This is a genomic window from Natrinema sp. CBA1119, from assembly GCF_002572525.1.
Lineage (GTDB): Archaea > Halobacteriota > Halobacteria > Halobacteriales > Natrialbaceae > Natrinema.
Genome location: NZ_PDBS01000001.1, coordinates 4008461 through 4066131, shown reverse-complemented (window position 1 = coordinate 4066131; position 57671 = coordinate 4008461). Strand labels below are relative to the sequence as shown.

At 64.8% G+C, this 57671-nt stretch carries 51 protein-coding genes and 2 pseudogenes (2 of these 53 running past the window's edge); 28 read left to right on the top strand and 25 right to left on the bottom strand.

Going from position 1 to position 57671, the window contains the following annotated elements; genetic code table 11:
* Both CP556_RS19945 and CP556_RS19940 read right to left on the bottom strand, forming a co-directional pair.
* A protein-coding gene (locus CP556_RS19945; protein ID WP_098727203.1) for a PAS domain S-box protein crosses the window boundary here: on the bottom strand, positions 1-1365 show its beginning. Its footprint begins 2304 nt before the window's first position; 1365 of the gene's 3669 nt are visible here — the first part of the coding sequence; it begins with the start codon at positions 1363-1365; the stop codon falls past the left edge of the window.
* A 124-nt stretch (positions 1366-1489) separates the two neighbouring features.
* Positions 1490-1941: pseudogene (locus CP556_RS19940) on the bottom strand (hypothetical protein).
* Positions 1942-2080: 139 nt separating this feature from the next.
* Here CP556_RS19940 and CP556_RS19935 point away from each other — a divergent pair.
* Positions 2081-2611, top strand: a complete 531-nt coding sequence (locus tag CP556_RS19935) for a hypothetical protein (protein WP_098727202.1) — start codon at positions 2081-2083, stop codon at positions 2609-2611.
* A 123-nt stretch (positions 2612-2734) separates the two neighbouring features.
* Here the strand turns inward: CP556_RS19935 and CP556_RS19930 are convergent, their stop codons facing one another.
* On the bottom strand, positions 2735-3550 hold the full coding sequence (locus tag CP556_RS19930) for a mechanosensitive ion channel family protein (RefSeq protein ID WP_098727201.1): 816 nt from the start codon (positions 3548-3550) through the stop codon (positions 2735-2737).
* A 745-nt stretch (positions 3551-4295) separates the two neighbouring features.
* On the opposite strand from CP556_RS19930, the gene CP556_RS19925 reads away from it, so the two are divergent.
* The 6 genes from CP556_RS19925 (at position 4296) to CP556_RS19900 (ending at position 10134) form a co-directional block, all read left to right on the top strand.
* A complete protein-coding gene (locus CP556_RS19925; RefSeq protein ID WP_098727200.1) occupies positions 4296-5066 on the top strand; it encodes a creatininase family protein in 771 nt (256 codons plus the stop codon).
* Positions 5067-5184: 118 nt separating this feature from the next.
* Positions 5185-5610: a CopG family ribbon-helix-helix protein gene (locus CP556_RS19920; protein WP_098727199.1), complete on the top strand. Its 426-nt coding sequence runs from the start codon at positions 5185-5187 to the stop codon at positions 5608-5610.
* 173 nt (positions 5611-5783) lie between these two features.
* The gene (locus tag CP556_RS19915; RefSeq protein ID WP_098727198.1) at positions 5784-6161 is read left to right on the top strand and encodes a cupin domain-containing protein; all 378 of its coding nucleotides are present in this window, start codon (positions 5784-5786) and stop codon (positions 6159-6161) included.
* Positions 6162-6282: 121 nt separating this feature from the next.
* Entirely contained in the window at positions 6283-6729 is a 447-nt protein-coding gene (locus tag CP556_RS19910) for a hypothetical protein (RefSeq protein ID WP_098727197.1), read from the top strand.
* Between the two features lie 103 nt (positions 6730-6832).
* Entirely contained in the window at positions 6833-7984 is a 1152-nt protein-coding gene (locus tag CP556_RS19905) for an acyl-CoA dehydrogenase family protein (protein ID WP_098727196.1), read from the top strand.
* 167 nt (positions 7985-8151) lie between these two features.
* Positions 8152-10134: a PAS domain S-box protein gene (locus CP556_RS19900; protein ID WP_098727195.1), complete on the top strand. Its 1983-nt coding sequence runs from the start codon at positions 8152-8154 to the stop codon at positions 10132-10134.
* On the opposite strand, the gene CP556_RS19895 is transcribed toward CP556_RS19900, so the two are convergent.
* Complete coding sequence (locus CP556_RS19895; RefSeq protein WP_098727194.1) at positions 10131-10703, bottom strand: HalX domain-containing protein; 573 nt, start codon at positions 10701-10703, stop codon at positions 10131-10133. The two genes, CP556_RS19900 and CP556_RS19895, sit on opposite strands and share 4 nt — an antisense overlap.
* 261 nt (positions 10704-10964) lie before the next feature.
* Positions 10965-12938: a 3-hydroxyacyl-CoA dehydrogenase/enoyl-CoA hydratase family protein gene (locus CP556_RS19890; RefSeq protein ID WP_098727193.1), complete on the bottom strand. Its 1974-nt coding sequence runs from the start codon at positions 12936-12938 to the stop codon at positions 10965-10967.
* 114 nt (positions 12939-13052) lie between these two features.
* On the opposite strand from CP556_RS19890, the gene CP556_RS19885 reads away from it, so the two are divergent.
* A complete protein-coding gene (locus CP556_RS19885) occupies positions 13053-14198 on the top strand; it encodes an acyl-CoA dehydrogenase family protein (RefSeq protein WP_098727192.1) in 1146 nt (381 codons plus the stop codon).
* A gap of 366 nt (positions 14199-14564) precedes the next feature.
* Here CP556_RS19885 and CP556_RS19880 read toward each other — a convergent pair whose 3' ends face one another.
* A complete protein-coding gene (locus tag CP556_RS19880; RefSeq protein ID WP_098727191.1) occupies positions 14565-15128 on the bottom strand; it encodes a hypothetical protein in 564 nt (187 codons plus the stop codon).
* Positions 15129-15416: 288 nt separating this feature from the next.
* Here CP556_RS19880 and CP556_RS19875 point away from each other — a divergent pair, with 288 nt between their 5' ends.
* From CP556_RS19875 to CP556_RS19860, 4 genes are all read left to right on the top strand, one after another.
* On the top strand, positions 15417-16172 hold the full coding sequence (locus tag CP556_RS19875) for a helix-turn-helix domain-containing protein (protein ID WP_098727190.1): 756 nt from the start codon (positions 15417-15419) through the stop codon (positions 16170-16172).
* A 66-nt stretch (positions 16173-16238) separates the two neighbouring features.
* A complete protein-coding gene (locus CP556_RS19870; RefSeq protein ID WP_098727189.1) occupies positions 16239-18635 on the top strand; it encodes a heavy metal translocating P-type ATPase in 2397 nt (798 codons plus the stop codon).
* 73 nt (positions 18636-18708) lie between these two features.
* Positions 18709-19299, top strand: a complete 591-nt coding sequence (locus tag CP556_RS19865) for a DNA-3-methyladenine glycosylase family protein (RefSeq protein ID WP_098727495.1) — start codon at positions 18709-18711, stop codon at positions 19297-19299.
* Between the two features lie 273 nt (positions 19300-19572).
* Positions 19573-20898, top strand: a complete 1326-nt coding sequence (locus CP556_RS19860) for a hypothetical protein (protein WP_098727188.1) — start codon at positions 19573-19575, stop codon at positions 20896-20898.
* 99 nt (positions 20899-20997) lie between these two features.
* Here CP556_RS19860 and katG read toward each other — a convergent pair whose 3' ends face one another.
* From katG to CP556_RS19845, 3 genes are all read right to left on the bottom strand, one after another.
* Positions 20998-23166 (bottom strand): catalase/peroxidase HPI, encoded by a 2169-nt coding sequence (katG, locus tag CP556_RS19855; RefSeq protein ID WP_098727187.1) that lies wholly within the window; start codon positions 23164-23166, stop codon positions 20998-21000.
* A 430-nt stretch (positions 23167-23596) separates the two neighbouring features.
* Complete coding sequence (locus CP556_RS19850; protein ID WP_098727186.1) at positions 23597-24940, bottom strand: RimK family alpha-L-glutamate ligase; 1344 nt, start codon at positions 24938-24940, stop codon at positions 23597-23599.
* A 93-nt stretch (positions 24941-25033) separates the two neighbouring features.
* Entirely contained in the window at positions 25034-26503 is a 1470-nt protein-coding gene (locus CP556_RS19845; protein ID WP_098727185.1) for a flippase, read from the bottom strand.
* Positions 26504-27449: 946 nt separating this feature from the next.
* Here CP556_RS19845 and CP556_RS19840 point away from each other — a divergent pair.
* On the top strand, positions 27450-29306 hold the full coding sequence (locus CP556_RS19840) for a PAS domain-containing protein (RefSeq protein ID WP_098727184.1): 1857 nt from the start codon (positions 27450-27452) through the stop codon (positions 29304-29306).
* A 155-nt stretch (positions 29307-29461) separates the two neighbouring features.
* Here the strand turns inward: CP556_RS19840 and CP556_RS19835 are convergent, their stop codons facing one another.
* Both CP556_RS19835 and purL read right to left on the bottom strand, forming a co-directional pair.
* Positions 29462-30049, bottom strand: coding sequence for a response regulator transcription factor (locus CP556_RS19835; protein WP_098727183.1), 588 nt, complete (start codon positions 30047-30049; stop codon positions 29462-29464).
* A gap of 116 nt (positions 30050-30165) precedes the next feature.
* Positions 30166-32322, bottom strand: coding sequence for a phosphoribosylformylglycinamidine synthase subunit PurL (purL, locus tag CP556_RS19830; protein ID WP_098727182.1), 2157 nt, complete (start codon positions 32320-32322; stop codon positions 30166-30168).
* A 130-nt stretch (positions 32323-32452) separates the two neighbouring features.
* Between purL and CP556_RS19825 the strand changes: the two genes are divergently transcribed.
* Both CP556_RS19825 and CP556_RS19820 read left to right on the top strand, forming a co-directional pair.
* Positions 32453-33136, top strand: coding sequence for a PHP domain-containing protein (locus CP556_RS19825; protein WP_098727494.1), 684 nt, complete (start codon positions 32453-32455; stop codon positions 33134-33136).
* Positions 33133-34275, top strand: a complete 1143-nt coding sequence (locus tag CP556_RS19820) for an asparagine synthase C-terminal domain-containing protein (RefSeq protein ID WP_098727181.1) — start codon at positions 33133-33135, stop codon at positions 34273-34275. The genes CP556_RS19825 and CP556_RS19820 overlap by 4 nt, the downstream gene beginning before the upstream one ends.
* 16 nt (positions 34276-34291) lie before the next feature.
* On the opposite strand, the pseudogene CP556_RS19815 reads toward CP556_RS19820, so the two are convergent.
* The 6 genes and pseudogenes from CP556_RS19815 to CP556_RS19790 form a co-directional block, all read right to left on the bottom strand.
* Positions 34292-34617 (bottom strand): annotated as a pseudogene (locus CP556_RS19815) (cupin domain-containing protein).
* Positions 34618-34718: 101 nt separating this feature from the next.
* Positions 34719-35810 (bottom strand): Mrp/NBP35 family ATP-binding protein, encoded by a 1092-nt coding sequence (locus tag CP556_RS19810; RefSeq protein WP_098727180.1) that lies wholly within the window; start codon positions 35808-35810, stop codon positions 34719-34721.
* A 137-nt stretch (positions 35811-35947) separates the two neighbouring features.
* Entirely contained in the window at positions 35948-36259 is a 312-nt protein-coding gene (locus CP556_RS19805) for a hypothetical protein (RefSeq protein WP_098727179.1), read from the bottom strand.
* Complete coding sequence (gene nrfD, locus CP556_RS19800; RefSeq protein WP_098727178.1) at positions 36256-37608, bottom strand: NrfD/PsrC family molybdoenzyme membrane anchor subunit; 1353 nt, start codon at positions 37606-37608, stop codon at positions 36256-36258. The genes CP556_RS19805 and nrfD overlap by 4 nt, the downstream gene beginning before the upstream one ends.
* Complete coding sequence (locus CP556_RS19795; RefSeq protein ID WP_098727177.1) at positions 37605-39251, bottom strand: 4Fe-4S ferredoxin N-terminal domain-containing protein; 1647 nt, start codon at positions 39249-39251, stop codon at positions 37605-37607. The genes nrfD and CP556_RS19795 overlap by 4 nt, the downstream gene beginning before the upstream one ends.
* A gap of 435 nt (positions 39252-39686) precedes the next feature.
* On the bottom strand, positions 39687-40364 hold the full coding sequence (locus tag CP556_RS19790) for a helix-turn-helix domain-containing protein (RefSeq protein WP_098727176.1): 678 nt from the start codon (positions 40362-40364) through the stop codon (positions 39687-39689).
* Between the two features lie 135 nt (positions 40365-40499).
* On the opposite strand from CP556_RS19790, the gene CP556_RS19785 reads away from it, so the two are divergent.
* From CP556_RS19785 to CP556_RS19750, 9 genes are all read left to right on the top strand, one after another.
* Positions 40500-40727 (top strand): DUF2249 domain-containing protein, encoded by a 228-nt coding sequence (locus tag CP556_RS19785; protein WP_098727493.1) that lies wholly within the window; start codon positions 40500-40502, stop codon positions 40725-40727.
* A 117-nt stretch (positions 40728-40844) separates the two neighbouring features.
* A complete protein-coding gene (locus CP556_RS19780) occupies positions 40845-41078 on the top strand; it encodes a DUF2249 domain-containing protein (protein ID WP_098727492.1) in 234 nt (77 codons plus the stop codon).
* Between the two features lie 39 nt (positions 41079-41117).
* Positions 41118-41411 (top strand): DUF2249 domain-containing protein, encoded by a 294-nt coding sequence (locus tag CP556_RS19775; RefSeq protein WP_098727175.1) that lies wholly within the window; start codon positions 41118-41120, stop codon positions 41409-41411.
* Positions 41412-41474: 63 nt separating this feature from the next.
* Entirely contained in the window at positions 41475-42923 is a 1449-nt protein-coding gene (gene cyoE, locus CP556_RS19770; RefSeq protein WP_098727174.1) for a heme o synthase, read from the top strand.
* Positions 42924-43082: 159 nt separating this feature from the next.
* Positions 43083-44180 carry a copper-containing nitrite reductase gene (nirK, locus tag CP556_RS19765; RefSeq protein ID WP_098727173.1) on the top strand — a complete coding sequence of 366 codons (1098 nt, stop codon included), beginning with the start codon at positions 43083-43085 and terminating at the stop codon, positions 44178-44180.
* Between the two features lie 249 nt (positions 44181-44429).
* Complete coding sequence (locus CP556_RS26130) at positions 44430-44579, top strand: hypothetical protein (protein ID WP_176548072.1); 150 nt, start codon at positions 44430-44432, stop codon at positions 44577-44579.
* A gap of 4 nt (positions 44580-44583) precedes the next feature.
* A complete protein-coding gene (locus CP556_RS19760; protein ID WP_098727172.1) occupies positions 44584-45123 on the top strand; it encodes a cupredoxin domain-containing protein in 540 nt (179 codons plus the stop codon).
* Between the two features lie 5 nt (positions 45124-45128).
* Positions 45129-46874, top strand: a complete 1746-nt coding sequence (locus CP556_RS19755) for a cytochrome c oxidase subunit I (RefSeq protein WP_098727171.1) — start codon at positions 45129-45131, stop codon at positions 46872-46874.
* A gap of 37 nt (positions 46875-46911) precedes the next feature.
* A complete protein-coding gene (locus tag CP556_RS19750) occupies positions 46912-47637 on the top strand; it encodes a hypothetical protein (RefSeq protein WP_098727170.1) in 726 nt (241 codons plus the stop codon).
* Positions 47638-47928: 291 nt separating this feature from the next.
* Here CP556_RS19750 and CP556_RS26845 read toward each other — a convergent pair whose 3' ends face one another.
* From CP556_RS26845 to CP556_RS26840, 5 genes are all read right to left on the bottom strand, one after another.
* Positions 47929-48057: a hypothetical protein gene (locus tag CP556_RS26845; protein WP_255291509.1), complete on the bottom strand. Its 129-nt coding sequence runs from the start codon at positions 48055-48057 to the stop codon at positions 47929-47931.
* Between the two features lie 145 nt (positions 48058-48202).
* Positions 48203-50653 carry a heavy metal translocating P-type ATPase gene (locus CP556_RS19745; RefSeq protein WP_098727491.1) on the bottom strand — a complete coding sequence of 817 codons (2451 nt, stop codon included), beginning with the start codon at positions 50651-50653 and terminating at the stop codon, positions 48203-48205.
* Positions 50654-50924: 271 nt separating this feature from the next.
* The gene (locus CP556_RS19740) at positions 50925-51359 is read right to left on the bottom strand and encodes a DUF3054 domain-containing protein (protein ID WP_098727169.1); all 435 of its coding nucleotides are present in this window, start codon (positions 51357-51359) and stop codon (positions 50925-50927) included.
* A 217-nt stretch (positions 51360-51576) separates the two neighbouring features.
* Positions 51577-52494 (bottom strand): alpha/beta fold hydrolase, encoded by a 918-nt coding sequence (locus CP556_RS19735; RefSeq protein ID WP_098727168.1) that lies wholly within the window; start codon positions 52492-52494, stop codon positions 51577-51579.
* An 86-nt stretch (positions 52495-52580) separates the two neighbouring features.
* The gene (locus CP556_RS26840) at positions 52581-52706 is read right to left on the bottom strand and encodes a hypothetical protein (protein WP_255291508.1); all 126 of its coding nucleotides are present in this window, start codon (positions 52704-52706) and stop codon (positions 52581-52583) included.
* 272 nt (positions 52707-52978) lie between these two features.
* Here CP556_RS26840 and gatC point away from each other — a divergent pair, with 272 nt between their 5' ends.
* From gatC to CP556_RS19715, 4 genes are all read left to right on the top strand, one after another.
* A complete protein-coding gene (gene gatC / locus CP556_RS19730) occupies positions 52979-53257 on the top strand; it encodes an Asp-tRNA(Asn)/Glu-tRNA(Gln) amidotransferase subunit GatC (protein ID WP_098727167.1) in 279 nt (92 codons plus the stop codon).
* 2 nt (positions 53258-53259) lie between these two features.
* The gene (gene gatA, locus CP556_RS19725; RefSeq protein ID WP_098727166.1) at positions 53260-54537 is read left to right on the top strand and encodes an Asp-tRNA(Asn)/Glu-tRNA(Gln) amidotransferase subunit GatA; all 1278 of its coding nucleotides are present in this window, start codon (positions 53260-53262) and stop codon (positions 54535-54537) included.
* Positions 54538-54665: 128 nt separating this feature from the next.
* A complete protein-coding gene (locus CP556_RS19720; protein ID WP_098727165.1) occupies positions 54666-55079 on the top strand; it encodes a DUF8048 family protein in 414 nt (137 codons plus the stop codon).
* A 119-nt stretch (positions 55080-55198) separates the two neighbouring features.
* A complete protein-coding gene (locus CP556_RS19715) occupies positions 55199-55999 on the top strand; it encodes a formate/nitrite transporter family protein (protein ID WP_098727164.1) in 801 nt (266 codons plus the stop codon).
* 21 nt (positions 56000-56020) lie between these two features.
* Here the strand turns inward: CP556_RS19715 and CP556_RS19710 are convergent, their stop codons facing one another.
* From CP556_RS19710 to CP556_RS19700, 3 genes are all read right to left on the bottom strand, one after another.
* Positions 56021-56371 carry a helix-turn-helix transcriptional regulator gene (locus CP556_RS19710; RefSeq protein WP_098727490.1) on the bottom strand — a complete coding sequence of 117 codons (351 nt, stop codon included), beginning with the start codon at positions 56369-56371 and terminating at the stop codon, positions 56021-56023.
* Between the two features lie 72 nt (positions 56372-56443).
* Entirely contained in the window at positions 56444-57262 is an 819-nt protein-coding gene (locus tag CP556_RS19705; RefSeq protein WP_098727163.1) for an NRDE family protein, read from the bottom strand.
* Positions 57263-57315: 53 nt separating this feature from the next.
* Positions 57316-57671, bottom strand: the 3' end of a protein-coding gene (locus CP556_RS19700; protein ID WP_098727162.1) for a BCCT family transporter. Its footprint extends 1234 nt past the window's final position; 356 of the gene's 1590 nt are visible here — the last part of the coding sequence; its start codon lies beyond the right edge, outside the window; its stop codon occupies positions 57316-57318.

Sequence of the window (57671 nt, the reverse complement as noted above, 5' to 3'; positions counted from 1 at the left end):
GCCGATGATGACGACGCCGTGGGTCCCGAGGGGAAGGCAAATCTCGCTTCGGATCGGCGTCTTCGGATTGTAGACGTTCGACTCCGTCGTCACGTCATCGTAGATCGCCGGCTCGCCGGTATCGTAGACGTGCCAGGCGATCCCCTCACCGGCCGCGAACGTGGGAATTTCCTCAAACAGGGACGCTGCCGGCTGGGACCAGGCGACGGGCTCGAGCGTCGCTCGCTCCGGTTCATAGAGGAAGACGCCGTTGATCTCGAGGTCGAGGATATCGAACAGGTGCTGACAGGCCTGCTCGGCGACTGCTTCGCGCGTCCCGGTCTCGAGCCACTCGCGAACGGCCTCGTTCAGCCGGCGGAGCTGGTAGGTGCGTCGGTGCTGTTCGGTGACGTCGTAGTAGAGTTCGACGCGTCCGCCCGCGTACGGGCCGGAGTCGATCGGTTTACTTCGGTGTTCGAGCCAGCGTTCCTCCCGGTCCTCGCTCGGCGTCACGTGACAGTCGAATCGTTCGGTGTCGCTGTTGTCATCGTAGGTCGCACTGAGCGTCTCGACGAATCGATCCGGATCGCTGACCCGCTCGGCGATGATCTTGTCCAGTAGCTCGCGTTTGTCCCGGCCGACCACCGCCGTCGAGTCGAGGCCGAAGTATCGCTCGATCGCGTCGTTGACCCACGCGACGTCGAACCCCTCGTCGAGGACGAAAACGCCCACATCAGCCCCCTCGAGCACTGCAGTAATCGATTCGAACGAGCGAAACGAGCCGGACTCGGACGCCGCGACCGGCTCGACCGGCCGGTCTGCGCTCTCGCCCGTCTCCAATTCCGCCGGCGACGCGCCCTCGGACGGTCGCGACTCGAGGTCGCGAACGACGCCGACCGTCCCCCGCCGGCCGTCGTCGGCAGGCACCGTCCCGAGGCGTAGTTCGCAGGGAATTTCGGTGCTAGCGGCCGTCCGGATTACTCCCTCGGTCGAGGTGACGCCACCCTCGTCATCGCTCGCTGTCCCGTCCCTCCCTTCGTCCCCGTCAGTACCTGCGTTCCCGTCTGTATCTGCGTCCCCGTCGCCATCCGAACCCGGATCGCTATCCGCGTCCCCATCGCTACCCGAACCGTTCTCATCGCCCCCGAGTGCGTCGGTTCCGAATCCGCCAACGAGTTGCGAGATGTGCTCGCCGCGGATCGCCTCGCGGTCGTAACCGGTCAGCTCGAGCAGGGTATCGTCGATCGCGACGATCCGATCGTCGGCGTCAAGCTGGAAGATTCCCTCCGCGACCGTGTCGACGAGCGTTCGGTACCACTGGAACCCTGACTGATCTCCACCATCGCTCCAGGGCGCGGAATCCGCCGGTTCCACCCGTTCAGTCATTGGACGAATGATGCCGTTCGAACGGATAAGTCCAGCGCCGCCGGTCTCGACTGTACGCCGGTTTCAGCGCCCCGTCATCGCGGTCGGCGGACGGACGCAAGTACAGGCCGCTCGTCGAGAGCCGTTACTCCTCGCCGCCGTCGGCGAGGACGCGCTCCTCCGGCGTGGGCCGTCCCGGATGGATACCGTACCGGGCGAAGCCGTACAGCACCGTCATCGACACCGCACAAAGAACCGTCGCGCCGGCGACCGACTCGAGGACGAGGCTGGCAACCGGACCGGCGAACGCGTCGCCGACGGCGGCCGCCGACTCGCTGGCGGGAGCGGTCGCCAGCGCGTAGGGAAGAAACGTCGCGAACGCAAGCAGCCACCATCGCTTCGCCGTGTGGCGGAGCTGTGTCGTGCTGTACTCCTGGGTCGTCCTGGTGACGCCGGCAACGCCGAGCGCGATCAAGAGGAGCGCGGGAATCGTTCGGAGGGGGAGTCAAAGCCGGTATTACCCGCGACGCCGAGGGCGACGATCGCGACGGAGCCGGCGAGGAAGAGAATCGAGCGGCTGCGGCCTGTTCGAGGCATTCTGTCCTGCGGTAGTCACGGATTGTACAAAACTCTCGCGAAGCGACGATCGCCTCGATAGAGTGACAGTCTCGCCGTCCGACCATCTCCCACAACAAAGGACGTATTACCGATGCCCGCAACTCGAACGTGAGAACGAATGAGGGAACGCGATGGCGCCGACGCCGGGACACTCCTCCGCCGGTATTCGTCGGCCGCGGCCAAGAGACTCACCAACGTCGTCTCGGGGTTGCCCGGCACCGGAACTGCAGGGCGTTTCGGGCGACTCTGGCAGCGCCACGTCCGGGAGCGTCCCGACCAGTATCGGGCGTCGATCACCTTTCCGACCGCCCCGGACCGCCCGTCGGTCGGCGAGGTCCACGGCTGGATCGAGGATCTCGAGTACGCGTTCGAGGGCCGTCTCGATGTCTACGCCCGGCGCGGGAGCGTCGCGGTTGAGACGGACAGGGTCTCGGCAGAACTGTTCGACGAGGCCGAGTTCGACGCGATCTGTGAGCGCATCGAGGACGGGTACAGCGGTTCGCACTCGATCGCCCATCTGAAAAAGTGGCGACGACACGACGACAGACTCGTCAGAGCCCACGTGATCGTCCCGGTCAAGCCGCTGTTTCCGCCCGACGAGGCCGACGATCCGACGGCTCGAGCCGCGACCGAAATCGAAGCCGACTGATCGGTGAGTCGCGACCGATCGGAATCGGCCGCGCGCGGGTACTGCGCCAACAGCGTCGACTGTGATTGATACCGTACCGACAGCGTCGATCGCGAGCGTGACTGCGCGATTCGACGCGTGCGATCAGTCGTCGTCGTCGCTCGGCCCGGGACCGGGCTCGGATCCAGGTTCGCGGTCGGTGCTCGGACTGCTTCCGGCCCGCTCGCTGCTTCGGGATCGGCTCCCGCTGGACTCGTCCTCGCTCGGGGTGACGCTGCTCGTTCGGCTCATCCAGCCACTGATGTTCTCGGCGACGTAGTCCTTGCCGCCCCAGCCGAACGCGATGCCGGCACCGATGGCGATCGCCGCGCCGAGACCCCACGCGAGTGCTCGGGCGAACACGTAGAGGATGCCGACGTCGATCCCCATCGTGTCGAGACCGATGACGATCGCCGTGAAGTAGAGGAACATCCGCGCGCCGGTCGCGAACCACGTGGTGTAGGCTGTCTGGGTCGCCGCGCGAGTTCGTTCGATCGCGTCACCGATGAAGTCCGCGACGACGAACCCGATGGTGATGACGAGCAGCCCCGCGATGAACGCCGGCAGGTACGAGACCGCCGTCGCGATCCACTCCGACAGCAACGGGATCGCCAGCGCGTTCGCGGCCGCGAGGAACGCGAGCGCGTAGACGAACCACTTCGCCAGCGAGCCGAACGCGCTCGAGACGGCCTGTTCGGTGCCGCCGAGGATGCGCCCGAGCGGCGTCTCGAGGACCATCCGGTCGAGTTCGACGCCGTCGGCGATCCGTCGGACGACGCCCGCGGCCAGTCGGCCGACGATCCAGCCGATGAAGAGGATCACCAGCGCGCCGACGATCCGCGGGAGGAACGTGATCAACTCCGCGATCGGGTCCTGTAGCCAGTCCGGAACCTGTGCTTGAGCGGGATACAGTGGTGCCATGTGCAGTCGTGGTTGGTGCCGCCCGCCTTTCGTAATTGAGTGCGTATTAATCAGTCACGAAACCAACCTGTTCCGATCACTGTCGCCGCGACGATTGAAGTGTCTGTTACGGCGAATTGCGCGACGACCGTACCGTGACAGTTCGTGACGGGTTCGGCTCCAGACGACAGCGTTTCCGGCCAGTGATCGCGAAATGACCCTCGAGCGGGCGGGCGATAAACGCGCTTTGTAACCGAGTTCGGAATCGGCGGCGAACAGTTATCAATCGAGTGGAAACGACTGGAGGAACCGACCGGCCAAACCTGTCCAGTTTCACTCATAGGGGCCGGTCGGCGGGCCGTCGGACGGGACGGAGATATTGCGGCCGAACGCGGCCGATTTCGATACGATGAGTGGCTGTCGTTGCCAGCACTCTACGGATCTCGATGCTCCAACTGTGGGGCGAAGGAATTGGACGAACGAGCGTCTCCTAGCCGATCGTTCGAAATACTTCTTGGAATTCGACGTCGGTCCGTACACCTTGACGGAACGAATCGCGCAGAGAGACCGGGAGCAGCCACGAACACCGCCGAACTCGGTAACCAACAATTACCGATGTCGCCGCGTCGACACCGCTGGCGTCCCGAATTCGCGTCCCGGCCCCACCGGGTTCGGCGCTGGTACTGCGACCGGTTTCCGGACCGGGTTCGCTCGCGGATCTGCCGTCGACAACACGTTATTGGTGGCTCGCACACGAAATCCTTCCATGTACCTCGGCGACGAAGCGTGGCCCGACCTCGAGTCGTACTTCGAATCAGAATCGCTCGCACTGGTCCCGCTGGGATCGACGGAACAGCACGGGCCGCACCTGCCGGAGGCGACCGATCACCTGATCGGCGAAGCGTTCGCGCGGGCGGTCGCGGATCGGACGGGCTATCTCTGTACGCCGACGATCAATATCGGCGTCAGCGGCCACCATCGGCAGTACCACGGGACGATGTGGGTCGAGCCGCCGGCGTTCCGACAGTACATGGAGTCGCTGACGCGAAACCTCACGTCCCACGGGATCGATCGGGTGATCTACGTCAACGCCCACGGCGGGAACGTCCCCCACCTGCGCGAGGTCGGAGCACGCCTTCGGCAGGACGAAGTCGCGTACGCCATCGAGTGGATGTGGAACGACTCGATCCCGGAACTCGTCGACGACCTGTTCGAACAGAACGGCCCCCACGGCGGTCCGAAGGAGACCGCGCTGATCCAGTACCTCGAGCCGGAGCTGGTTCACGACGACCGACTCGAGGAGGCCAGAGACACCGGAATCCCGGACGTCGAAGCGGCCGAGACGGTCAAACACGGCTCGCGAACGTTCTACGACGCGGCCGACAATACGACCAACGGCGTGCTGGGCGATCAGACGGATGCGACGGCGGCGAAGGGCGAGCAACTGTTCGAGGCGGCGAGTGATCAGCTCGTCCAGCTCTGTGAATGGCTGGCGGCCCAGGAATTCGAGGACTTGCTTCCACGGAAGCACGTTTGAACTGGAGGGGCAGACGGCGAAACTGGGAGCGAGCACCGCTGTCCCGGTCGGTTCTCGACGCACATCGACGGCCGTTCGTGATGATAATCCTTAATAGCTGTAGCGGTCAGTTTATTATATGGCAGTTGTCAGCGTCTCGATGCCGGACGAACTCTTAGAACGGCTCGATCAGTTCGCCGAAGAGCACGGGTACACCGGTCGGAGCGAAGTCGTGAGAGAGGCCTCGCGAAACCTGTTGGGCGAGTTTGAGGACACTCGGCTGGAAGAGCGGGACCTGATGGGAATCGTCACGGTGTTGTTCGATTACGAGACGACGAGCGTCGAGGAGCGGATGATGCACCTGCGCCACGAACACGAGAGTCTCGTCGCGTCGAACTTCCACAGCCACGTTGGGAACCACTACTGCATGGAACTGTTCGTCCTCGAGGGAGAACTCGAGGATATCTCGGCGTTCGTCGGGAAGATTCGAGCGACCAAGGACGCGCTGACGGTCGACTACTCGGTCATGCCGGTCGATAGTTTCGATCCGCTCGCTCAGGGGTAGGACCGCAGGGCGAATTGAATGCCGATTCAGCGTAGACGAATCGAGACGGTGCAGACCGCACATACCAGTACCCGGCGATCATGATAGTAGAGTGACAGGACGATCTCGGCGAATTCCGCGACCAAAGCCAGTCAACAGTATAGTTTTACTGTCGTCCTCACGTAAGGGTCCGTATGACATACCGGAAGGTCAACTACGAGGAGGTCGAGCAGGTCTCGAGTGCGATGCACGTTCTGAGCGATCCGCTCGAGACGGAGCAGGTGGGAGTCACGGTGGCTCGCTGCGATCCGGGCTGGAAGAGCAAGCCCCACGATCACACGGACAACGACCACGAGGAAATCTACGTCCTCATCGAGGGGGAGGCGACGGTCGTCGTCGACGACGAACCCGTCTCAATGGAAACCGGCGACGCGCTGTGGATCCCGCCCGCGTCGACCCGACAGATCCGCAACGGTGACAGCGAAAGCGCGTTCGTCCTCGTGAGCGCGCCCAGCATCGGTGACGACGAGGGCGACGGCGACGAGTGGCTCCTGTCGGGATTCGCCGGGTGAGTCTCGAGCGGCGACGGGACGGCCGCGGCGTCCAGAACCGGAAAGAGGCAGGACGGTTTTGTGGTCCCGCGTCGTCACCGCCCGTAGGTGACCCTCGATCTACTCGAAACACCACGCAGCCGTGTCGCTTGTCGTCGCCGGGGTTCTGACCGCATTGCTCCCGTCGATAACGCTCTTCGGTCATTCGGTCCCCGCCGCGGCCGTCGTCGCCTACGGCACCGCAGTCGGCGTCTTCATCGACCTCGATCACTTTCTCATCGCTCGTCTCAAAACCGGCGACTGGGACGCCGTTCGGTTCTGTCTCACCGATCCGGGTGCGGCCGTCGCTGACCAGTCGGAGATTTTCGATCCCGGTGACGTCGGCGTCCTCTCGCGTCTGTTGAGCCACGTCGTCCTGGCCGGAATCGCGGTCCCGGTGATCGCCATCGCCAGTGTTCCCCTCGCTATCGTCACCGGCGCCGTTCTCTACGCCCACCTGCTTGCCGATCTCGTCTGGGATCTCACCCAGCTCGAGGACCACGCGGACGCGGCGGCATCCGTCGACGATCTCGCACGGATGCTCGGCTAAGGACGACCCGGCAATGGGCCGTCGAACCGCGTCGGGCACAGCGGTTTCTCAGGTTGCATTGTTCGACCGCGGCTATTTGCACCGCGCGACCGTTTCGCGGGATATGGAGCTACTCGACGACAGCATCGTGCCTGAGCACGCTCGAGACGTCAAGGCCGAGGCCCGCGAGTTCGCTCGCGAACACATCGAACCCAATGCGCAGGAATACTTTCAGGCCGGCGAGTACCCCGAGGAGATCCTCGAGGCCGGTCAGGAAGCCGACCTCGTGGCACAGGACATTCCGGCGGAGTGGGGCGGCCGCGGGCTCGATCTGGCGCAGTTGCTCGCGATCACGGAGGAGTTCTACCGGGCCGACGCGGGAATCGCGCTGACGCTGCAGCTGGCGAGTTTCGGCTGCGAGATCACGTACGAACACGGTACCGACGAGCAGTGCGAGGAGTACATCCGACCCGTGGCGGCGGGAGAACAGCGCTCGGGACTGGCGGTTTCGGAACCCGACACAGGCAGCGATCTCTCGGGGATGCAGACTCGAGCGGAGAAAGATGGCGACGAGTACGTCATCAACGGCGAGAAGTACTGGATCGGCAACGGCGTCGAGGCGGACTGGGTGACGCTCTACGCCCGCACCGGGGACGACGAGGACAACCCCTACGGGAATCACTCGATGTTCATCGTCCCGACCGATACCGACGGCTACGAGGCCGAACACATCCCGGAAAAGATGGCGATGCGCGCCTCGAAGCAGGCGCACATCGAGTTCGACGACTGCCGCGTTCCGGCGGAAAACCTGATCGGCGAGGAGGGTGACGGCTTCATGCTGCTCGCGGACTTCTTCAATCACGGCCGCGTCGCCGTCGCCGGCCACGGACTCGGCATCGCCGCGGCCGCCATCGAGGAGGCCTGGGAGTTCACGCACGACCGCGAGGAGTTCGGCCGGACGATCAGCGACTTTCAGGCCGTCCAGCACGGCCTCGCCGACATGCTACTCGAGTTCGAGAGCGCCCGGACGCTCACCTGGCGCGCCCGCGAGAAGGTCACGAACGAAGACAACGCGGGGTACTGGGCTGCGATGGCGAAAACGAAGGCAACCGAGACGGCCGTCGACGTGTCCGAGCAGGGCATGCAGTTCCACGGCGGCCGCTCGATCCTCGACGAGCGACGGATCGCCCGCGTCTTCCGCGACGCCCGCATCCCAGTTATTTACGAGGGGGCGAACGAAATTCAGCGCAACCTCATTTACGGGCAGGCTCCCTGATCGACGGCTGCGGTCTCCTCAACCGCAGCGAGGAGCCGGTTCGACACTCACCCATGGCGACGCCGCTGTCACACGTCGGTCGAAAGAACAATCTCCATCGGTAACATGTGATCGGGCAGACTAACTACTGTGGTGATCGAGATGACATCTGTCCGAACTGCTCCGTTATGAGTCGACCACGCGTGCTCTGTGTGAGCGGCAATCGTTCGACACGAGCGGCCGTCACGCTGTCGTTGACTGACGCCCCGGTCGACGTCGTCATCGCCCAGCGACCCGCGGCGGCGATCGACCGACTCGAGCGGGAAGGGATCGACGCGGTCGTCATCGACGCGAGCACGGTGACGGACGTGCCGGCGCTCGTCGATACCGTCGAGTCCGAGGCCCCGAGGACGCCGACGTTCGTCTCCTGGGGAGCGAGCGACGACGGCGGTGGGGTGTTGAGCGAAGTGATCGTTCGGGCTGGGGAGATCGAACCGGGAGCGCAGCTGGCGGCCGCCATCACTGATCGACTCGACGACAGCTCGAGCGCGGAACTCCCGAGAGCGGGCGACCCGAACACGGGTGACCTCACGACCGAGCCGGCGGCGTCACTCCGAGAGTTGCCCGCTGACCTCGCTGAAATCGTCGGTGCCGTTCGCCGCCGACTGGTCGATGTGACCTCGCCGCTGGCGGTCGAACGGGTGCTCCGCGAGGAGCTGACCGGCAGCGATCGATTCGCGTTTGCCTGGGTCGGCGAGTACGACCGCGGCGAACGCGAGATCGTGCCGTGGCTGTCGGATCCCGAGGCGATGGCGTGGTCGCTCCACCGAACCGTCAGTCTCGGCGACGGCGAGCAGCCGCTGCTCGAGCGAGCGATTCACACCGGGGAGATCCGGTTTCGGCGGTTCGGCGAAGCCGATCGCGATGCCGTCCCGTTCGGCGACCGCGCGTTCGAGCGCGGCGCTCGATCGATCGCCGTCGCACCGCTTGCAGCCGGCGGCGAGCTGTACGGAGTGGCGGTCGTCTACGCGACGACGCCGATTTCCGCACGCGAACGGGACGCGATCCGGGCGATCGCTGCGACCGCGTCCCACGTCCTCGAGACGATCGCCATCCGCGGCCGCCTCGACCAGCGAGAACGCGCCCTCCACCGGTACGAGCGACTCGTCGAAACGGCCGGCGACGGGATGTACGTCCTCGACGACGCGGGTCACTTCACGACCGTCAACGACGCGCTCGTCGAGATGACCGGCTACAGCCGCGAAGGGCTGCTCGGCGAACACGCGTCGATCCTGTTCGACCGCGAGGACGTCACCGCCGCGACGGCCCTCATTCGATCGCTGCTCGAGGCCGAGAGTCACACCGAAACCATCGAACTGCCACTCGAGACGAAAACCGGCGAGCGGATCCCCTGCGAGGCTCAGATCGCGGTCCTCGTTCCCGGCGGCGAGTTTCTCGGCTCGGTAGGCGTCCTCCGCGACATCACGGAGCGAAAGCGAAGCGAACGGAAGCTTCGCGAACGCAACGAGCGACTCGACACGTTCGCTCGGATCGTCAGCCACGACCTCCGCAATCCGCTCGGCGTCGCCCAGGGCTACCTCGAACTCTTCGAGGAGACCGGGGACGTCGAGCACGCCGAAAAGACCCGCGAGGGACTCGAGCGGATGGAGTCGATCATCGAGGACGTGCTGGCCATCGCCCGCGAGGGCGACTGGGCCGCAGACACCGACCCCACCGATCTCGAGTCGATCGCTCGCGACGCGTGGGACCACGTCTCGACCGCGGAGGCGACGCTGTCAGTCACGGGCACGATGACGATCGAGGCCGACCGCTCGCGACTCCTGCGGCTCCTCGAGAACTGTTTCAGGAACAGTATCGAACACAGCGACACGACCAGAACCGTTCGCGTCGGACCGCTCGAGCGTGACGGGCGAGACGGCCGTGGCGAACGGGACGGACGTGCGCAGGGATTCTTCATCGAAGACGACGGAGAGGGGCTCCCCGAGAAACTCCGGGACGAAATCTTCGACCCGTCGGTTTCGTCGTCGACGGAGGGACTCGGAATCGGCCTCTGGATCGTCAGAGAAGTCGCTACCGGGCACGGATGGTCGGTCGTCGCGACCGAAAGCGAGGGTGGAGGGGCTCGGTTCGAGTTCGAAATCGGCGTCTAGTTCTCTGACTGGAGGTCTTGAAATGCGCCGACGAAATCGTCGTGGGAGGACATTCCGGAGACCGTCTCGTCGACGCGCTGCTCGAGCTCCGCGACGCGGTCGGTGAGGTCCTGATACTCCTCGTTGTTCGCGAGTTCTCGGTCGGCCTTTTCTGACTCCAGTAACGCCTTCTTCGAGACGAGCGCGTAATACTCCTGTATATCGGACTCGTAGTCGGACCGGTCGGCGACGTCGTCGACCATATCGACGAGTTCGTCCTTCGAGACCGGTTTGACGAGGTAGTCGTCGAACCCCATCTCGATGATGTCGAAGTCCGGATCCACCGCCGTCACCATGACTACCCGCGAATCGTATCCCTGCTCGCGAATCTGCTCGAGGACTTCGTCGCCGGAGAGACCGGGCATCCGCCGGTCGAGAAGCACGACTTCGACGGAGTCGGCCATCTTTTCGAGCGCCTCTTCACCGTCATAGGCCGTCTCGACGACCCAGTCGGCCTGTAGCCAGGCGGCAAATAGGTCCGCGAGTCGAGCCTCGTCGTCGACGACGAGCACCTCGGCCCCGTCACTCATTTGGGAACCCCTCCATTCTCTTCATCGATTACAGCCACGCGTCACCAATGGTACCTCTCTGTGATAAATCTCGCGACCAGATGTCAACTGTACAGAATTACTGCAAGTCAGTGAGAGGGACCGTTTCGGTCACCCACCTGCCATGACGAAGCCGACGCTCCGTTCGTCGGCGGTCGCCTCATACGGTCTGCTACACCGATGTGTCGGAGCAACCGCAGAACGGTTCGCGGTTGCTCCGGAACTGACGTATCCCAGTCCGTCTCACTCCCCCTGAAAGTTCGGCTCTTCGTCTCCCATGAAGGCCATAATACCCTCCATCAGGTCGTCGGTCGCCATCAGATGACCGAACGCGGACGCCTCATACTCCAGTCCGGCTTCGGTATCGTCGCGACCGGCGAGCATCGCACGCTTGGTGAACTTCTGGGCGATCGGCGGCCCGCCGGCGAGGTCGGTCGCCAGCTCGAGCGCGCGCGCTTCGAGCCCGTCGCTATCGACGACTTCGTTGACGAAGCCGTAGTCGGCCATCGTCTCGGCGTCGTAGCGCTCGGCGGTGAGGATGATCTCCTTCGCGCGGCCCTCGCCGATGATGTGTTTCAGTCGCTGCGTCCCGCCCCAGCCGGGGAGCAGTCCGAGGTCGAGTTCGGGCTGGCCGAACTGGGAGCGTTCGCTCGCGACGCGCAGGTCCGCACAGGTCGCCAGCTCCATTCCGCCGCCGAGACAGAAGCCGTCGATCCCCGCAATAACTGGCAGATCGCAGGCCTCGAGTTCGCCGAACGTCGACTGTCCCAGTCGCGACAGCTCCTGACCCTCGATCGGGTCGGCACCGTCGCCGGCCATGCTCTGGACGTCCGCCCCCGCGGAGAACGCCTTCTCACCCTCGCCGGTGACGAGGATCGCACGCACCTCGTCGTCGTCCTCGAGCAGGGTGATCGCCGCCGAGAGCTCCTCGAGGAGTTCGTCGCTGATGGTGTTCATCCGGTGTGGCCGGTCGAGGACGACGTGGCCGACCATGTCGCCGGGGTACTCGACGCGGATCGCATCGAAATCGACCGCGTCCGAATGCTCATCACTCTCGTAGAAACCGCCCTCGTCGGCGCGTTCCGCGAGGTACTCCGCGGCCGCGTACCGCTCGTGGCCGGTCCGCTCGTAGGCCTCCTCGAGCGTCTCGTGCAGCGTGTCGAGGCCGTAGTCGTCGACCAGCGTGACCGGGCCGTCGGGGAAGCCGGCCCCGAGCTGGACTGCCTCGTCGATGGATTCCGGCGGAGCGACGTCGCCGCCGATCAGCTTGGCCGCCTCGTTAGCCATCGTCGCGAGGAGCCGCTTCTTGACGAACTCCGACTGCTCGTCCGTCGGGATCTGGACGCCCTCGCCGTCCTCGTAGTCGTAGAACCCCTTCCCGGACTTCTTGCCGAACTCCTCGTTCTCGACCTTCTCCGCCAGGAGCGGAGCCGGCTCGTAGGCCTCGCCCAGTACCTCGTGCATGTACTCGAGGACGTGGTAACTGACGTCGTTGCCGACCTGATCGCCGAGTTCGAAGCTGCCCATCGGCAGGCCCATGTCGAACTTCGTCGTCGAATCGACTTCGGCGATGGTCGCCTCATCGTTGCTGACGAGCCACGCGGCCTCGTTCATCAGCGGGACCAGAATGCGGTTGACGATGAAGCCGGGCGAGTCCTTGTGGACGCGAACCGGCGTCTTCCCCAGATCTTCGGCGAGGTCTTCGACGACCGCGAGCGTCTCCTCGGCGCTCTCGGCACCCGAGATCACTTCGACCAGCTGCATCCGAACCGGCGGGTTGAAAAAGTGCATTCCGCAGAACCGCTCCGGTCGCTCGGTGAACTCCGCGAGGTCGGTGATCGAGAGACTCGAGGTGTTCGTCGCGAAGATCGCGTGATCGGGGGCGACCTCCTCGAGTTCTGTATACACGTCCTTCTTGATCTCCATCTGCTCGGGGACGGCCTCGATGACGACGTCGGCGTCGGCGACGGCGTCCGCCATGTCGACCAGCGGCGTCACTCGCTCGAGGGCGGCGTCAGATTCTTCTTCGGAGAGTTGATCGTTCTCGGCGAGTTTGCCCAGCGACCACTCGATCTGGTCGTAGCCGTTCTGGACGAACTCGTCTTTGATATCGCGCATGTTCACGTCGTAGCCCGCGATCGCGGCGACCTCCGCGATACCGTGGCCCATGTTACCCGCACCTAGAACTGCGACAGTGTTGATATCCTCCAGGTCCATGCTCACGATTCCTATTCGGACCCGTTTCAACGTTTCCCCTCGTATGATGGAAACTACACTTCCGTTTACAGACGGTTACAAAGGTCTTTATCGCTGCAATAGTAACGATTGTCCATGGAATTCGGACTCAGCGAAGAACAGGAGCAGATCCGCGACGAGGTTCGCCGATTCGCCGAAAACGAGATCGTCCCCAACGCGGAGGAGTACGACAGCGAAGAGAAGTTCCCCCACGAGATCGTCGACGAGGCCGCCGAGATGGGCCTGGTCGGCACCTCGATCCCGATGGAGTACGGCGGTGCCGGCTACTCGACCCTCGAGTCGGCGCTCATCGCCGAGGAGCTGTTCTCCCACGACGCCGGGATCGCGCTCTCGATCATGGCCTGCTCGTTCGGCACTGAGGCCATCAGCGAGTTCGGAACCGAAGACCAGAAGGAGCGCTTCCTCGAGCCCGTCGCGCTGGGCGAGAAGATCTCCGGCGCGGCGATTTCCGAGCCCGACACCGGGTCGGATGTCTCCTCCGTCTCGACGCGCGCCGAGAAGGACGGCGACGAGTGGGTGATCAACGGCAACAAGATGTGGATCACCAACGGCACCGTCGGCGACTTCTTCGTCGTACTGTGTAAGACCGATCCCGACGCCGACAGCCGCTACGGCGGCTTCAGTCAGATCATCGTCGAGTCCGACCGCGACGGCTTCAGTTCGGACAAGATTACGGGCAAGCTCGGCATCCGGGCCTCCGACACCGCCGAACTCATCTTCGACGACGTCCGCGTGCCCCAGGAGAACCTCGTCGGCGACGAGGACGCCGCCTTCCTCCAGCAGATGCAGTTCTTCGACGCCACCCGGACCGGCGTCGCCGCGCAGGGACTCGGCATCGCGAAGGGCGCGCTCGAGGCCGCCCGCGAGTACGCCCAGGACCGAGAACAGTTCGACCAGCCCATCTCGGAGTTCCAGGCCATCCAGCACAAGCTCGCGGAGATGGCCACCGAGACCGAGGCCGCGCGCAACCTGACTTACAAGGCCGCCTGGAACGTCGATCAGGGCAACGATATCACGAAGCTCGCCTCGATGGCCAAGGAGTACGCCTCCCGCGTCGCCGTCGACGTCTCCAACGAGGCCGTCCAGATCCACGGCGGTGCCGGCTACGTCAACGACTTCCCCGTCGAGCGCTTCTACCGGGACTCGAAGATCACCCAGATCTACGAGGGCACCACCGAGATCCAGAAGAACGTGATCGCGCGGGAGCTGCTAGACGAATAACAACGAAATTTTGCGCTGCGGTCGCGGCTTCGCCGCTCCCTCGGCAAAATTTCGATCAAAAGCACTCCTCCTTCCCCTCCACTTGGCTCGCGGCTTTGCCGCTCGCCTTTCCGCGGCGCGAAGCGCCGCGCTTTCGTTCCGGGTCAGTCGTCGGCCCGCTCGCTCACCCTTCGGGTTCGCTCGCGGTCGTAATCGAGTAGCAGCCTGCCCTTCCCCGGATCGCGCGACTCTCGCGTTCGCTCGAGTCGCGCTCACGGCCACTGCTTTTCGTTTCGTTGAGCGTGACAGAACTATTCACAAGGCCTTGGTTTCGCCCTGAATCCGGTGAAGTAGGCGGCGAACCGTGCAGCGTACTCATCTCGGGTTTCACGTCAGACGCTGAATAAAGGAACTGGCTTGTCCACTACTGTTACCTGGATCTCTCCCGTTACCGAACCCTCTGTCCGTTCCGAAGGGGTAATTCCGGAGTTCGGTCTGTTGTGTCGTATTCTCCGTTATATGGTAGGTGACTGCGTACGTGAACTCCTCCGATTCTGAATAAGTGTATTCCCCCGGTTCAGACCATGGCGATTCGACGATGGGAATCCCACCCCGACACTCTAAACCGACGCGAAACTCGTCTGTACTACCGTTCGAGACCGAGATAGCGGTACAGTTGGCTATCACTCTTTCCTCGAAATCGAAACTGTGGTTACGGCTCGCAAGGAGATCGTTATAGAACAGGCGCTCCTCGTAAGTAACCGTGTAGTCCACGACGTTCGAGGAATTCAAAGGGATCGGTTTCTCGGGACCAAATGGATAGGCGTCAATATGCACATCACCTTCTGTCTGCTCATCTGGCACGACATGAAACAGGATGAATACGCCAAGTCCAACAAGAAGCACCATAACAAGAAATCCGAGTGGGATGGCCATCCAGTCTGAATCCATTGGATCAAAATAACACTTCCAACTGTATAATTGTTAGGAGTATTGCGTATAATTCTATCACGTGTTACGTCTACCGCCTGTATTGAACGATTCGCTAGTGACTTCGATACGGTATGCGAGCGGTTCTATGACGCCGTCGTCTACTTCAGTCCCACAGACGACCACCATCACCAGGACAGCACGATGAAGACCACGTGTGCAAAGACGTGACCGATCACGGCCGCTTCGAGGCTTCGACGACGGAAGCTGGCGGGAAACCCTTTGTCGCGTCGGCCCCTTCCTCGGGATATGAGAGAGTTCGTCTTCGCCCTCGAGTACGAGCCCGGTTGCAACGGGGTGGCGGACGCGCTCGCGGACCACCCCGACGCCCGGGTCCGCTCGCTGTCGCTGCACGCGACCGACGACCGCCTCTGGCGAGTCGACCACGCCACCGGCACGCCGGACGCGCTCGCGGACATCGAGGACGCCTTCCTTACCAGTGACTACTACGCGGACTGTCTCGCGACCGACGACTGCGGCGCGACCCAGACCACGCAGGTGCTCGACCGCACTGACGACACGCTCGTCCTCTACTCCGACTGGGAGCGCACCCCAACCTGTGCGTCCGTCCCGCACATCGCCCGCGACCACCTCGGCGACGGCGTCCTGTTCGAGACCCGCCACGAGGGCCGTCACTACACTTGGCGGATCGTCCACTCCGGCGAGGGCGACGCGGCCGCGTTCTTCGACGCCCTCGAGGCCGCGCTCGGCGACCGCGCCCGGATGGAAATGCTTCGAGCGGCGACGACGGATACCGATGCGCCGACGGGCGACGCGAACGGTGGGTCGAACGAACTCACTCCCGAACAGGAGGCCGCGCTCCGGGCCGCCGTCGAACACGGCTACTACGAGTCCCCTCGCGAGATCGACGCCGGCGACCTCGCGGACCACCTCGACATCCCGCGGTCGACGCTCACCTACCGGCTTCGCCGGGCCGAAGAACACCTGGCCAAGCAACACGTCGCGAGCGAGCAACTGGTCGACGGGCCGTCGACACCGCTCTAGCGGCCCCGAAGATTATTGGAATATTCCAACGAAGGCTTATCGAACTGACGCGCTTACCTTTGGGTAATGACTGACGAATCGGATGCGACGAGAGGAATGGACGAGGCCGGCCAGCGACGGGAACTAACCGTCCGGCTCGCCGTCCCCGAGATGGACTGCCCATCTTGTGCGGGAAAGGTCGACAAGAGCCTCGGCCGCGTCGACGGGGTCGTCGACGCCGACCTCAATCCGACCACCGGAACGGCCACGGTTACGTACGACCCCGATCGAGCCAGCGAGGCCGACATGGCCGACGCGATCGAAGGTGCCGGCTACGAGGTCATCGGAGGGACGGACGGCGACGAAGAGCCGACCGAATCGGCCTCGAGCGCCGGCGGTGTCGACGTCGCACCGCCGTCAGAGGTCTGGACGACCCCCCGCGCGAAGAAGACGTGGCTCGGCGCGGTGTTCGTCGCCCTCGGGCTGGGCTTCGAGTTCCTCCTGACGGGCGGGAACGTCGCGGTGGCGAGCGTCCTCGAGTATCCGCTCCATGTCGCGGATCTACTATTCCTCGGCGCGGTCGCCGTCAGCGGCGTCCCCGTCGTCCGGAGCGGCTACTACTCCGCGACAAACCGGAGTCTCGACATCGACCTGCTGATGGGGACGGCGATCATCGCTGCGACGGGTATCGGCTACTTCGTCGAGGCCGCCACGCTGGCCGTCCTCTTCAGTATCGCCGAACTGCTCGAGGACTACGCGATGGACCGGGCCCGAGACTCCCTGCGCGAGCTGATGGAGCTCTCGCCGGACGAGGCCACAGTTCTGCGCGACGGCGAGGAAGTGACCGTCGACGCGGAGGACGTAGCGGTCGGCGAGCTCGTCGTCGTCCGGCCAGGCGACAAGATCCCGCTCGACGGGACGGTCCGCGAAGGCGAGAGCGCGGTCGACGAATCGCCGATCACCGGTGAGAGTGTCCCCGTCGACAAGTCTGCTGGAGACAAGGTGTACGCCGGCGCCATCACCGAGGAGGGCTACCTCGAGGTCGAAGTCACCTCGACAGCGGGCGACTCGACGCTCTCGCGGATCATCGAGATGGTGCAAGGCGCACAGGCCGAACAGACCGAAACGGAGCAGTTCGTCGATCGGTTCGCGGGCTACTACACGCCCGTCGTGGTCGTGCTGGCGATCCTGACCGCTGCCATCCCGCCGCTCGTCATCGGCGACCCCGTCACCGCGGGCGTCGCCGGCTACGAGCTCGTATTTACCGGCGACTGGGGGACGTGGTTCGTTCGCGGCCTCACGTTGTTGGTGATCGCCTGCCCCTGCGCGTTCGTCATCTCGACGCCCGTCTCGGTGGTCTCGGGAGTCACCAGCGCAGCGAAGAACGGCGTCCTGATCAAGGGCGGCAACCACCTCGAGGCGATGGGCGAGGTCAACGCCGTCGCCGTCGATAAGACGGGTACACTCACGAAAGGCGAACTCGCCGTCACCGACGTCATCCCGGTCGGCGACGCCGACGAGGCGACGCTCCTCCGTCACGCCGCCGGACTGGAGCGACGCAGCGAGCATCCCATCGCCGCGGCGATCCTCGCCCGCGCCGACGAGGCGGGCGCGACCGAGTTGCCCGAACCGACGGGGTTCGAGAGTCTGACCGGCAGGGGTATCCGCGGGGAGATCAGCGGCGAGACGTACTACGCGGGCAAGCCGGCGCTGTTCGAAGAGCTGGGGTTCGATCTCTCGCGGGCCCGTGCCGACGGCACGTCGGACCCGCGGACTGACGGTGGCGTCGCCCCCGAGGGAACGCTCGAGGCCGACGATGGGGCCTTCGCCACGGACACGCTCGCCGCGCTCGAGCGGGAAGGCAAGACGGTCGTCCTCGTCGGAACGGAGACCGAACTGCTCGGTGCGGTCGCGATCGCCGACGAGGTCCGACCGGCCTCCAAGCGGGCGGTCGAGCGGCTCCACGACCTCGGCGTAGAGCACGTCGTGATGCTGACCGGCGATAACGAGGGGACGGCGCGGGCGATCGCCGAGCGGGTCGGCGTCGACGAGTACCGCGCCGAACTCCTGCCCGACGAGAAGGTCGCGGCCGTGGCGGACCTTCAGGAACGGTACGGCGACGTGGCGATGGTCGGCGACGGCATCAACGACGCGCCCGCGCTGGCGACCGCCGAGGTCGGCATCGCGATGGGCGCGGCCGGCACCGACACCGCCCTCGAGACGGCCGATATCGCGTTGATGGGTGACGATATCGGGAAGCTCCCGTATCTCTACGAGCTGTCCCACACGGCCAACGGCGTCATCCGACAGAACGTCTGGGCCAGCCTCGGCGTGAAGGCGCTGCTCGCGCTCGGCGTGCCGCTGGGGCTGGTGAGCGTCGCGCTGGCGGTCGTCGTCGGCGACATGGGCATGAGCCTCGGCGTGACCGGCAACGCGATGCGACTCGCGAATGTGGAACCCGAACGCTCCCCGGACCTCGAGTGACTCCCTCGAGCGGGGCCCCGACCGAGAGGTCTATGCCTTCCCGGCCCCGTGCTCCCGTATCGACAACGTGCGCATGAACGAAGAGGCACACGCCGTTCTCCGCGAGGACCCCGTTATGGCGGGGCTCCTCGACAGGCACGACCCATACGCCGAATCGGACCGGGACGAGTACGAGCGGCTCTGCATTTCGATCATCAACCAGCAGCTCTCGACCGCGAGCGCGGCGGCCGTCCGCGAGCGCGTGTTCGATCTCCTCGAGGGAGACGTGACGCCGGCGTCCGTCCTGGCCGCGGACGAGGCGGCCCTCCGGGATGCGGGGCTCTCCCGGAGCAAGGTCGAGTACGTGCAAAACGCCGCCCGCGCCTTTCGGGAGAACGATTACACGCAAACCGGGTTGGCCTCGTACAGCGACGACGAGGTCGTCGATCGACTCACCGATATCAAGGGGATCGGCGCGTGGACCGCGCGGATGTACCTCCTGTTCGTCCTCGAGCGCCCGGACGTGCTCCCGCTCGGGGATCTCGCCGTTCGCCGCGGTATCGAGCAGCTGTACGGCGATGGCGGGGAGCTGACCCGCGCTGAAATGCGCGAAATCGCCGAGCCGTGGCGGCCGTATCGAAGCGTCGCCACGCGGTACATCTGGGCCGAGTACGAATCTGACTGAACCCGATCGGTCTCTGACCCGACGGAACCCGTCCCGACTCGATCGGCTCCCGCATCCCGGTTCAAGAGAGTTCGGATCACGCCCCGATTCTCGCGAGCGGTAAGCACGTTCTACACGCATCTCGGGGTCGTGAAACAGTCACCGCCAAGACGGACAACACCGGATTACGACCCGGCCACTGCCGGCCGAAGGAAGGGGCTCGAGAAACGAGACACTGTCCCGACGGGATGGCCCTGTTGACTGAAGTACGGATCGATCGCAGTGCCACGGGAGATGGCGAACGATACGTCCCCGACGGAGACCGGCGAAGCAGAGCAGCGGCGAATGACCACCGATATCGAGCGGATCCGGGAGTGGGCCGAGGCCCGCGACGCTGTCCCGGTCAGGGTCCGAGATAACGAGGATCACGGCCACTCCTTCGCCCGGCGCGACGAGATGGGCGAACACCACGAGGAGTACACCTGGGACGAGTTCGAGCAGCGATTCGACGACGACGACCTCGTATTCGTCTACCATGAGGAGGAGCCGACCGGCGAGGAAATGGGCTTCTTCGAGATCGTCGAGCGCGAGCACGCGTTCGAACGCGCCGATCTCGGCCGGGACGAACTCGAGGACTCGCTGCGAAGCGGCGAGACGGTGACGACGGAGATCGTCGAGACGCAGGTCGTCGAGCGGGAGATCGTCGAACGAGATACGATTGAGAGCGAAGTAATCGACACTGATCTGGTTGAACGCGATGTCGTCGACTCCGAACTGGTGAGCCGCGACATCGTCGAGACGGAGTTCGTCTCCGACGACATGATCGAGGTGACGGTCGACGAAACGAAGATGGACACCATCGAGGAGATCGAGCGCTACATCGTCGAGAGCGAGGTCGTCGACGTCGATATCGAGCAGGACGAGGAACTCGAGCGAGACGACATTCAGACGGACATCGAACTCGAGAGCGTCCAGCGATCCATCCTCGAGAGCGACGTCGTCCGCTCGAACGTGACGCCCGACGACGTGGTCCAGCAGGAGGTCATTCAGAGTCAGCGGACCGAGGGAGACGCCGTCCAGAGCGAACTCCTCGAGCGCCGGACGGTCGAAGAGGAGGTCACCGAGCGACTGCGGATGCAGTACATGCTCGAGGACACCGAACTGATCGAGTCCGAAGTGCTCACCAGCGAGGTGCTCGAGGGAGAGATCATCGACGTCGACGAGTACGAGTCCATAGGGACCGGCGGAATGGAACCCGGAACCGCCGGGGCCACGGGCGACGAGACGATGGCTGGCACCGGAGCTGACGCCGACATGGGACCGGCGGATGAAGTGGGAACGGCGGACGAGATGGGAACGGCGGACGAGATGGCGGAGCCGTCGGCGATCGAACTCTCCCACCACGATCAGGGGAAAGACGTCGTTGACGAGTCGGGCCAGCAGATCGGCATGGTCGCCGAAGTCGAGGGCCAGACGGCGTACGTCGATCCGGAGCCCGGCCTGACGGATCGGCTCAAAGCGCGCATGGACTGGGGCGGCCACGGAGACGACGACTATCCGGTCGATTCCTCGCAGATACTGGAGATCACGGACGACGAAGTCGTCATCCACAGCGAATAGAGAAGTCGGTCGCGGCGGGAGACCGCGACCGGTCGATGATCGATCCCAGCGAACGCGACGGTCCGTCGGCGATGCGTCAGCGGCGGTGCGCCCGCTCGCTTACTCGAGGTCGAAGCGATCGAGCGTCATCACTTTGTGCCACGCGTCGACGAAGTCCTCGACGAGCGTCTCCTCACCGTCAGCGGCAGCATAGACGTCCGCGGTGGCGCGCAGTCGGGCGTTCGACCCGAAGATGAGGTCGAAGCGAGTGACTTCCCACTCGATCTCGCCGGTGTCGCGGTCGCGCACTTCGAAGACTTCCTCGTCCTCGTCGAGCGGCTCCCACTCGTAGCCCATGTCCAGCAGGTTCACGAAGAAGTCGTTGGTCAGGGTTCCCGGTTCGTCGGTGAAGGCCCCGCGGTCGGCGTCCCCGTAGGTCGCGCCGAGCGCGCGCATACCGCCGATCAGCACGGTCATCTCGGGCACCGTCAGGTTCAGCAGTTCCGCCTTGTCGACCATCCGCTCCTCGGGCGTGTCGTACAGGTCGTCGACGTCGCCGTCGCCGAGGTAGTTGCGGAAGGCGTCGACCTCCGGTTCGAGCACCTCGAAGGAGTCGACGTCGGTCTGGTCCTGCGTGGCGTCCGTGCGACCGGGCTCGAAGGGGACCTCGACGTCGTAGCCGGCCTCGGCCGCCGCCCGCTCGACGGCCGCGTTGCCGCCCAGGACGATCAGGTCGGCCAGCGAGACCCGTACGTCGTCATCGCGCGAGGCGTTGAACTCCGCCTGAATGCCCTCGAGGGTATCGAGCACCGTCTCGAGTTCCTCGGGTTCGTTGACCTCCCAGTTGCGCTGGGGGTCGAGCCGGACGCGAGCGCCGTTCGCGCCGCCGCGCTTGTCGCTGTCGCGGTAGGTCGAGGCCGAGGCCCACGCGGTCTTCGCCAGTTGCGAGACCGGGAGGTCCGAGGCGAGGATTTCGTCTTTGAGCTGTGCGGCCTCCTCGTCGCCGACGAACTCGTAGTCGGCCTCGGGAATCGGGTCCTGCCAGACGAACGTCTCGTCGGGGACCTCCGGGCCGTGGTACCGCTCGGGTGGCCCCATGTCGCGGTGGAGAAGCTTGTACCACGCCTTCGCGAACGCCTGCTGGAAGGCCTCCGGATCCTCCCGGAACTCCTCTAAGATCTCCCGGTAGTCGTCGTCGTGCTTGAGAGCCACGTCCGTCGTCAGCATCATCGGCTCTTCGGTCTCCTCGGGGTCGTGCGGGGTCGGCGCCTCCTCGATCTCGTCGCCGACCGGTTTCCACTGCCATGCCCCGCCGGGGCCCTTGACCGAGGTCCAGTCGTGATCCAGCAGGTTGTCGATGTAGCCCATGTCCCACTGGATCGGCGTGGCGTTCCACGGCCCCTCGATACCGCTGGTGATGACGTCGAGGCCGCCGGCCTTGTCTTCGAGGTGCTCTTGGGCCCAGCCGAGACCCTGCTGTTCGATGGATGCCGACTCGGGATCGGGACCGACGTGCTCCTCGGGGTCGTCCGCGCCGTGGACCTTCCCGAAGGTGTGACCGCCGGCGATGAGCGCGACCGTCTCCCGGTCCTCCATCGCCATGCGCGAGAACTCCTCGCGGATGTTCTTCGCGGACCCTTCGACGTCCGGTTCGCCGTACGGGCCCTCGGGGTTCACGTAGATGAGCCCCATCACGGTGTTCGCGAGCGGGTTCTTGAGATTGCCTACCTCCCCGTCCTCGAAGCGCTCGGGTGAGGTCGTCTCCCACTCGGTCTCGGGCCCCCACTCGACGGCCTCGTTGGACTTGAACTCGTCCTCGCGGCCGCCGGCGAAGCCGTACGTCTCGAAGCCCATCGACTCCAGCGCGACGTTCCCGGCCAGCACGATCAGGTCGCCCCACGAGAGCTTGCGGCCGTACTTCTGTTTGACCGGCTGGAGCAGCCGACGTGCCTTGTCGAGGTTCACGTTGTCCGGCCAGCTACTCTCCGGCGGGAGGCGCTGTAGACCGCCCGACGCGCCCGCGCGGCCGTCGGCTGTCCGGTAGGTCCCGGCGCTGTGCCAGGCCATCCGGATGAAAAACGGCCCGTAGTGGCCGTAGTCGGCCGGCCACCAGTCCTGGGAGGACGTCATCACGTCCTCGATGTCCGCTTTCACCTCCTCGTAGTCGACCTTTTGGAACTCCTCGGCGTAGTCGAAGTCCTCGCCGTACGGCCCGGCGTCGAAGGCGTTATCGTCGAGAACGTCTAATCGCAATAGGTTCGGCCACCAGTCTTGGTTGGACCATGTCATCGTCCGTTAAAAGCCACGTTCGCCTATTAATATTTTCGGTGCTATAACGTTGTCTTCCCACTGCCAAAATAATTTTTTCGTATATATTAACACTGGTTGGCTCCCGCTCGGCTTCCGGTTCGGTCCGGATCGAGGAACGTTTAGAATTCGAGCGTCTTCCTCGAAGCGCTCCCGAGATCCGTCCGCGATCCACTCGAAACGCCGCGACGTAGCTAGACCGCTAGCGACGCGGAGTCTGTCCCGTCGACGACGGTCTTCGCAAGGGGCGGCGATCAGTCGCCCCTCGGATCGTCACCGTCGGTCTTCGACTCGTCCGGCGGACGCGATACTCGCCATTGTCGGACGCCACGAATCGGAAGCCATCGTCGGTCGTCAGTTCGATAGGAGATATACAACAGTTCGGCCGTTCCGAGATCGATCGTTACGTTTCTTATTCCTCTTCCTCGGGCGTGTCGGCCGCGTCGCTGTCGATCCGACGACTAACGTCGACCTGATAGTTTCCGAGAATGTCTCGCCCGAGCAAGACGGGGTAATCCATGTGGCTGCGGTCCTCGACGCTAGCCGTAACGGTGTGTTGGTTGCCGCCGACCCCGACGACGACGTCGACGACGGGGCGGCTCTTGGACTGTTTGCTGCTGCCGGATCGAATGCGGGTGATGGACTTGATCGGGCCGGCCCCGATATCGGCGGCGAGACTGGTGTCGATGCTCGTCCGTGTGGCACCGGTGTCGGACTTCGCGAGAACCGTTTTCGACCCGCTGGTCCCCGAGAGAATGACTTCCTCCGTGTAGCCGATCACCGCTGGTTCCGTATCCTGTCCCCTCACATCCGGGGGCTGTGCTGCCGGCCGGGAGTCGTCAAGGACGTTCGCGAGATCTCGCACGCGCTCGTCGTCGACCTCGCCGCCCGCCCGTTCGATCGCGAGTTTGGCGATATACGGTGCCGGGCTCATCTGGGTCGCCTCGTAGAGCCCCTTGAACCCCGCCGTCGGGTTGACCTCGAGGACGAACCAGCCCTCGTCACCCTCGACGAGGTCGACGCCGGCATAGTCGAGGCCGACGATATCCGATGCGCGCTGGGCCATTTCGCGAGCCTCGTCGGGGAGGTCGTCGGTCGCGTCCTCGACCGAGCCGCCGAGCGCGACGTTGGTTCGCCAGTCGTTGTCCGGCGCGTAGCGATACATCGCGGCCACGACCTCGCCGCCGACGACGTAGACGCGCAGGTCGCGATGGCGAACGTCCTCTTGGTCGACGAGTTCCTGCAAGAACGCATACCGGTTACCGACCTTGGCGTTGATCGGGTCGTCGGGGCCGACCTTCCACGTCCCACCACCGTGAGTGCCGATGGCGGTCTTGTAGACGGCCTCCTCGCCGTAGCGGTCCCGCGCAGCGTTCAACTGCTCGCCGCTCAACGCGAGCGTCACGTCGGGCGTCCGCACGTCGTTCGACGCGAGCGCGGTCGCCGTCGAGAGCTTGTGGATCGCCGTCATCACCGCCATCGGTTCGTTGAGTGTCGGAACCAGCTGAGAGAAGGCGTTTACCAGCCCGAGTTCCTCGGCGGGCTGTTCGGTATTCGATAGCAGTACCCTGTTCGCGATGACATCCACCGCGGGCTCGAGCGTCGGACTTCCGTCGGCGACACTGACGGACGTGTTCTCGGAGCGAAGCCACTCGGTGTCGTGTCCCAGATCCTCGACGGCGTTGAGAATTGCTTTGGTTTCCTTGCTCGTATGAAGACTCAGTACCCCCACGGTCACGGGATCGGCAACGGCCATACTGCCTAGACACCGAACCCTCGGATAAGCGTTGATAGTTCACTCAGTGATAGCGGAATCGGATGGGGGACATCCGGACGGTTCGAGCCGCTGTCACCCGATGACTGACCGAACCTGTCCCGGATCGACTAGGCCACTCAGCACCGCCAGCACGGCCCAGGTGACGGCACCGAGAGCGATCGCCCCGAACAGCATAAGCAGGTTCGAAACCAGCGGCGTTACGAGCAAGACGGCGGCCGCCATGACGCCCGTAATTCCACAGACCATCCCAGTCGTCCGCGCGAGTCGCCCCACGTGCAAGCCGAGTTCGGTATGGACGATATAGAGGTTGACCGCGACGTACACCGAGTGGGTCGCCACCGTCGCGATCGCCGCCCCGACGACGCCGATCAGCGGGATCAACACGATGTTCAGTCCGAGATTGGCCAACGCCGTCGCGCCCTTCGCGACCGCTCGAGCACGAGCGCGACCCAGATAGTCCAGGCTATCGCTGGTCAGGTTCGTGATCGCCTGTAGCACGACGAATCCGGCGAGCACCTGTAAGACGGGAATCGCACCGGCGTAATCGGCCCCGAACACCATCGTCAAGAGCGGTCCCGCGACGATCGTGAGGCCGGCCGCTGCCGGAATGTAGAGCAACAGGATGTTCGTCAACGAGGTCTCGTAAATCCGTCTGGCTTCCTCGAGTTCGCCGGCCGCCTTCTGTTCGCCGAAGTTCGGCGAGATGGTAAAGCCGAGCGACGCCGCGGGCGCGAGCACGAACTCGGTGATCTGCTTTGCGAGGGTATAAAAGGCGACCGCAGCCGGATTGATGAAGGCGCCGACCAGCACGATGTCGATCTGCTTGTCGATGACGTTCGCACTCTGGGTCGCCGTCAGGGGAACGCTGTACTCGAGGAGGCGGCGCGAGAGGCCGTCCTCGTATTCGTCCGCGGCGTCGTATCGGACGTAGAACCCGTAGTAGATGATTCCCATTCCGATGACGGCGGCGATGGCGTAGCCGACGATGTACCCGAAGAACGCGCCGAGCGCACCGAACCCGGCGAGGACGAACGCGACGACGAAGACGAGTCGGGCAGCGCCGCTGATCGCCTGAACGAGCGCGCTGTAGCCGAGGTGGTTGAAGCCCTGTAACGCCACCCGCGCGAACGCGCTAAAGGAAAAGACGCCGAGATAGATCACGCCCGCGGCGAGAAACGGGGCCGCACCCGGTTCGCCGAGCGCGACCGCGATCTGCTCGTGAAAGAGCAACAGGGCGTAGGAGACGAACGCGATCAGGATGAGTTTGACCGTGACCGTGGACCTGAGCAGGTGCGGGATCTGGCCCGGGTCCGCCTCGCGGTATTCGGAGATGTACCGCGCGACGGACCGGCTGAGACCGAGGTCCACGAACAGTTGGATGATCGCCAACACGCCGATCGCCCAGTAGAGCACGCCGTAGCCGTCCGGCTCGAGCAGATACCGCGCCAGGACGAACATCAGCAACGCGCTCGAGAGCATGTAGACGCCACGCGCGGCGAGCGTTGCCTTGAAACCGCTGACGATGTGGTCTTCCCTATTCATAGTAGACTGGGACGGTGAGAGACGCGCGACCGTCCGATGCGACGGTGAACTCGACCAACGTGGTCGTCCACTCGAGGGATCGGACATTTGTAATGCGGCGACAACACGCGGAAATGGGCCGCAACAGCGGCGGTGACGGGGTCGGTCCGACGAACGGTCCCAAAACGACCTGCGCGCCGGATCGACGGGGTACAACTCGAGTGTACCGTCACGCAAACGATCGCAAGCGAACCATACACGGGGCCAAAGTGCTGTTGGACAGAATCAGAACTGTACTGTACAGGGTGTTCAGTAGTGAGTTCGATGAAAGAAGTTCCCTGCTACCGTGGCAACAGGAAATCGCCACGCCCTCCCCAACCGATTGCTACTCACGGACCGGAGGCCCCAGGTCACTTCGTTCCCCGTTCACCTCGCGGTTCTCACTCCTGACAGCCGCTCCGAACGACGCACCGTTCGTATGGTTTGCGGGATCGACGGTCCTGAGCTATTCGTTCACTTATCCCTCACGCAACGTCATCGGCCACCCCCACTGACGTTCGGTCGGCCTGCTCACGGCTCGCTCCGCTCTCCAGTCGCTTCCGAGGCGCGACTATCGGGAGCGCCTCGCTGACAGCGCGCACCACCGCACGCCGGTCGGCTGGCACCGAGTAATACGGTGTTTCCCTATACCGATCAACTGGTTTGTGCGCCGGTCACTGACTCGACGTGGCGCGACGATCACGGTTTTGTTTGCGCTCCCGCCCCCTCTCAGTCGATGGCATTGCGGTGACTGTGTGAACTCGTGTGGGTGAGTCGCACGCTACTGCTCGGCCACGACACTGAAATAGGCGTCCCACGAACGATGTGCTGACTGTCTGTCGATGATGCAAACGGCTGAGGGAGGGGATCTCCTCGAGAGAGATGAAGGGATGAATCAGTCGCCGAACGGAGGTGGAGAGCCGTGACGATGCGATCCGTTCCGATCGTCGACCGGGTCACCGACGCCTTCTTCGCCCTCGATACCGGCTTTCGGTTCACCTATCTCAACGAGCGAGCCGAAACGCTGCTGAAACGCTCGCGCGCGGAGCTGATCGGCCGGGTCATGTGGGACGAGTTTCCCCAGACCGTCGAGACGCAGTTTCCCGAGGGCTTTCACCGCGCGATGGACGAACAGGTGCCGGTTTCCTTCGAGATTTACCACGCTCCCCTCAAGACGTGGTTCGAGGCGCGGGCCTATCCCTCCGAGACCGGCCTCTCGGTGTACATGCGCGACGTCAGCGAGCGGAAGGCTCAGGAGACGACGCTGGCCCAGCACGCCGCGGTCGTCGAGGCGATCCGGGACGCCGTCGTCACGCTCGATCGCAACCGCGAGATCGTCACCGTCAACGGCGCGACCGAGTCGATCTTTGGCGTCGGCCGATCGCGACTCGTCGGCGAGCACATCGAGACGCTGACCGAACTGGCAGGGATCGACGCCGAACGCGCCGTCGAGATCGGCCGGGCGATCACCGATGTCGACGTCGGCAACGCCGGCCGTCGCCAGCTCGAGCTCCCCTACACCGGTCGGGGCGGCGACGACCGAATGGGTGAGTTCCGGTTCGTCCCCGTCGAGGACAACAGGGCGACCGTCGCCGTCGTCGTCCGGGACGTTACCGACCAACACGAGTACGATCGCGTCGTCACGTCGTTACACGAGGTCACCCGGTGGCTCCTCGAGTCCGACGACCCCGAAGAGATCTGCGCGATCGCCGTCCACTCCGGCAGCGACCTACTCGATCTCCCCATCAGCGGCATCTGGCTGCTCGAGGAGGAGCAGGGCTATCTCGAGCCGGTCGCCGGCACCGCCGGCGCACACGACGAGTTCGGTGGCCTCCCGCGGTTCAATCCCGGAGAGGGGCTCGTCTGGGATGTCTTCGAGGCCGGCGGCGTCGAACTGTTCGACGACCTCGAGACCGTCGACGACATCTACAACCCCGAGACGCCGCTGCGCTCGGAGATCATCGCACCGATCGGGACCCACGGCGTGCTCATGACCGGTTCGCTCGAGCCCCACCGGTTCGACGAGAGCGACGTCGACCTCATTTCGACGCTGGTCGAGAACACGCGGGCCGCCCTCGATCGGGCCGACCGAGAACGGATCCTCAGGGACCGCACGGACGAACTCGAACGCCAGACTGAACGCCTCGAAGCCGTCGCCGACGTGCTCTCGAACGACCTGCAGCGCCAGCTCGAGGCCGTCGCCGACGCGCTCGAGGACGACGGAGCCGAAGCATGGGAGTTTCCCCTCGCGGAGGACACCGTCGAAACGACTCTCGACCGGGCCGAGCGCCTCGTCGACGACGTTCGGGAGTTCGCCCGCAATGCCACGGCCATCGGTACCCGTGCTCGGCTCGACCTCGAGTCGGCGATCGACGACGCCATCGGGGAGTCCCGCCTCGAGGCGGACGCGCTCGTCGTCGACGCCCCGGCCACGCTCCGGGCGGACCCCGAGCGGTTCGTCCACCTGCTCGAGACGGCGTTCGACAGCGCCGCCGCGCGGGCCGACGGCGATGTGACGATCCAGATCGGGCTGGTCGGCTTCGAGAACGGCGGCAGTCGCGGCTTCTTCGTGCTCGACGACGCCGCGGAGATCCCACCGAACGCACACGAACGCGTCCTCGATCCGACCGCTGACGACGACACCGCAGTCGACGGACTCGGCCTCGCGCTCGTTCGGGCCATCGGCGAAGCCCACGACTGGAAGTGTACCGTCACCAACGGCCAGAACGGCGGTACGCGGATCGAAATCCGAGACATCACGACGCTCGAACGACGACTCGAGTAACCGAATCGGACCCTCGAATCCGCGTTCGGGGTAGGCCGATCAGGGGTAAGCGGATTCTGCGCTGGGACGATTCAACGTTGTGACCGTTCCGCGCGGACGAACGTTCCGGCTCGTCGACTGATGGACTCCGGCTCACCACGCCGTCTCGATCCCCGCTACTCCTGAAAAACGGATTCGCGCGCAATGTCCTGACAGAGCTCCCGATAGCTGTTCTGTTCGAGGAGTTCCTGCATCGTGTCGTTGACCCGGACGCGGAGGACGGCCATCCGGTCTTCTAGTTCGGCGTACTCCTGGCTGGACCGGCGTTCGGACTCGGTCTTCTGGTCGTCCAGCAGCGCCTTCTTGGACGCGAGTGCGAAGAGCTCCTGGAGTTGCTCGTCGTGGGTCGCCCGGAGGAGCAACTGGTCGATAATGTCGACCAGTTCGTCCTTCGAGACGGGCTTGACGAGGTAATCGTCGAATCCGAGCTCGACGATGTCGAAATCGGGTTCGACTGCCGTCACCATCGCGACCCGGCACTCGAGTGACTGCTCTCGAATGGTCTCGAGGACGGTATCGCCCGAGAGACCGGGCATCCGACGATCGAGGAGGACGACATCGATCGCGCCATCGATCGCCTCAAGCGCTTCGCTGCCGTCGTAGGCCGTCTCGACGTCGCAGTCGTCCTCGAGCCACGCGGCGTAAAGGTTCGCGAGGTCGGGCTCGTCTTCGACGATCAGGACGGACGGGGTGTCTGTGGACATCGAACTTCCTCCGGTCTGGCGGTTCGTTGGACGAATCGGCCCGGTCGTATATCAATATACCGGACAATACGGCGAAAAATCCGTCGAATCGGTTCGTGGACTCTCGATCGGTCCCGTCACTCGAGTTCGCGTTCGATCGTCGCGCGTCGCTCGCGGATCGCGGCCGCGTCGGTCTCGAGCGTTCGATCGCCGAGATCGATCGCGAGCCGACCCTCGTCGGTCGCCGTCCCGAGTTCGACGACCGGGGCGATGCCATCGAACGCCTCGCGGACGGCCGCGACCGATTCGGTCTGGATCAGCGCGCGGCCCGGCTGTTCGTGGAACAGCGCGCCAGCGGGATCCGCCGCCGGGATCGACACCTCGAGGCCCGCGTCGTCGCCCACCATTTCGGCGAGCGCAACGGCGAGGCCGCCGTGGCTCACGTCGTGAACGGCCAGCGTCGAGTCGTCGTTCGCGACCGCCGCCAGCGTCTCGACGACGCTCGCGGGATCGTCGGGCAGCCCTGGGAACCGATCGCTGCCGTCGAAGCGCGCGAGGTACTCGGAGCCACCGAGCCGGGACTCGTCTCGATCGAGGCCGAGATCACCGACGAGGACCAGATCGCCCTCGGACTCGACCGACAGCGGCGGCGCATCGTACCCGTCCTTGGAGCCGACCATCGCCAGCGTCGGCGTCGGCGGAATCGGCCCCGCGACGGAATCGTTATACAGCGAGACGTTCCCGCCGACGACCGGCGTCGACAGCGTTTCGCACATCTCCGCGAGGCCGTCGACGATGCCGGTGAAGCCGCCGTAGACGTCCGGCTTCTCCGGGTTGCCGCCGTTGAGACAGTCCACCGCGGCCAGCGGCGTCGCGCCCTTCGCCGCGATGTTCGTCGCGTTCTCGAGTGCGACCGCGCGAGCGCCCTCGTATGGCGCGACGGCGGTCCAGTTCGGTGCGGCACCAGAGGAGATCGCAAGCCCTTGCTCGGCCTCTCGGACCGCAACGATCGCCGCGTCGTCGCCCGGTCCGACGCTCGTTCGCACGCCGACCTCGTGATCGTACTGCCGGTAGACCCACCGCTTCGAGGCGGTGTTCGGACTCGAGACGACGGCATCGAAGGCCGCCTCGAGGTCCGCGTCGGGCAGGTCCGTCTCGGGCTCCTCGAGTTCCTCGGTCGCGAGATCGTTCATCGGCGCGCCCTCGCCGAGGAAGTAGGCGTCGACGTCGACGACTGTCTCTCCCTCGAAAAGACACGTGTAGTTTTCGTCGGTGACCTCGCCGATGACCGAACAGCCGAGATCGAACCGCTCGACGATCTCGCGCACGCGGTCGACGTTCTCCGGCTTGACCTCGTAACACATTCGCTCCTGAGACTCGGCCAGTAGAATCTCCATCGCGTTCATGTTCGGCTCGCGCTGGTGGACTCGCTCGAGTTCGATGCGGGCACCGAGGTCGGCCTTGGCGACCATCTCGCTCGAGGCCCCGCCGAGGCCGGCGGCGCCGAGGTCGCGAGCGGACTCGATCAGGCCTTCATCGACGAGTTGCTCGTTGGCTTCGATGAGCAGCTTTTCGGCGTACGGATCGCCGACCTGTACCGCGGGTCGATCCGCCGTCTCGGCGTCTTCGGCGAGGTCCTCGCTGGCGAAGCTCGCGCCGCCGAGCCCGTCGCGGCCGGTGGCGTTTCCGACGAGGAGGAGTTTGTTTCCCGGCTGCTGGGCCTCGGCGGTGACGAGTCGCTCCTCGTTCGTCAGCCCGACGCAGGCCACGTTAACCAGCGGATTCCCCTCGTAATCGGGGTGGAAATCGACGCTTCCGGCGACCGTCGGGACGCCGATACAGTTGCCGTAGTGGCTGATTCCCTCGACAACGCCCTCGAAGAGGTACTGCGAGTGGTCATCGTCGAACTCGCCGAAGTACAGCGAGTCCGCGAGCGCGATTGGATACGCACCCATCGAGAGCGTGTCCCGGACGATGCCGCCGACGCCCGTCGCCGCGCCGTCGACTGGGTCCACGTAGGAGGGATGGTTGTGGCTCTCGATTCCCATCGTGATGTACGTGCTCCCGTTTCCGTCTCCGCTTTCGCTGTCGGGGAGCGCGACAACCGCCGCGTCGTCGCCCGGCCCGACGACGACTTGCTCGCCCTCGCTGTCGAACGCCGACAGCAACGGTCGCGAGGAGCGGTACGCACAGTGCTCGCTCCAGAGGTTCTCGAACAGCGCCGCCTCCGCTCGAGTCGGTTCCCGCCCCAGCTCGGAGACGACGAGTTCGCGGTCCGAATCGGCAAGACTCATTCACCTAGGTGGTGAAAGTCGGCCGGTAAATGGGTTTCTATATGCACGAACGTGGATAAAATCGGTCGATGGGCGGCGTCGAGAGGTGCGGACCGAGTCGTTTTTCATCAGCCCCGCTAAACGTCCGCCCGTGCTGTCGGTCGAACTTCACACGCATTCGTCGTTGTCCTACGACGGTCGCGACCCGGTCGAGCTCATTTTGGAGCAAGCCGAGGCCGTCGGTCTCGACGCGATCGCGGTGACGGACCACGACGAGATCGATGCGAGCCTCGAGGCCGCCGAGCAGGCCCCCGACTATGGCCTCGTGGGCATTCCGGGAATGGAAATCTCGAGCAAGGCGGGTCACATCCTCGGACTCGGCCTCGAGAAAGCGGTTCCCCCGGGACTTTCCTTCGAGTCGACGCTCGAGGCGATCCACGACCAGGGCGGATTAGCCGTGATCCCCCACCCGTTTCAGGAGTCGCGCCACGGCGTGATGGCGAGGGTCTCCCGCGAACAGCTCGCGCTCGGCGACGCCATCGAGGTCTACAACTCCCGTCTGTTCACCGGTCGGGCGAACCGGCAGGCCGAACGCTACGCCAGGTCTCGAAATCTGCCGATGACCGCCGGGAGTGACGCCCACATCAGCGAGATGGTCGGGCAGGCGATCACCCGCGTCGACGCCGACGACCGCTCCGCCGATGCGATCCTCGAGGCGATCGCGGCGGGCCGGACGACCGTCGAAGGGAAGCGAACGCCGTGGCGGATCAGCATTCGACAGTTCGCCGGCGGCGTCACGCGACGAGTGGGTCGCGTTTTCAATCTCATCCGATGACCGACACAACGCTTCACGGTACCGAACCGCCGATCGTCCGCGACGCGCTCGAGCGCGCCGACCCGCTTCCGGGAACGGCCGGCTTCGCGGGGGAGATCGACGGCCGACTCGTTCGAGACGTGCTCGGGAGAGTTCCGCTGTTCGTCGAACTGGAAACGAGTCTCTCGCACGCGGGACCGTCGTGGGCGTTCGAGCCGACCGTACTCGAGAACCCGATCCTCTTTCCGGCCGGTGCGGTGGCAGCCGTGGACGATCCCGTTCCCGACGCCGAATCCCGCTGGGCGCTCCCCGATCCGGCCCCCGTATCGGACCACGAGGCCGCGATCGACGACCTCGAGGGCGCAATCGAAACGGCGATCGCGAGCGTTCGGCAGGACGATCGCGATATCGCCGTCGCCTTCTCCGGCGGCGTCGACTCGGCGCTGGTCGCCGAACTGCTCGACGCGCCGCTGTACGTCGTCGGCTTCTCCGACAGCCACGACGTCGCGGCCGCGCGGACGGCCGCCGATGCGATGGGGCGCGACCTCACGGTCGTCGACCTCGAGCCGGCCGACCTCGAGCGCGCCGTTCCGTCGGTAGCGCGAGCGACCGGACGGACGAACGCGATGGACGTCCAGATCGCGCTCCCGCTCTACCTGGTCGGCGAGCGCGTCGCCGCGGACGGGTTCGACGCGCTCGCCGTCGGTCAGGGAGCCGACGAGCTGTTCGGCGGCTACGAGAAGGTCGTCCGACTCGACCACCGGGTCGAGGCCGAGACCGTCCGCGGAGCCGTCCGCGAGGGAATTCGAAGTCTCCCGAACCAACTGCCGCGGGACGTACTGACGATCGAGGCGACGGGCCTCGAGTCAGTCGCGCCCTTCCTTCACGACGCCGTGGTCGAGGCGGCGCTTCGACTGCCCGACGAGCTACTGGCCGACGCGGACGAGCGAAAGCGCGGGTTCCGACGAGTTGCGGACCGGCATCTGCCGGCCGAGGTCGCCAGCAGGGACAAGAAGGCGGTCCAGTACGGTAGCCTCGTCGCTCGCGAACTCGATCGACTCGCCCGGCAGGCCGGCTACAAGCGTCGGATGGACGATCACGTCGGGAAGTACATCGTCTCGCTGCTCGAGGACGAGGAGACGCGGAAAAGCTCAGACTGACTGCATCACCGGCACCTCAGGACGGCATCGGACAGAGGCTCGCAGTGAAGATCACCGTCTCGTCGGTCTCGTTTTCCGCACCGTGTCGACGCCGCGCTCGTGGTGGACGACTCCTGGCGCGTCGATCTCCTCGCGCTCGTCGTCCTGAATCACCGTGACTGTCCCCTCGAGCACGTGAAACACGTTCGTGCTATCGGCGTGCTCGTGGGCCTCGAGTTCAGCACCCGGTCCGAGCGCGAAGGCCTTCACGAGGACATCGTTGCTGACGACCAGTTCCGCGGTCTCGACCTCGCCGGCTCCCGGCTCGAGGTCGTCGATCGAATCGGCGTACGTATCGAGCATTGCGTCTCTGTTCGATGGACGGAATCATAACTGCAGGGGACGGAGAAAACGGGTTCGGAGAGAACGATGAGCCGCGATAGGTGAGCGCGCCGTCGGAGCGCTCAGTCTTTCGTCTCGGTCGGTAGCTTGTTCGCCGGTTCCTGCGTGATGTTTTCCGAGACCGTACGGCGGTTGGCCTCGCCGATTCGGTCGGCGACCTCGCCGACGAGGTCCTCGAGGTGCTGTTGGACCTCGCTGTCGTCGTCCTTGACGAGCGCCCCCTCGCTGCCGTCGGCCCCGAAGTCGGGGTGGATCGGAATCTTGCCCAGCAGCGGAACGTCGTACTTGTCGACGATGGTGTCCGCACCGCCGGTCCCGAACAGCCCGTGCTGGTCGCCACAGGACGGACAGATGAAGGAGCTCATGTTCTCGACGACGCCGAACACCGGCGTGTCGTGTTTGTTGAACATCTGAATCCCCTTTCGGGTGTCGTCTAACGCCATCTCCTGGGGCGTCGTGACGACGACCGAGCCCGTCACGGGCATCGACTGCAAGAGGTTCAGCGTCGCGTCGCCGGTCCCCGGCGGGAGGTCGACGATGAGGTAATCGAGTCGTCCCCACTCGACGCCCTCGAGGAATTTCATCATAAACTTGTTGACCATTGGCCCGCGCAAGATTGCGGGGTCGTCGTCGTCTTCCATCATCATGCCCATACTGATGACGCGGACACCGTCCGAGCGTGGTGGCACGATTTCCTCGTTGGGCGTGACGCCGGGGTCGCTCTCAGGCGGGAGGATCTGCGGAACGTTCGGCCCGTGAATGTCGGCGTCGAGCAGGCCGACCATCGCACCGCGTTTCTCGAGTCCGGCCGCCAGGTTGGCCGCGACCGTCGTCTTGCCAACGCCGCCTTTGCCGGAGGAAACGGCGATGACGTTGCGCACGTTCGGGAGGACCTCGTCGTCGAAGCCGTGTTCCTCGCCGACGTGGGCCCGCAGGTCGGGCTCGAGACCGGCGTCCTCGATGACATCGCGGATCTGATTCCCGATCGCCATCTCGGAGGGAGCGTACGGCGCGTTGAACGCGAGCGAAATGCGGGCCGTCTCGTCGTCGATAACGACGTCGTTGACCAGTCCGAGCGAGACGATGTCTTCGCCGATGTCCGGATCTTCGACCTCCTCGAGTTTGATCTCGAGTTCGTGTTCTGTAATGCTCATAGTGGCTGTGTTAGTCGTTGGAAGGATGTGGAACGGGATACGTGTGATGGTTCGGGACCGAATCACTGCTGAACGGCACCGCTTACGGGTTGACGGTCGCGAAAAATAAATCGGTGTTCGTTGTGAGACGGCGACGGTTACGGCGGGCCGACGCCGCTGATCGGCTCCGGCGGGCCGCCGTAGAAGACGATACCGATCAGGACGGTCAGGACGAACATCCCGACCCACATCGATGTCGTCAGTCCGACGAGGTAGCTCACGCCGAGCAGTCCGGTCTTCGTGTCGCGGGGTTCACCGAGGAACCACGCCGCGAGCATGATGTAGACCGGAACCAGGATGACCGCGAAGATGATCCAGGTTCCCTCGTTGGCGAAGCCGGTGAAGCCGGCGGTGCCGTCGTAGCCGTGGTACAGGAGTTCCGATGGGATCGCTGTCAGTGCTGCGTTCATGCTTCCACCTCGGGTTCGGTCGCTTCGTCATCGTGTGCGTGGTCGCCGCGCAGGTGTTCGACCGCGTGGAGTTCGACCACTGGAACGAGCTTCGAGAGGTTGAGGAATAAAAGTGCAACCAGCGCAGTCGTTCCGACGAGCGAGAGCCACTCGATGAGGCTCGGGAAGTAGGTCCCGGGCGTGTTGGCGTAGATGTCGAACGTCGGGTGCAGGAATCCCTCGACGACGAACAGGATCTTCTCGGTCAGGGTCCCGGCGAGGATGATACAGCTGGCGATGAGGGCTCGCTTCTTACTGAACAGGGCCGGACGGATCCCCTGCAGGAAGATATACACGAGCGTGCCGAAGATCATCGTCATCGCAACCTGGTAGACCGGATGGCCGATCTTCGCTTCGATCGCGACCGCCTTGTTGGTCGGTCCGAGGAAGACGCCGTTGATGATCGTCTGCAGCTGGAACCACAGGAACAGCAGGGTGAAGAATCCGAGCCACAGGAGCAGTCCGCGGAAGATGTCGTCGGTGATGATATGATCCCAGTCGTAGGCTCGGCGGAACGCGTAGGAGATGATCATGATGCCGCTGATCGCCGACATCAGCGCGATACTGAGGAACATCGGCCCCTGAATCGCACCGGTCCAGCCGGGCATCGCCGGAAGGAGTGCGAACAGCCACGGAATCACGCCGCCGTGGAGCAAGAGGGGGGCCATGATGATGACTGCGGCGGCGAGCCACCAGACCATCCGATCGATGACCTTGTCTTCTTTCTCGCTGTAGCCGATAGTCAGTATCTTGTAGACCGGTTCGAACTTGTCCGGCAGATCGTCACGCAGGCGGTTAACGTCATAGCGCAACGTCAGTCCGAGGTAGGTCGCAGACAGCACGAAGTAGGCCGTGATGACGGTCACGTCCCACACGAGCGGCGAATTGTTGACCGTGATGTGGTAGTGACCAATGACGCTCGTCACCATCCGGTCCGGACGTCCCATGTGGACCAGGATGTAGAAGCCGGCGGCCGAGAGACCGCCGATCGTCGTCATCTCCGCGAGTCGAGCGACCGGCATGTACCGGTCCATATTGAGCAGGCGGACGGCGGCCGAGAGGATGATGCCGCCGTGAGCGACACCGACCCACCAGATGAACGCGCCGATGTACAGTCCCCAGGTCGAGCCGCCACCGCTCCCCCAGTCGCCGAGGCCGGTGACGATAAGGCCCTGCTGAAGCTGGTAGGCCCAGGCGATGAGGAAGGCGACGAGACCCAGTGTCGCGGCACCGTACAGGATGAAGTACTTCTTCGTGAGCGTGTTGATCGGACGAAGGATGTCCGCTTCCGTTGGCTCCTTCGTACTCATAAGGACACCCCGTCAATCCGCCCGACCGTGCCTTCGTCGAGGTCCTCCTGGCGCTCGTCGAGCAGGTCGACGTCCTCGTAGGCGGTCGGACCGTCGACCTGGTGGGCCTCCGGTCCGGGCTGTTGGCCGAGGTAGGTGATGTTCGGGTTCGTTCCGATGTCCTCGAGCAGTTGGAACGAACTCGGGTCGCCCGTGTATTGCTCGAGTCGGAACCGAGCCTGCTGTTCGCTGCCGTCGCCGAGTCCCAGTTCGGTATACGCCTCTTCGGTGTCGAGGTCGACGTACTGCTGGAAGGCCTCGACTGCGGAGAGGATATCCTGTTCGGCCGAGAGGATGGAGTTGTTCTCGTCGTCGCTGGGCTCGGTGCCTTCGCTGACCATCTCGATCGACTTCATGACCGCGAGAATGTCCATGGTGAGCCCCTCGATATTATCGATCGCAGTCTCGAGGTCGTCGCCCTCGCTGAGGGCGCTGTCGATCTGGTCTGCCGACGGAGCGGATTTACTGCTTTCGGTGCCGTTCGTCAGGTGAATGACCGCGCGACTCTTGACTGGGTGCTCGCGGTGCTGGGATGGATCGCTCTTCTCGTCTTTGACGTTGCCGAACTGGATCGCGCCCGGCGGACAGGCCGACTCGCAGGCGGTCGTCCCGACCTGCTCTTCTCCCTGTTTGCCGTCCTGCATGGACGGACACATCGTACACTTGCTCATCGTCCCGCGAGGCGCGCGACTGTCGACCCAGCGCTCGCCGTGATCGTACTCGGCGTGCGTGATCTGGTCGGGGTTGTCGGGATCCTCGAGGCCGTCGATGTCCTCGTAGGCCGTATCGGGTTCGTCCCACTGGAAGTAGTTGACGCCGTAGGGGCAGGCGACCTGACAGTACCGGCAGCCGATACAAACGTCGTAGTCGGTCAACACGAGACCGTCCTTGTCGCGCGTGTGACGCGCCGTTGTCGGGCAGACCTTCTCGCAGGGAGCGTCCGTGCAGTGCTGGCACGGCCGCACGAGCATGTTGAAGTCGCTCCCCATGTTGAAGTCGGTGTAGACGTCGTACTCGGAGCCCTCTTGGCCGTGGTGGTTGTCGTCCTCCCAGGCCATGACGTACATCCAGTTGACGCCCTGGTCGAGATCGTTCTCCTCGGAACAGGCGGTCATACAGGAGAGACAGCCGTCACACCGCTCGAGGTCGATCGTCATCCCCCACTGGGTGTCGCTCTCCTCGGTGGTCTCTTGGCGCGGGCCTTCGGCCACGCTGTGCTCGGGACCGTCGCTGACGGTACCGAACGCACCGAGGCCGACGGCCGTCGCGCCGACGCCCATCTTCTTCATGGTCTCGCGACGGGTTTCCTCGCCGTCGCCGTCGAACTTATCGACCATTCGGGAGAACGTCCCCTTGGCCTCCTCTTGGGCCGCCTCGTAGGCCTCCTTGGTCGGTCGCTCGTCCTCGCCGAACTCCTCCATCACATCCTCGTGATACTTCTCGTGGAAGTCGGCTTCGGAGAGTTCGCCCTTGGTGACCCGCATCGCGTCGCGGGCCATGTCCATACCGAGTTGGCTGTCGTACTCGGTATCGTCGAGCATCGTCTCGAGTTCGCCTTCCCACTCGTCTCCGAGGGGGTGGAATGATTCATCGTCCGTGCTCATTAGATCAGAACACCTCTGTATATGACACTGGTGTCATGCCGAGAGTACTCGACGGCATGCACTTCAAATCGTTCATTTGTGGATCCTCATTCCTCGTCTCATAACCGTACTCGCATGAAGGAGTGAGCCGATTTCCACACCATGAGAATCGAACCGATCATGTTCGCCCATATAAGTCAATCGCCGTCGGAATCGGATATCGACCCAACTCGACAGATGGGCTTCAGTGGCGGAAGCCCCGAAGCGTCAGGTGGGTGGATTTCATTGTTTCCTCCCGGAGTTCGAGGGCGGGAACCCAGCGCGACGCGAGTCTCACACTCGAACCGATTCCCCGGTACTGCAAAATTCGGCCGTCGATTTTCGTCGGATCACCACTCTACCGACGCGGACGGCAGAGAGGTGTCCCAAACCGGAGCGCGACGTCAGCGGATCGAATTACGTACTTGCGGCCGTTTCTTCGAGCGGTTCTTCTCCGTCGGAGACGCTGGGGACATCTTCGACGAACCGCTTGACAATCGCTTCTTCCGCCCGATGGAGCGTCTCGCTACACGTGGATTTGGCAATCGTGAGACGATCAGCTAGCTCCGTCAGTGAACTGCGCCGTGGGGTGTCGTAGTAGCCCGCTTCGACGGCGGCGACGATCACCTCGAGCTGGCGGTCCGAGAGGAGCTGGCTCTCGTGGAGCCGCTCGCGGACGTGCTCGATCCGGTACTGGAGGCCGAAGTTCTCGAGTTGTTCGGCGAGTTCGGCCAATCGCTCCCGGGAGCCGGTGACGTCGATCGTCGCCTCGCCGTCCTGGATTTCGACCGGCAGTTCGATCGGCATCCCCGATTCTCGAGAGGAGAACAACAGGAGCGGTGCGGTGGTCTCGAAGTGGACCGTCGCCTCGTCATCGCTCCACTGGGCGAGGGAAAGTTCGGTGATCTGCGGGTGGTCCTCCATGGCTTCGACCACGTCCGGAACCGCCGAACCGGCGATTCTAACGAGGGCGAAGCCGGTGTCTGAGCCGGGAACGGCCGCGAGGACGCGAAAGTTCGACTCGGGAAAGTCCGTCGAAACCTGTTGGATCCAGATCGACTCGGGCATCGTGAGCGTGAGGGTTGCGTGGGCCATACGAACGTGTTCTGTTCGGAGCTATATACTGGCAGTGACGAATATGTTCGGCTGATTCCCGCGCACCGGGAAGATCGGCTGCCGCGAACACGTTCGGACGAACGGCCAACCCGCCGCGGACCGAACGACGGACCGATGACGATCGAATCAACAGAACGGACGCTCGACGTCCGTGAGATCGACGGACCGCCGTTCGACGACATCGTTACCGCACTCGAGTCGCTCGAACGCGGCGGTCAGTTACGACTGATCGTGCCGTTCGAACCGGTCCCGCTCTACGAGGAACTCGACGATCGCGGATTCGCTCACGAGAGCGAGCGACGCGAGGACGGCGTCTGGCACGTGCGTATCGAACACGCGTAACACCGCCCGAACCGTGTCGTCGACCGTGTGAGACCTAGTGATGATTCACGAGCGCTCCGGCATCCCGAACGTGTTCGCACGAATTACCATCCGGCAGCCGTTCCGATGCACCAGTACATGACGCGACTCGATGTCAGAGACATTCAACCGGTGAACCGCCACCCGACCATCCACGACGAGTTCGAGGCCCTCGAGCCGGGCGAGACGCTCACGATCGTCAACGATCACGAGCCCAAGCCGCTGTTCTACGAGTTTCAGGCCGAAGTCGAGAGCTTCGACGCTGACGGCTACGAGGTCGAGCAACATGCCCCCGACGAGTTCGTCGCCCGATTCCCGAAGCTGGAGGCCTGACCGATCGCAATCGGTCGAGATATCGCTACCCACATCGCCATGTCCACGATAGCAGCCATCGTCGACGGCACGGACGCACCGTCCGACCGACCGCGGGAAACGATCGACGTACGCTCGCTCGGTCCCCCGGAGCCACTGAAACGGACCCTCGAGACGCTCGCCGAGCTCCCCGCGGAGACCGTTCTGGTCCAGCGAAACGACCGCGTCCCCCAGTTTCTGTTTCCGAAACTGGACGACCGCGGCTACACCTACGAACCAGTCGAACGCGATGACGACGTCGTGACCGTCATCTGGCGGACGAACGGGGCGCTCGAGACGAGAGACGACGCGTAACCGGAAACCGACTTCGTGGGGCTACCCCCACGACCACCGACGAGACGATGCTACCGATACCAGATGATTGACGATCTCAACCAACGACGATTTGCGGACTTGCTCGCAGCGACGACGATCGCGGCCTACATCCTCGTCGCGCTCGGGACTGCCGTTTCGGCGACCGACGGCGCGGCGTCCTGTCCCACCTGGCCGGGCTGTGCGACCGATTCGTCGCTCGGCTCGCTCTCAGGCGACCTCCTCCTATTCTGGGCTCACCGCGTGGCGGCCCTCGTGACCGGCCTCCTCGTCGTCGCGTCCGGGCTGGCCGCCCGGCAGGTCGATATCGGGCGCCGCGTGACCTGGCTCGTCGGCTGTGCGATCGTCCTCTTTCCGATCCAGGTCGCTCTCGGTGCCGCGCTCGTCGTCGGCGGCCCCGCCGCGGCGTCCGGCCTTCACCTCGTCCTCGCGATGGTCATCTTCGCCTGCCTCATCGTCGCGCTCGTTCGGACCCTCGAGGACGGTGCCAGCGATCGATCGGCGCAGCCGGACGCCGTCGAGCCAGCGCGATCAGTCGCAGAAGCGAGCGACGTCGCTGCCGGTGAAGACGCGAATATCGCGGCAGAGACCGACATCCCGAGCGGGCGAATTGCACGCTTCCGTCGAACGGCTGGTGCGTATCTGACGCTCACCAAACCGCGGCTGATGTGGTTGCTCTGTCTCGTCGCACTGGCCGGGATGGGGCTGGCGACGCTGACCGGGACGCCGCTCGAGCCGTCGGTCGCGCTCGCGACGCTCGCCGGTGGCGTCCTCGCGATCGGCGCGAGCGGGACGTTCAATCACGTGTACGAGCGCGACCGCGATCGGCGGATGAACCGGACGGCCGACCGGCCGCTGGTTCACGATCTCGTCCCGGCGCGGAACGCTCTCGCGTTTGGCATCGTCCTCACGAGCGCATCGATGGCCGTTCTCGTCGCGTGGGTCAACGTGCTGGCCGCGGCGCTGACGCTCGCCGCCATCGGCTACTACGCCGCCCTCTACACGGTTGTCCTGAAGCCCAACACCGTCTGGAACACGGTTCTCGGCGGCGGCGCGGGCGCGCTTCCCGCGATCATCGGCTGGGCGGCCGTCACGGGATCCGTCGGACCGCCCGCGATTGCCCTCGCCGCGGTGATCTTCCTGTGGACGCCGGCACACTTCTACAGCCTCGCGATCGCCTATCGCGACGATTACGCACGTGGTGGTTTCCCGATGTTTCCCGTTACCGAAGGCGTGCTCGCCGCGCGTCGACACATCGCGCTCTATCTGGGTGCGACGCTGCTAGCTGCGAGCGCCCTCGGCTGGCTGGCGGGACTCGGCTGGGTCTACGCGCTCGCGTCCGTCTCGCTCGGTGCCGTCTTCCTCCGGTCGGTGATCCGCCAGTATCGTCGCCCGACCGACGCGGTCGCGCTCCGCTCGTTTTACGTCTCGAACTACTACCTCGGCGCGATCCTTCTCGCGATCGTCCTCGAGACGCTCGTGATCGCCGGTTGACTGCCGGCGAACGCCACGTGGTCACCCGCTCCCGTCGGCAGTTATCGGCGGGGTATATAGTAGCCCACAGTATAGCGGGAAGTGCCAATTCAATTACTGATTTTCGAGAACCGTCGCTGCTATTGAACGTCTGTCTGCCATCTCTTCGGATGTAGGACGATGACCCAACACAACGCTCACCGACGACGGTTCCTGCAGGCGATGGGTGCAGCCGGAGCGGTCGCAGTCGCCGGCTGCCTTGGCGGTGACGAATCGGGCACCGAAGCGAACAGCGACCAGAACGGCGGCGAGGAAGAAGAGGAAGGACTAGAAGCGGCAAAATCGGTCGACATCGACCAGATCGCGCGGGATCCCACGGACGTTCCGGCACCGGTCGACTGGAACGAGCCCCGCACGCACGACGTGACGCTTCGAACGCAGAAGGTCACCGCCGAAATCGAACCCGGCGTCACCTTCGACTATATGACGTTTGAGGGGCAGGTGCCGGGACCAATGATCCGGGTCCGTCAGGGTGACACGGTTAACCTCACCTTCGACGTTCCCGAAGACATGAACGCGGCGATGCACAACGTCGACTTCCACGCGGTCTACGGCCCTGGAGGCGGCGCCGACGCGACGACCATCGCCCCCGACGACGACCCGACCCAGATCAAGTTCCGCGCGGAGTATCCCGGCGTGTTCATCTACCACTGTGCGGTCCCGGCCATGGACTACCACATCAGTAGCGGCATGTTCGGCTCGATCCTCGTCGAACCCGAGGACGGCCTGCCCGAGGTCGACAACGAGTTCTACCTCGGCCAGCACGAGATCTACACCGCCGGCGAGGTCGGCGAGGAAGGCCACCACGCGTTCGATCACGACGCGATGATGCGCGAAGAGCCCACCTACGTCGTCTTCAACGGTCAGGCCTACGGCTTCACCGCCGACGGCGTCGGCCCCATGCAGGCCAACACCGGCGAGACCGCCCGGGTCTACTTCGCCAACGGCGGCCCGAATCTGCTGAGCTCGTTCCACCCGATCGGCAACGTCTGGAGCAACCTCTACCGCAGCGGCGACCTGCTGAGCGAACCCGCCAACAACGTCGAGACGACTCCCGTCCCGCCGGGCACCACCACCGCCGCTGAGATGGAGTTCCCCGTTCCCGGTCCGGTCAAGCTCGTCGACCACGCCCTCTCGCGGGTCGTCCACCGCGGCGCACTCGGCGTCGTCAACGTTCAGGGCGAGGAAAACCCCGACGTCTACGACGAGGATCCGTGAGCGAGAGTGGGTATCCCGCCGCGGACGGCCCACCCGGAGAACTGCCATTCGTCCTCCTTTTCACACCTCGTCTTCACGTCTCATCGTACCGTTGGTCGCTCTTTCCCTCGATTCTGCCCCGTATTAATTCCAATATCCTGGGGCGAGAATGTGACTGGTCGTAATTGCAACTCTTTTGACAGAGAGGAAGGGGAATATGTGCGGGAGAACGGCTATGCAGCTTTCATAACGAATTTCGACCGAAAGGAAATGACTGGGTCACACTCGAGCGAATCGGAACCGATGATGCAACGACTGTACAACCGCATCTGGCTACTCGCGGCGGCGGCGCTCGTGTTCTTCGCGCTTTCGTACGTCGCGTGGGGCTGGGTCGACGTCTTTTCCGTTCCACTAGGGTGATTCGATGACGTCACCACTCAAACCCCCGGACGGCAACTGGTGGGATCAGCCGGTCAACAGACGCGAGTCGATCTGGCTCGGGCTGGGCGCCGCCTGGTCGCTCATCCTCTTCGGGTGGATGAGCACCTGGACGCGCGTCGGCGATCAGAACCCGATCGGCGAAACGTTCCGCATTGACGCCGAGGCGTACCGCGAGAAGATGAGCGCGTACAAGGAAGACGGGACCGAGACCGAGGACGGCCTCGTCCCGCCCGAGACGGACGTCTATCTCAATGCGATGCGCTTCCAGTGGGACGGCGCACCGGTCATCCTCGAGGCGGGGACGGAGTACGACATTCACCTCAGCTCCATGGACGTCCAGCACGGCTTCTCGCTGCGGCCGGAGGACGCGCTCAGCAAGCAGATCAACCTGCAGGTGCTGCCCGGCTACGAGTGGGTCGTCCCGATGACGTTCGACGAGCCGGGCACCTACCACATCATCTGTAACGAGTTCTGCGGGCAGGGGCACAGGACCATGCACGGCACGATCATCGTGGAGGAGTGATATCGATGGCACACAAACTAGACGTTCTCGGCCTGTTCGACAACGAGTACCGCGACGACGGCTTCCGAACCTGCTCGGTGACGGGCCTCGAGATCCACCGGTCCGTCGAAAACCTCGTCAAACTGTTCGGACTCACGGCGGTCGTCGCCCTGCTGTACGGCGGCATCTTCGCCATCACCGTCGCGATGACACGCTGGGAAGTGATCGGGCTGCTCGATCCGGGCGATTTCTACACGCACCTCAGCCTGCACGCGTGGAACCTGCTCATCTTCTGGATGGTGTTCATGGAGATCGCGATCCTCTACGTGGGCGGGCCGATGGTTCTCGGCCGCCGGCTGCCGTTCACGAGCGTTGCGAAGGCCGGCTGGCTCGTCATGGTCGCGGGCGCACTGCTGGTCAACTACGCGATCTGGACCACCGAGGCGCCCAACGAAGCGCCGCTGTTGACAGCCTACGTCCCGATGCCGATCTCGCCGCTGTTCTACGCCGGTGCGATCGTCTTCATCCTGGGCACCGTCGTCGCCGCGCTGCCGTTCTTCGCGACGATGTGGTACGAGAAGCGCGAAAATCCGCGGAAGACGCTCCCGCTCGTCAGCTTCGCCGCCTTCGTTACGGGAATCATCGCCGTCGAGGCGCTCGTCGGCGGCCTGTTCGCGTTCGTTCCCACCCTGCTGTGGCGACTCGAGTACATCCAGTGGTGGGACGCCGCCTGGTACCGTCAGATGTACTGGATCATCGGCCACGGAACCCAGCAGATCAATCTCGTCGCGATGATCGCGGTCTGGTACTTCCTGACCCACGTCGTCGCCGGCGCGGAGGTCGTCAGCGAGAAGGTCTCGCGGACCGCCTTCATCCTCTATCTGTTCTTCATCAACCTCGGGGCGGCACATCACCTGCTGTCGGATCCCGCAGTGTCGACCGGCTGGCGTCTCTGGAACACGTCCTACGCGTTCTACGGAGCCACGTTCGCGAGTCTGATCCACGCGTTCGCCATTCCGGCGGGAATCGAGGCCGGCCGCCGAAAGCGCGGGAAGGGCGGCGGGCTGTTCGGCTGGTTGACGTCGGCTCCCTGGCGGGATCCGGTGTTCTCCTCGACGATCTTCTCGATCATTCTGTTCGGCTTCCTCGGCGGGATTACGGGGGTTATGATGGGCCAACTGCAACTCAACATGACCTGGCACAACACGTTCGCGACGGTCGGTCACTTCCACGCGACGGTCGTCCTCGGGACCACGGTCGCGTTCATGGGCCTGATCTTCTTCGTGATCCGAACGATGTTCATGCGCCAGTACGTCTCCGAGCGGCTCGCGTCGATCCAGCCGTTCTTCTACTCGGCCGCGATGGGCGTCGCCGTGTTGATGATGATGTACGTCGGCATTCTCTACGGCGTTCCTCGCCGGACTGCCGAGGTAGTCGAAAACATCCCCGGCACCGAGTTCAGCCTCTCGGCTGCAGCACCCCTGTTCGCCGTCTTCGGGATCTTCGCTCTGCTCGCCATCGCGGGTGGCATCCTCTTCGTTCTCGTGGCAGTCGGTTCGCTGGTCTTCGGCGACCGCGTCGAGAGCGCCGACGATAACGCCGACCTCGTCGCGGACGGCGGGCTGGGCATGGCACAGGACCCCGACGATCCCGTCCATGCCTACGAGATGCGCGGTACGTTCGTCCTCTGTCTGGTCTTCCTCGGTGCCTTCGTCATCACCTACCTACTGAACTGGTATCTGCTGACCCAACTCTGGTCGATCGGCGCCTGATCGACCCGACGAACCGTTTCGTTCGTTCCACCCACCCATGACACACTCCGATGCTGACGCCGACGCGACCGCATCGCCGCTATCGTTCGTCAGGCGAGTCCTCGTCCAGGCCTGGCGGGACCTCCTGAGCGTCTACTACGCCAACACGCCGATCTGGCGGCTGTTCAAGAGCGCCGGGCTGCTCTTCTTCGGCTTTTTCTGCTGGTCGGCGAGCAGCCTGGTCCTCTCCTACGGGATCGAGTGGACGATCCTCGAGTACGTTCGGGCCTACGGCTTCGTCCTCATCCTCTGGGGGCCGCTGACCCACGCCGTGATCGTGCCGCTCGTGATCCGGCTCCGGCGGACCGCCGAACGCCCGATCGTCCGGACGATCGCTCGAAACGGCTCGAAGATCAACATCTCGATCTTCCTGACTATCGTCCTGATACTCGGGACCGCACCCATCTCGCCCATGGTACTCGACTTCCAGTCACCGTTAGGGAACGATTCGGGGACGGATGTCAACCCGGATCTGGCGTGTAGCAAGTCCGGGGGCGAGATCGACTGCCAGCTCTCGGACTCGACGGGGATCGATAGCGTCGTCGTGACCAGCGGCGACCGCGAGGTCGAGCGCGTCGAGGAACCGCCCTACGAGTTCACGATCCGCGAGGCCGACCTCGAGGAGACCGTCGGCCAGGCGGAGTTCGTCGTCGAACTGCGCGACGAGGACGGCGAGACCCTGCGTCGGTACCGCCGGTACGTGTCGTCGGTTCCGGAGGCGTAGACTCGATCCCATTCTTCTGGTTTTCGCATAGTGGAGTACCCACGAACTAGACCGGTTGGTATCGCTGTTCGTCGCGACCAATAGAATCGGTGACGCACCGACGGGCGATCACAGAAAACCAACAGCAGGCGGTCTGGGGGTTCCGAGCCGATTCAACGACGGTCCTGTTGCGGCCCCCTCCGTCCCTCTTCACATCTGAATTCGGTCACAGCGATTCGTAGGTGAGTGCGAATCGGTGGCGCGAGTACGCTGGAATAGCCTCACGCTTCGAACAGTATCTCACCACGCTTACTACGCCGATTCGTCGAGGGCGTAAATGCCACCGCCGTCGTCATCAGTGTCGTCTTCTGGACCCCCACACCCAGCGAGAATGACCGCCGCGGCGGTCGCAGACGTGAGGAGAAGCCGTCTCCGTTCCATATCTGTGCCTTGGTAACGCATATCGATAAGTGTGGGGGTGGAGAGGGGGTCGTACCCGAAACGGAATCGACTGCGCTCTCCGTGAGACGGTATTCGAAATCGATCGAAGCCGAGGCGCAACGGTGAGACTCCACCGGAAACGTACTCATCGATCGTCCAGCACCGCCCGCGAGGAGTTGACGACGACGATGGTGCTGCTCGCGGCCATCGCAACCGCGGCGAACAGCGGATTGAGCAGTCCGGCCGCGGCCAGCGGGATCGCCACGGCGTTGTACAACAGCGCCCAGGCGACGTTCTCGCGAATGCGACGGCGAGTGCCGCTCGCGAGATTGAACACGGCGCGGACGCCGCGGAGGTCGCTCGAGGTGACGATCGCATCGGCGGCGTCCGTCGCGCGGGCCGTTCCGTGGCCGAGCGCGATACCGACGTCCGCCGCGGCCAGCGCGGGGGCGTCGTTCGTACCGTCGCCGACCATCGCCGTCACCCCCTCGCGGGAGAGTCGTCGGACGGTCTCGACTTTCCCGTCGGGCGGAACGCCCGCGAAGACGCGATCGACCGCCGGGTGGTCGCGAAACGTCTTGGTCGCGGCCTCGTCGTCACCCGTCAGTACGACCACCTCGCGGTCTGCAAACGACTCGAGGACGTCGCGCCACTCGGTTCGCGTCCGGTCGCCGACGACGATGACGGCCCGCGCTCGCCCGTCGTAGCCCACGACGGCCGGGAGCCGACCGGCCGCTCGACCCTCGTCGATCGCCCGCTCGAGGTCGTCGGGAACTGGCCCGATCAGTCGCTCGACGAGCGCGGGCGTCCCGACGACGCATCGCTCGCCGTCGACGGTCGCGCTCACGCCTTCGCCGGGGTGGCGCTCGAAGTCGGTCGGCTCGAGCGCGGGCTCGGTCTCGATCGTCTCGTCCCCTTCTGAGCGCTCGAGGTGGCCGCCATCGGACGCGACGGTCGCGCCGCTTTCGGTCCGGTCCGACTGCCCGCTCTCCGCGTGGGCCACGATGGCCTCAGCCGCGGGGTGCTCCGACAGGCGTTCGACGGCCGCAGCGCGCTCGAGCGCGTCGGAGTCGCCGCGGACCTCCTGAACGGCCATCTCGCCGGCCGTCAGCGTGCCGGTCTTGTCGAAGACGACCGTCTCGGCGGCCGACGCCGACTCGAACAGGGTCGGGTTCGCGACCACGATTCCCCGCTCGAGGGCGTCGCGCAACCCGGAGGCGACCGCCAGCGGCGTCGCCAGCCCCATCGCGCACGGACAGGAGACGACCAGTACCGTCAGCCCCGTGAGAACTGCATTGCTGACCGGCGTCCCCGTCGCGAGCCGCCAGCCCGTGAGGACGACCGCGAGCGTCAGGACGAGCGGGACGAAGATCGTCGCGAGCCGGTCGGCCAGCCGCTGGACGCCCGGCGTCGAACTCTGGATCTCCCACATGAGCGTCGCGATGCGATCGAGCGTGCTCTGGGCCCCCTCACCCACTTCGAGGACGAGCGCGCTATCGGTGACGATCGCTCCGCCGACGACCCGCTCCCCCGGCCGCTTCGTGACCGGCAGGGACTCGCCGGTGAGGACGGACTCGTCGACCGCCGCCGTCCCCTCGACGACCGTCCCGTCGACGGGGATCCGCTCGCCGGGTTTGACGAGGACCTCGTCACCGGCCTCGAGCCGATCGACCGGGACCGTCTCAACTCCCGCCGTCGTTCGGCGAGTCGCGTCGCGAACCCGTGCGGCGGTCACGTCGGTGAGCAGGTCCGTCGCCCGACGCTTGATCCGACGCTCGTAGTAGGTCCCGAGCGTGACGACCATGATCACGGCGACGGTCACGTCGTAGTAGAGGTGCGTGCTCCCCGTCGCCAGCGCGACCGTGCTGTAGCCGTACGCCGCGGTCGCCGCGATGGCGATCAGCAGATCCATATTCGGCTGGCCGACCCGGAGGCTGACGTACGCGCCGCGCAACACGGGATAGCCGGTATAGAACAGGACGCCGCCCGCCAACAGGCCGATCATCGCCATCGGGAGGTAGATCCCGACCGGCGACGTCGCGTCGACCGAGAGGATCCCCGTCTCGATTCCGACGTAGCTCGGGTAGAGGTAGAACAGGTACCACGGCATGACGAGCATCGTCAGGAACCCGCCGATCAGCAGTCGCTGCGCGATCTCCTCGTCGGCTCGAGTCCGCCCGCCGCCCGCGTCGTCGTCGCGGAACCGCGCCTCGTAGCCGTACCCCGAAAGCGCGTCGGGAAGGTCGGCCTCGAGCAGCCGATCGGGGTCGTAGACGACGCGGACAGTGTCGGTCGCGTAGCTGGCTTCGACTGTCAGGATCCCTTCCTCGCGTTCGCCCAGCAGGGAGACGAACCCCTCGCAGGTCGAACAGTGCATCCCTTCGATCGCGAGGAACGCCTCCGCACACCCGTCGGGAACCGCTCGTTCGGCGGACTCGGCCGCCCGGTCCACGACGTTCGAGCCGTCCATGTTGTCGACTTCAGCGAGCGTCGCGCTCACCTCGAGGCAACCGCGACAGCAAAAGCGGCCGGCGACGTCGTCCCCGGTCACCGGCGGCTCGGGCGTCGGGAGCCCGCAGAGCGCGCAGGAACTCATCTCACGAGCGATACTCGCGGCCGCTGGGTAGCCGTGACGCCGAACGAGTTCGGTCCGACCGCGGTCGGCCGATCGGCTCGCAGCCGTAAGGGGGTGGAGCAGGTGGCCAGCCGACTCGAGTCCGGATCGGCAGTACGTTCCGCGACCACCGGCCACCGTCGCCACCGCAGCCGCGTCCCTGACACTACTGCACGCGACGGTCACGTACTGGTCGCCGCCGCCCGCGATGGCCGCGTACTGATCATCGTCGCCCGCGACGGCCGCGTACCGGTCACCGCCGCCAGCGGCAGCCGCCGGCCACCGCGAGCCGCCACGGAAGGACGAACACGAGCCCGAGAGCGGCGTTGACCAGCAGGAACTCGGGCGGGGCCCCGCCGGGGACGTACGGCGAGGCGCGGATCCCGCCGCCGAGCAGTGTGACGGTGAGCCACGCGGCCCCGACCACGGCGACCGTCCGTCCGACGGACTCGAGCGTCCGGCGGCGGTACGCGCCCAAGAGCGGGGCGACGATCCCCCAGGCGATCACGAACGGAGCCGCCGTTCGGAGGGTGTAGAACGGGTACTCCCACGGCTCGAGCCCGTGAGAGAACAGGCCGAAGCCGAGAAACGCCGTCACGACGACCGCGTCGGCGGCGGCGAGGGCGAGGACGAACGGGTCGGAAGCGATTCGGCCGATCGGGTTCGGACGCGTGTGTGAGTCGAGCATAGCTCTCGAGGGCGAACACCGCACGGTGTCGACGCCGACCGACGGGAGTCGTGACGGCCCGTCCCTCGGATACCTGCGGTGCTGGTCGGTCGAACTGACGCACACCGGGGACGAGAGTCATCTCCCGAACGTGTTCCGGTCGGCTGACTCGAGACCGGTCTCCAGTCGCACGGAACCGAGCACGCGCTCGCTATCCGGCGGCGTGGGGGACCTTACGCTACGCGCTCGCGTGTTCGAGCAACAGTTCCGTCAGTCGCTCGGGTTCCTCGTGGGGAACCCAGTGACTCACGCCCGGCAGTATCTCGAGGCGGCGCTCCGCACAGAACGCCGCGCTGTCGACCGCCAGTGGGGGGACGAGTGCCGAATCGTCTTCGCCCCAGACGACGAGCGTCGGCGCGGCGACGCGGTCGATCGTCGGATTCGGCGGATACCGCGCGGCCGCCCGGTACCAGTTGAGCATCCCGGTCAGCGCGCGGTCCCGGCTCCAGGCCCGCCGGTATCGGGCCAGATCGGTCTCGGTGAACGTTCCCGGCGCGGCCGTTTCGCGAAGCGCCCGCTCGAGGAGGTGATACTCGTCGTACCGACACGCGAACTCGGGGAGCCACGGCGGCTGAAAACAGACGGCGTACCAGCTCCGACGCAGTTGCTCGAGGTTCGCGAGTAGCTGCCGACGGTACGCGGTCGGATGCGGCGCGTTGACGACGGCGAGGCGGTCGACGGCCCCGGGGAACCGACACGCGAGGTACCAGGCGACGACCCCGCCCCAGTCGTGGCCGACGACGTGGGCCGCGTCGCGTTCCTCGGTCGCGATCAGAGCGACGACGTCCCGCGCGAGTTCCGCCGTTCGGTACGCTCGCACACCGTCGGGCTTCTCGCTGCGATTGTACCCCCGCTGATCGGGAACGAGGACGCGATAACCGGCGTCAACGAGCGGTGCGATTTGCGTCCGCCACTCGTACCAGTACTCGGGAAACCCGTGGAGCAAGACGACCAGCGGATCCGCTCGATCGCCGGCGGTGACGACGTGTAACTCGATCCCGTTGACTGTTCGGCGGCTCGAGTTCGCGTCGACCCGTTCCGGGATGGCCGACTCGAGTTCCGACTCCGCTACCGTCGCCCGTGTGCTCGTTCCCATTTGGCATCACCTAGCCGCAGACCGTCCTTAGAGGACGTTTTTCCCGGCCGGGCTCGCGCCTCGAGCGCTTCGAGCCGGTTCGGCGCTCACGTCCAGACGCGCAGACAATCCGTCGAGCAGAAGTGGAGGTCGACACTCTCCTCGACGCCGGATTCGACGTAGGTCGTTAGCGTGTACGCAACCTCGTCGGCCTCGCAGTTATCACAGTCCATACTTTCAGTCCCCGGACAGCGACCTTGAGTATGAACTGATTATCTCCCACAGTTGTAGTATTAGTACCTGATTAGACAGCGGTAATAGTATCTTAAGGCCGCCATCGTGACCGGGATCGAGCACTTCGGGGCCAGTCGTCGACTGAACTGGAACGGACAATTCACGTTCGGCCCTCGTGACTGAAGGCGCTCTCTTTTCGCACGAGCAGGGTGGCGTTCGAGAAGCGGGCGGTATCGAAACCCTTACTCTCCGGAGGCCGGTGCGAACACGTATGAGCGACGACGCCGTCAGTCCCGAGGAAGTCCGCCACGTCGCGGAGCTGGCTCGCGTCGACCTCGACGACGACGAGGTCGACCGGTTCGCCGGGCAGTTCGCGGACATCCTCGAGTACTTCGAGACGCTAGACGAGGTGCCGGAAGTCGATCGCGACGCCGACCTCGCGAACGTGATGCGACCGGACGAGGAACGCCCCTCGCTCGACAGCGAGGAGGCGCTCCGGAACGCGCCGGAAACCGAGGACGGCTATTTCAAGGGCCCCAACGTCTCGTGAGCATGTCGGAGAATATTTTCATCACAGGAGCGCGGATCGAGGGCGACGACGACGACGGCCCGCTCGCGGGAACGACCGTTGCGGTCAAGGACAATATCTCCACCGAGGGCCTCCGAACGACCTGCGGCTCGCGGATGCTCGAGGACTACGTTCCGCCCTACGACGCGACGGTCGTCTCTCGGCTGAAAGACGCCGGTGCGACCATCGTCGGCAAGGCCAACATGGACGAGTTCGGGATGGGGACGACCACCGAGACCTCTCACTTCGGTGCGACGGACAATCCCGCCGCGCCGGGCCACGTTCCCGGCGGCTCCTCTGGCGGTTCGGCGGCGGCAGTCGCCGCCGGCGAGGCCGACCTCGCGCTCGGCTCCGATACCGGCGGCTCGGTCCGCTGCCCGGCCGCCTTCTGCGGCGTCGTCGGTATCAAGCCCACGTACGGGCTGGTTTCCCGATACGGCCTCGTCGCCTACGGCAACAGCTTAGAGCAGATCGGTCCCTTCGGTGAGACCGTCGAGGACGCCGCGGGGTTGCTCGACGTGATCGCTGGGAGCGACGAACGCGATGCGACAACTCGCGAGACGCCGCTCGAAGACGGCGCGAGCTACGCCGACGCCGCCACCGGCGACGTCGACGGCCTCCGGATCGGCGTTCCGACGGAGCTGCTCGAGGGAGCCGACGAGGGCGTCGTCGAGACGTTCTGGGCGGCAGTGGACGACCTCGAGGAGCGCGGCGCGGAGTACCACGAGGTCAGTCTTCCCTCGGTCGAACACGCCGTCGAAGCCTACTACGTCATCGCGATGTCCGAGGCATCGTCGAACCTCGCGCGCTTCGACGGCGTCCGCTACGGCCGTTCGGGCGGCTACGAGGGTAACTGGAATGAGGCGTTCGCCAAGGCCCGCGAGGAAGGGTTCGGCGACGAGGTCAAGCGCCGGATCTTGCTGGGGACCTACGCGCTTTCGGCGGGCTACCACGACAAGTACTACAAGAAAGCCCAGGACGCTCGTGCGTGGGTCAAACAGGACTTCGACGAGGCCCTCTCGGAGGCCGACGTGCTCGCGAGTCCCACGATGCCGGTCCCGCCGTTCGAACTCGGCGAGAGTCTGGACGATCCCCTCCAGCTGTATCTCGCCGACGCGAACACCGTTCCCGTGAACCTCGCCGACCTGCCCGCGATATCGGTTCCGGCGGGCGAGACCGACGGCCTCCCCGTCGGGCTCCAGCTCATCGGTCCCGCGTTCGGCGAGGAGCGGTTGATTCGCGCCGCGAGCGCGCTCGCCTGAACGGGCCGCGACGTCCGCTCCCCACTTCTCGCCCGATTCGGCCGCGTCTCTATCTTCGTCGACAGATACATTTTTATACAGTTCTGTCAACTAGGACCATACCGAACGAATCACTGCAGGAGACTCTCATGAAACTCTCACAGAACCAGGAAGTCGAATTCGACGAGTTCTCGAGAGCGTGCGACCTCGTCGAGGAGTATTTCGCCGACACGATCGACAACGTCGCCTTGCACGCACCCGTCTCTCGTCGTCAGCTCATCGCCGTTCTCGCACGCGCACAGCTCTCCGGCCGCCAGCTCGCGATCGACGGACTCACGGAGGAAGGAGAGGTCGTCTATCAGTCGAACGACGAAACGCTGCTCTGGCTCGACGGTGGATTCTGGACGGACATGCGCGGACAGCACCACTTAGCGCCCGACGAGGGTCGCGCCGCACGCGAAGTCCACCGCCGACTCATCGAAGCCATCGACGGCGACGTCCCGTACTACAACCGCGAACGCGACCCCTTCGTCCTGATCGAACGGTTCGACCCCTACGAGTAATCGGAATCTCTCCCTCCTAAATCGGACTGGTTTCCGCCCCGTCACAGCCCCTGCCCGCGTCGGACTGCTGTGGCGTATTCATGTCGGTCACTTTTTCGTCAGAATACAGTAACTAGTGCGTGCCCATCGCTCCGGACCCCAACGAGATATTCGACCGGGCAGTCGAGGAAGGCGAACGGCGGATCGATCAATCGCTGCTCGAGCTGACGGCGACCAGCTTCATCGCGGGATTCACGATCGTCTTCGGCATCGCAGCGCTGGGGGTCGTCGACGGACTGGTCGAACCGCGGTTCGGCGACGTCGCGCACATCGCGGGTGCGCTCGCCTTCGGCGTCGGCGTCGTCTTCCTGGTCGTCGGCCGAACGGAACTGTTCAACGAGAACTTCTTCGACCCGGCCGCGAAGGCGGTCGATGAGGACGGCTCCTGGCTGCTCGGGTCGCTCTTTCGACTGTGGGCCGTCACCCTCGTCGTCAATCTCATCGGCGGGTTCCTCTTCGCGTTCGCCTTCGCCGTCGACGGCGTCCTCCCGTCGGGGTCGGCACACGCGCTGTCCCGGACCGCCGAAGGGATCGTCCACCGACCGATGCGGGGGATGTTCGCCAGCGCCATCGTCGGCGGCGCGCTTGTGAGCCTCCTCTCGTACCTCCTCGAGGCCGTCAACAGCGTCCGGAGCCGCATCACGATTGCGTACATCGTCGGGTTCCTGCTGGCTCTCGGCCCGTTCGACCACGTGATCGTCACCGCGATCCACGTGTTTTTCGGGTTCCTCTTCAGTGCCGGTATCGGGTACTGGTCGCTGGCCGAGACGGTCGTCATCGCGACTGCAGGAAACGTCGTCGGGGGATTGGGGCTGGTCACGTTTACCCACGTCGCTCAGGTACGGGGCGCGCGGAACTCGATCGGATCGGCTGAAACGTGACCGACTACTGCGACGAACCGATCACTCCTCGTACGCGAGGTTCATGATCCACTGCGAGAAGGCGTCGCTGTTGGGGTCGACCTCTTCCTCGCCGATAAACGGCGAGAGCATGTCGCCGGCCATCAGGAGCGTGAAATCGAGGTCTCGAGCGGTCGGTGAGACGTAGTAGGTGTTGTGGCCGTCGTACACGGTCTCCTCGCGATCGACGAGTTCCTTCTCGACGAGCGACTCGACGATTCGGCTGCCTTTGCGCGAGGAGACGTCCAATTCCTTCCAGAAGTCGCTCTGGTGGATGCCGCCGGACTCGCGGACGAGCTCGAGCCCGGCCCGCTCGTCCTCGGTGAGTTCGGCTTCGGCCGCGGTAACGCTCACGGTGACCACCTCGCCGTGTGCGTCGCTACAGGCAGGAGTGCGTCCATATCCATACGAGATGGAGCGAGCCGCTTAAATGTGCCCTTCCCCTTCGAGTGCAGAGTCCTCGTCGGTCTCGTGGCCCCCGTGTTCGGGATCGGTCGCATCGTCGCTGGTTCTGACGGATACGTCGTTGTAGCTCGTTCGACACGGCGGCCCCGGTGCGAAGGCGTATCGCGCCGTCTCCGGACCGAGCGCGATCAGCGACGACGATCGCGTCCCGAACCCATTTCGGTGGATGCAGACGCCGAACTCGTGGTCGCCGAGCACGTCACCCGCCCGCTCGAGCCACGCCGCAGCGGTCTCTCCGGACTCGGCCGCGAGCGCCTCTCGCACTGATTTCGCGTTCGCTGCTTGCGCTCGACCTGCAGACGGACGGATCGACGGGACGTCGACCGCGTCGTCGATGGCGACGTTGACGACGACGTGAATCCCCGGCTCGAACTCGGTCAGGGAGAGCGCGCCGTCCCACTCGTAACAGAACGCGTCCGCCGCGTCGGCCACGACGAGGTAGAAGCCGTCGTACTCGTCGGCGTCGGTCGCCGCTTCGACGATCGATTTCGCATCCGCGGCGGAGCGTGCCTCGAGTACGTCGGCGACGAGCAATCCCCGAGAGCGCTCGCCGGCGAGATCGGCGTCGGTCCACTTGTTCGTGATACCGACGAAGACGCCGTACTCGTTGTAGCCGATCCAGGTGCCACCGGCCTCGGCGTCGCTCGGCGCGACGATCAGCGGCTCCTCACTGTAGACGGCGGGCGGCAGCGCCTCGCGCTCGAGCGCCTCGTCACGGTTCGCGGCGACAGCGACCGGCGCGTCGTCGAAGACCTGCCAGGCGAGCGTGAGCGTACACACGGGTCGGCGTAAGGACGCCACCGTCTTAACTTCGGCTCCGACGGGGCGCTCGCTCAATCGTCGTCAGTCACGCTGCGGGTAGTCCGCTGCCGGCGGACCGTCTGGGGACCCAATCGTTCCCGCTCGTCGTCCCGGACGTAGTCCCGGGCCACGACGTAACTGCCATACAGGATGAGCAACAGGAACAGCGAGAACGGGAGCGCCATGGTCACCGAGAGCGACTCGATGGCGCTGAACTCCTCGAGTCGGAGTGACATCATCCCGAAGAGCGCGAGCAGCGCGCCCCACCACGCGCGGTTTCGCGGGTTGGGGTTCTCGTCGCCCAGCGTAATGGCCGAGATCATGAACACCGCCGAGTCGAGCGACGTGATGATGTAGCCGGCGATGATGAGGACGAACAGCACCGCGA

What these genes read in the sequence shown, in the direction of transcription:
- CP556_RS19935 (WP_098727202.1), top strand. Translation starts at nt 2,081, where the DNA reads ATGAGGGAACGCGATGGCGCCGACGCCGGGACACTCCTCCGCCGGTAT.
- CP556_RS19930 (WP_098727201.1), bottom strand. Translation starts at nt 3,550, where the DNA reads ATGGCACCACTGTATCCCGCTCAAGCACAGGTTCCGGACTGGCTACAG.
- CP556_RS19925 (WP_098727200.1), top strand. Translation starts at nt 4,296, where the DNA reads ATGTACCTCGGCGACGAAGCGTGGCCCGACCTCGAGTCGTACTTCGAA.
- CP556_RS19920 (WP_098727199.1), top strand. Translation starts at nt 5,185, where the DNA reads ATGGCAGTTGTCAGCGTCTCGATGCCGGACGAACTCTTAGAACGGCTC.
- CP556_RS19915 (WP_098727198.1), top strand. Translation starts at nt 5,784, where the DNA reads ATGACATACCGGAAGGTCAACTACGAGGAGGTCGAGCAGGTCTCGAGT.
- CP556_RS19905 (WP_098727196.1), top strand. Translation starts at nt 6,833, where the DNA reads ATGGAGCTACTCGACGACAGCATCGTGCCTGAGCACGCTCGAGACGTC.
- CP556_RS19900 (WP_098727195.1), top strand. Translation starts at nt 8,152, where the DNA reads ATGAGTCGACCACGCGTGCTCTGTGTGAGCGGCAATCGTTCGACACGA.
- CP556_RS19895 (WP_098727194.1), bottom strand. Translation starts at nt 10,703, where the DNA reads ATGAGTGACGGGGCCGAGGTGCTCGTCGTCGACGACGAGGCTCGACTC.
- CP556_RS19890 (WP_098727193.1), bottom strand. Translation starts at nt 12,938, where the DNA reads ATGGACCTGGAGGATATCAACACTGTCGCAGTTCTAGGTGCGGGTAAC.
- CP556_RS19885 (WP_098727192.1), top strand. Translation starts at nt 13,053, where the DNA reads ATGGAATTCGGACTCAGCGAAGAACAGGAGCAGATCCGCGACGAGGTT.
- CP556_RS19880 (WP_098727191.1), bottom strand. Translation starts at nt 15,128, where the DNA reads ATGGATTCAGACTGGATGGCCATCCCACTCGGATTTCTTGTTATGGTG.
- CP556_RS19875 (WP_098727190.1), top strand. Translation starts at nt 15,417, where the DNA reads ATGAGAGAGTTCGTCTTCGCCCTCGAGTACGAGCCCGGTTGCAACGGG.
- CP556_RS19870 (WP_098727189.1), top strand. Translation starts at nt 16,239, where the DNA reads ATGACTGACGAATCGGATGCGACGAGAGGAATGGACGAGGCCGGCCAG.
- CP556_RS19865 (WP_098727495.1), top strand. Translation starts at nt 18,709, where the DNA reads ATGAACGAAGAGGCACACGCCGTTCTCCGCGAGGACCCCGTTATGGCG.
- CP556_RS19860 (WP_098727188.1), top strand. Translation starts at nt 19,573, where the DNA reads ATGGCGAACGATACGTCCCCGACGGAGACCGGCGAAGCAGAGCAGCGG.
- katG (WP_098727187.1), bottom strand. Translation starts at nt 23,166, where the DNA reads ATGACATGGTCCAACCAAGACTGGTGGCCGAACCTATTGCGATTAGAC.
- CP556_RS19850 (WP_098727186.1), bottom strand. Translation starts at nt 24,940, where the DNA reads ATGGCCGTTGCCGATCCCGTGACCGTGGGGGTACTGAGTCTTCATACG.
- CP556_RS19845 (WP_098727185.1), bottom strand. Translation starts at nt 26,503, where the DNA reads ATGAATAGGGAAGACCACATCGTCAGCGGTTTCAAGGCAACGCTCGCC.
- CP556_RS19840 (WP_098727184.1), top strand. Translation starts at nt 27,450, where the DNA reads ATGCGATCCGTTCCGATCGTCGACCGGGTCACCGACGCCTTCTTCGCC.
- CP556_RS19835 (WP_098727183.1), bottom strand. Translation starts at nt 30,049, where the DNA reads ATGTCCACAGACACCCCGTCCGTCCTGATCGTCGAAGACGAGCCCGAC.
- purL (WP_098727182.1), bottom strand. Translation starts at nt 32,322, where the DNA reads ATGAGTCTTGCCGATTCGGACCGCGAACTCGTCGTCTCCGAGCTGGGG.
- CP556_RS19820 (WP_098727181.1), top strand. Translation starts at nt 33,133, where the DNA reads ATGACCGACACAACGCTTCACGGTACCGAACCGCCGATCGTCCGCGAC.
- CP556_RS19810 (WP_098727180.1), bottom strand. Translation starts at nt 35,810, where the DNA reads ATGAGCATTACAGAACACGAACTCGAGATCAAACTCGAGGAGGTCGAA.
- CP556_RS19805 (WP_098727179.1), bottom strand. Translation starts at nt 36,259, where the DNA reads ATGAACGCAGCACTGACAGCGATCCCATCGGAACTCCTGTACCACGGC.
- nrfD (WP_098727178.1), bottom strand. Translation starts at nt 37,608, where the DNA reads ATGAGTACGAAGGAGCCAACGGAAGCGGACATCCTTCGTCCGATCAAC.
- CP556_RS19795 (WP_098727177.1), bottom strand. Translation starts at nt 39,251, where the DNA reads ATGAGCACGGACGATGAATCATTCCACCCCCTCGGAGACGAGTGGGAA.
- CP556_RS19790 (WP_098727176.1), bottom strand. Translation starts at nt 40,364, where the DNA reads ATGGCCCACGCAACCCTCACGCTCACGATGCCCGAGTCGATCTGGATC.
- CP556_RS19785 (WP_098727493.1), top strand. Translation starts at nt 40,500, where the DNA reads ATGACGATCGAATCAACAGAACGGACGCTCGACGTCCGTGAGATCGAC.
- CP556_RS19780 (WP_098727492.1), top strand. Translation starts at nt 40,845, where the DNA reads ATGACGCGACTCGATGTCAGAGACATTCAACCGGTGAACCGCCACCCG.
- CP556_RS19775 (WP_098727175.1), top strand. Translation starts at nt 41,118, where the DNA reads ATGTCCACGATAGCAGCCATCGTCGACGGCACGGACGCACCGTCCGAC.
- cyoE (WP_098727174.1), top strand. Translation starts at nt 41,475, where the DNA reads ATGATTGACGATCTCAACCAACGACGATTTGCGGACTTGCTCGCAGCG.
- nirK (WP_098727173.1), top strand. Translation starts at nt 43,083, where the DNA reads ATGACCCAACACAACGCTCACCGACGACGGTTCCTGCAGGCGATGGGT.
- CP556_RS26130 (WP_176548072.1), top strand. Translation starts at nt 44,430, where the DNA reads ATGACTGGGTCACACTCGAGCGAATCGGAACCGATGATGCAACGACTG.
- CP556_RS19760 (WP_098727172.1), top strand. Translation starts at nt 44,584, where the DNA reads ATGACGTCACCACTCAAACCCCCGGACGGCAACTGGTGGGATCAGCCG.
- CP556_RS19755 (WP_098727171.1), top strand. Translation starts at nt 45,129, where the DNA reads ATGGCACACAAACTAGACGTTCTCGGCCTGTTCGACAACGAGTACCGC.
- CP556_RS19750 (WP_098727170.1), top strand. Translation starts at nt 46,912, where the DNA reads ATGACACACTCCGATGCTGACGCCGACGCGACCGCATCGCCGCTATCG.
- CP556_RS26845 (WP_255291509.1), bottom strand. Translation starts at nt 48,057, where the DNA reads ATGGAACGGAGACGGCTTCTCCTCACGTCTGCGACCGCCGCGGCGGTC.
- CP556_RS19745 (WP_098727491.1), bottom strand. Translation starts at nt 50,653, where the DNA reads ATGAGTTCCTGCGCGCTCTGCGGGCTCCCGACGCCCGAGCCGCCGGTG.
- CP556_RS19740 (WP_098727169.1), bottom strand. Translation starts at nt 51,359, where the DNA reads ATGCTCGACTCACACACGCGTCCGAACCCGATCGGCCGAATCGCTTCC.
- CP556_RS19735 (WP_098727168.1), bottom strand. Translation starts at nt 52,494, where the DNA reads ATGGGAACGAGCACACGGGCGACGGTAGCGGAGTCGGAACTCGAGTCG.
- CP556_RS26840 (WP_255291508.1), bottom strand. Translation starts at nt 52,706, where the DNA reads ATGGACTGTGATAACTGCGAGGCCGACGAGGTTGCGTACACGCTAACG.
- gatC (WP_098727167.1), top strand. Translation starts at nt 52,979, where the DNA reads ATGAGCGACGACGCCGTCAGTCCCGAGGAAGTCCGCCACGTCGCGGAG.
- gatA (WP_098727166.1), top strand. Translation starts at nt 53,260, where the DNA reads ATGTCGGAGAATATTTTCATCACAGGAGCGCGGATCGAGGGCGACGAC.
- CP556_RS19720 (WP_098727165.1), top strand. Translation starts at nt 54,666, where the DNA reads ATGAAACTCTCACAGAACCAGGAAGTCGAATTCGACGAGTTCTCGAGA.